A 57,671-nucleotide genomic window follows, 5' to 3' on the forward strand; every position below is an offset into this window, starting at 1 on the left:
ATTAGCCGAATTAAATTCAACTTTAAAATCATATAATGGTTTAGCACATTCCATTAATGCTTTAGTTAAAAAGAATGATGCTAACGTCACAGCAATGGTCGATAACTTCAATACAACCAGTGCTAACTTTAGTACGATGAGTGAGAAGTTAAATAAAGTAGATATTACTAAGACGGTAGCCGATCTAGAAGCAACGTTGGGTAGTGTAAACAAAATGCTTGCAGGTATTGAAAAGGGAGATGGCTCTATTGGTAAGTTATTAAAGGATGATAAACTGTATACTAATATGGAAGGAGCTGCATTGCAAATGGAGCAACTTTTAGAAGATATGAAACTTAACCCTAAGCGTTATGTGCATTTTTCGTTATTCGGAAAGAAAGCAAAGCGTTATGATGCAGAAGGGAATGAAATTGAAGAAGAAAAATAAGACCATAAACTAACTAAACAAATGGAATACATACCAAATATAATTTTTGCTATCATACTTGCAGCAGGTATTGGTTATTTTGCAAATAATGTCAGAAAATTAGTCAGAAACATAAAACTAGGTAAGGATTTAAATGTTTCAGACAACAAACCACAGCGTTGGAAAAACATGGCATACATTGCTTTAGGACAAAGCAAAATGGTTAAACGTCCAATCGCTGGATTTTTACACGTTGTAGTTTACGTTGGATTTGTAATTATAAATATTGAAGTTTTAGAAATTATTATAGATGGTCTATTTGGAACGCATAGAATAGGACATTCCATTTTACCAGGAGCTTTATATGGCTTTCTAATTGGAAGTTTTGAAGTTTTAGCACTGTTAGTTTTAGTATCAGTAATCCTATTTTGGATAAGACGTAATGTTATAAAGCTAAAACGTTTTATGAGTGCAGAGATGAAGGGGTGGCCAAAATCAGATGGTAATATTATCTTATATTTTGAAGTTGTTTTAATGTGCTTGTTTTTAGTAATGAATGCTACAGACACGATATTTCAAGGGTATAATTCAGGAAATGTTATCAGTCAATTTATAGCACCCTTATTTAGTGGTTTGTCAGAAGCAACATTACATATTATTGAGCGTGGTGCTTGGTGGTTGCATATCGTTGGTATTTTAACATTTTTAAATTATCTGTATTTTTCTAAGCATTTACACATTCTATTAGCTTTTCCAAATACGTATTATGGTAAATTAACTCCAAAAGGTCAATTTCCTAATAATCCGATAGTCACTAAAGAGGTAAAAATGATGATGGATCCTGATGCTGATCCATTTGCAGCAGCACCAGAAGGAGAAGAAGATGCAGTTCCAGAAAAATTTGGAGCAAGTGATGTACAAGATTTAAGTTGGGTAAACCTTCTAAATGCTTATACCTGTACAGAATGTGGACGTTGTACTAGTGAGTGTCCAGCTAATTTAACGGGTAAAAAATTATCACCACGTAAAATCATGATGGATACCAGAGATCGTCTGGAGGAAGTTGGTAAAAATATAGACGCTAATAAAGGAGTTTTCGTGGATGATGGTAAACAATTATTAGGGGACTATGTTACAGATGAAGAACTTTGGGCATGTACTAGTTGTAATGCCTGTGTAGAAGCTTGTCCAGTAAGTATTGATCCATTAAATATTATCATGCAAATGCGTCAATATTCAGTAATGGAAAAAAGTGCTGCACCAGTGGAGCTTAACAATATGATGACAAATATCGAAAACAATGGTGCACCTTGGCCTTACAACCAAATGGACCGTTTAAATTGGAAAGACGAGTAGTATAATTTGGGCGTTACCACAAGGGTCGCGTCATCCATTATATCTTTTTTTGCCATGTATGGCAGCAAAAAAAGGATGTCATTTCTACCGCTAACGCAAAAAAAGAACACTATGAGTTTTATTTTAAAAGTATCAGGTAAGACTAGAGTCATTATAGGTTTGATACTTATTGTTATTGGAGTATTTATACTTTTTTTCAAGGATACCTACAACATAGCAGGGTCATATTCAGCTTTTTTTGGAAGTCTAACGCTGACGTTAGGGATTATTTTTATTTTAACACGTAATAAAAAAGCATAATTATTTGAAATCCGTAATCTTAATAATCGTAATCTCAATATTTAGCTTAGGTCAGGCTAAAGCACAAGGTTATAAAAAAGATTCACTTCAGTTTAAAATAATTACACAGATAAAGTACAAGCAGAGTAAAGTAGAAAGTATTAGTTTAAAAAAAGTACTTTGCGATTATTGTACAGAGATACAAACAGAACAATTAGGATTGGAAGCATTAAGGTTAGCAGCTTTAGAGCAAGATGATCCAAGAAATAAAATGAAAAAAGGAATTAAGATATTATCTATTTATATCAGATTATCTAAAATCGATTTTTCAGCAATTAAATAAATACAAATTATGAGCGAAACACTTATAGTGCCAACAATGGCAGAGATGATGAGCCAAGGTAAAACTCCAGATATTTTATTCTGGGTAGGATCAGCAGGAAGTTATGATGATAGAGCAAAAAAAATCACAAAAGCATTTGTTAAAATTTTAAACAAAGCCAATGTTAATTTTGCAGTATTAGGTACTGAAGAAAGCGCAACAGGGGATTTAGCAAAACGATCAGGTAACGAGTTTTTGTTTCAGATGCAAGCTTTTATGAATATAGAAGTATTAAATGGCTATGAGGTGAAACGCATTGTAACTTGTGATCCACATGCTTTTAATTGTCTAAAAAATGAATATCCAGAATTAGGTGGTAAGTATGAAGTCATACACCATACGCAGTTTATTAAGCAATTATTAGACTCTAAAACTATTGAGGTAAAAGACAACAGCTTTAAAGGTAAACGCATCACATTTCATGACCCTTGTTATTTAGGTCGTGCAAATTCAGAATACCAAGCACCAAGAGATGTTTTGTCCGTGTTGAATGCTAATCTGCAAGAAATGAAACGTAGTAAAGCGACAGCGTTATGTTGTGGTGCAGGAGGTGGGCAAATGTTTAAAGAGCCTGAAAAAGGAAATTTAGACATTAATGAATTAAGAACCCAGGATGCATTGGAAACTAAACCAGATATTATTGCAACAGGTTGTCCGTATTGCATGACTATGATGTCGGACGGTGTAAAAGTCAAAGAAAAAGAAAACGAAGTAAAGGTTATGGATATAGCTGAGTTAATTGCTAGTGCGCAAGGTTTATAATGACTATTAAAAAATATGTTATAAATGGTTTAATTTCAGGATTAGCATTTGCTGTGTTGATGGCTGGTTGGGAGTATTATAAAGAACAACCGTTTTCGGCTTTTAAATTTGTGCTTCATATTGTTCTATTTGCATTACTTAATGGTTATTTGACGTATCGAAAAGATAAGAATAAATTGAAAAACGAATAAGAAAATTTTAAAGTTGACGGGATAGGTCGTCTTTAAACAAACCAATAATTATGACTAACGATATATTTCTTTTAAACATTTCAGGGCAAGATAAACCAGGATTAACATCGGGACTTACTAACGTTTTGTCTCAATATGGTGCTAAAGTTTTAGATATCGGACAAGCCAACATACATGATACATTGTCATTAGGTATTTTGTTTGAAATTGAATCAGGAAATAATTCAGCCTCAGTTTTAAAGGATTTATTGTTTAAAGCTTATGAGCTTGGTGTAAAAGCCAAGTTTACACCAATATCTTTAGAGGATTATGAGGATTGGGTTGGACTTCAAGGTAAAGACCGGTACATTGTCACTATTTTAGGAGACAAATTAACTGCAGAACAAATATCTGAAGTCACTAAATTTGTTTCAGATAAAAATTTGAATATTGATGCGATAAAGCGATTAACAGGTCGTACATCTCTGGTTACAGAAGCAGAATACCCTAGAGCATCCATACAACTATCTATTAGAGGTAAGATTGAAAATAAATCGGAATTTACAGAAAAATTCATGCAAATATCGCATGATTTGGATGTAGATATTGCGTTTCAAGAGGATAATATTTATAGACGTAACAGACGTTTGGTCTGTTTTGACATGGATTCTACATTAATTCAAGCGGAAGTTATCGATAAGTTGGCAGAATTAGCTGGTGTTGGTGATGAAGTAAAGGCTATTACAGAATCGGCTATGCAAGGTGAAATTGATTTCAACGAAAGTTTTAAACAACGTATGAAGCTTCTCAAAGGGCTGAGTGAAGAGGTATTGCACGATGTTGCTATTAATTTACCAATAACAAAAGGGGCTAGACGTTTGATTGATACACTAAAAAAATACGGTTTTAAAACGGCTATTTTGTCAGGTGGATTTACGTATTTTGGACATTACCTTCAAAAGGAATTAGGTATGGATTATGTATATGCTAATCAATTAGAAATAAAAGACGGACTTTTAACAGGTGGCTATCTAGGAGATATTGTAGATGGTAATAAAAAAGCAGAATATCTTAAAGAAATTGCAGAAAAAGAAGGGATTGACATCAGTCAAACCATAGCGGTTGGAGATGGAGCAAACGATTTACCAATGCTAAATTTAGCAGGGTTAGGAATTGCTTTTCATGCAAAACCCAAAGTAAAAAGTAATGCCCAAAGTGCCATTTCTAGTATAGGATTAGATGGTGTTTTATACTTATTAGGGTATCATGATAGACATATAGATTTAATAGAATAACAATAAAAGTATAATGTTAGTAGATTTTAATACATTACCAGAAACGTCAAGAGTTTGGATTTATCAAGCTAATCGTTCATTTTCAGATTTAGAATTAGAAGAAATCAAGTCAAAACTGGACGTCTTTGTAGAAGGATGGACAGCACATGGTGGCGAATTAAAAGCGGGGTATGATATTAGATATAAACGCTTTATAATAATAGCTTTAGATCAGGATTTAAACCAAGCAACAGGGTGTAGTATTGATGCTTCTGTATTGTTTATACAGCAGTTAGAAAAAGAATACGAAGTAGACTTATTAGACAAAATGAATGTGTCTTACAAGCAAGGTGAATTTGTGGCTTACAAAACGTTAACAGATTTCAGGAAAATGGCTAAACAAAAAGCAGTGTCTAAAAATACCATTGTGTTTAATAATTTAGTGACTAATATTGAAGAGTTAAATGAAAGCTGGGAAGTTCCTGCAAGCGAAAGCTGGCATAACCGTTTTTTGAGTTAAAGGCGTAACATTTGTTACACAATTTATAGACTATATTGACGTTATTTGCTTATTGTAAATTAAATAATCTTGATATGTTTAAATCTAAATTATTATATTTAGTCATTTTCCTAATATCGACTGTGGCATTCTCTCAAGAATGGCATACTGATATTACTAAGGCTAAAAGCTTAGCGTCTAAAAATAACACCAATATCATACTCGTTTTTCAAGGTTCGGATTGGTGTGCGCCCTGTATAAAATTGGATAAAGAAATTTGGAGTACTACCAATTTTCAGAAATTATCTAAAGACCATTTTGTAATGCTACAAGCAGATTTTCCTAAGAGAAAACAAAATAAATTATCTTCAGAATTACAAGAGCATAACAACCAATTGGCAGAAAGTTATAATCCAAATGGATATTTTCCTTTTGTGGTCGTTTTAAATGCAAAAGGTGAAGTTTTGGGTAATTTAGGCTATGAGAAAACGACGCCTGAGTTATTTTATAAAAAATTGACAGCATTTGAAAAATAGGTTAGTCATATTAGCGCTTTTAGTTTCAGTTTTTGGATATAGTCAAGAGACTTATAATAAAACGTTAAAATTAATGGGAAGTCGTTTTGATTTTTCTGTTGTTGCCTCTTCTCAAAAACAGGGCGATTCATTTATAAATAGTGCTATTACTGAAATTAGTAGAATTGAAAATCTGATATCTTCTTGGGATCCAAATTCTCAGACGTCTTTAATCAATAGAAATGCAGGAATTAAACCTGTTAAGGTAGATAAAGCACTTTTTAATTTAATAGAGCGTGCTTTAAAAATTTCTAAATTAACTAAAGGTGCATTTGATATTAGCTATGCATCCATGGATAAAATTTGGAAATTTGATGGCACGATGACTGACATACCGTCAAAAGAGGCTATTAAAAATTCTGTCAAAAAAGTAGGTTATCAGAATATTATTTTAGATGAACAAAATCAAACAGTCTACCTGAAACTAGAAGGTATGAAAATCGGTTTTGGAGCTATTGGTAAGGGGTATGCGGCAGATAAAGCTAAAGCTTTATTAATGAAAAAAGGAGTGTCAGCGGGTATCATAAATGCTTCGGGAGATTTAAATACATGGGGAAAACAGCCTAATGGAAAAGATTGGATGGTGGCTATAGTTAACCCTCTAAATAAAAATAAAGTATTTTCTTGGTTGCCTGTATATAATAGTGCAGTGGTTACTTCTGGGAATTATGAAAAATATGTCAAATTTAATGATGTCCTTTACACCCATATTATAGATCCTAGAACAGGGTATCCTGCAACAGGAATATTAAGTGTTACTATTTTTACTAAAACAGCAGAATTAGCGGATGCTTTAGCGACTTCAATTTTTGTTATGGGCAAAGACACAGGATTAGATTTTATCAATCAATTAAATGGCGTAGAGTGCATTATTATTGATAATGATAACGTCATTATTACTTCAAACAACATAGAATTAAATACATTAAAAAATGATTAAGAAAGCAATTGTTTTGGGCATAGTTATGAGCTCTTTTAGTTCGTGTGTTATGGTTAAGGAATATGAAAAAGTAAATTTAAACGATCCGGATATGATATTAACTCAAAAAAAGATTGATCGTTTTGAAACGGCGTATCAAGTGTATCGTGAAGGTGCTGCAGGTGCGAATGGTGGAAAATCGGGTGGAGGTTGTGGTTGTAATTAGTAAAGCTATTAAATGAAAAATAATATTATTATCATACTGCTATTTTGCTTTGGAAGTACAATAGCCCAACAAGAGTCAACTGAGGTTTACAAAAAACGAGTTTTAGAAACTTCTGAAGTTGATTTTTTAACAAGTTATTACGCTCAAGAAGGAAATAACGCATCAGTAACAGGGGGGATTGGAACTGAAGAGTTAACAGATTTAACAGCTACCATAGTCGTAAGTGTTCCAATGAATGATGACGATGTGTTAACAGTGGATGCAGGTTTCTCTGCTTACACTTCAGCGTCATCAAGTAATACAGATCCTTTTGACGATGCTGATGGTGCATCACCATGGTCAACATCTTCTGGGGCGTCATCAGGGGATCTTTGGGCCAATTTAAATGCAGACTATTCACATAGTTCGGATGACAGAAATACGATTTGGAATGCCGATTTCTCGGTGGCATCAGAGTATGATTATTTTTCACTTGGATTTGGAGGTGGACTTACTAAACTTTATAATGAAAAAAACACAACTTTAGGAGTTAGTGCTAAAGTGTATTTGGATACTTGGAACCCTGTTTACCCAATAGAATTAAGAGCTTTTGAAGGAAGTGGTGGAAGTTTAAATGGTGGTTTGTTTAGTGGTTTAACGCTATTAGATCAAAACGGAAATACAACGCTAGGTTATAATCCTGCTAATTATAAATCAATTCAGGATGAAGGACGTAACACCTATTCGTTATCATTAAGTTTTTCTCAAATTTTGAGTAAAAATGCACAATTTTCTGTTTTTCTTGATGTTGTAAGTCAACAAGGATGGTTAGGTAATCCTTTACAGCGTGTTTATTTTTCGGATGTTGACAACTATTATGTTGGTAATGCTTCAAATATCCCAAATTATACGTCTTCAAATAATACGGATGTGTTTCAATTAGCAGATGATATAGAACGGTTACCAGATAATCGTTTAAAAATTCCAATAGGTTTTCGTTTTAATTATTATATAAATGAAATCTTCACGGTTCGTACGTATTATAGGTATTATTTTGACGATTGGGGTATTCAATCCAATACAGCAAGTATAGAAGTACCTATTAAAGTTTCATCAAAAGTCACATTATATCCATCATTTAGATATTATACTCAAACGGAAGCCGATTATTTTGCACCTTATGAACAAAATGTATCTACGGATCAATTTTATACGTCTGATTATGACTTGTCAAAATTTAATGCCAATCAATATGGTTTTGGAATAAGTTATACAGATATCTTTAGCAAGACACATATCTGGAAACTAGGATTAAAAAGTATCGATTTTAAATATAATAATTACGAACGCAATACAGGATTGTCTGCCAATTACTTTGGATTAGGTTTTAAATTTGTAATGGATTAAGTTGTTGAAAAAACGATTAAAATTCTATCACAAAGTCCTTCATTAATAGTAAGAATTGTACTAATTTGGCATAGTTTTTAGTAGTATATTAAAATACAACTTAAATAGTCAAATTCAGTATATGCAATATTTAAAATCCCTCGTCTTATTATTAGTGTTTACCAGTGTTTTACATGCTCAAGACACACCAGATCCATTATTGGCTAAAGATGCTATAGCACAGAAAAAATGGGTGAATGATTTGTATGATTCGATGACTTTAGAAGAAAAAATTGGGCAATTGTATATGGTTCAAGTTTTTTCAGATCAATCTGCGAAAGAAAAAAATGTAATTGTCAATTTGATTAGAAATAATAAAATAGGTGGTTTAATTTATTCTAAAGGAGGTCCGGTTAGACAAGCTAAATTGAATAACGAATTACAAGCGGCTGCCAAAACACCATTATTAATTGGTATGGACGCCGAGTGGGGGTTAAGCATGCGTTTAGATTCTACCTACGCATTTCCATGGAATATGACGCTTGGAGCAATTAAGAATAATCAATTAATAGAACAAACGGGACGTCAATTAGGAGAACATTGTAAACGTATTGGAGTTCATTTTAATTTTGCTCCAGTTGTAGATATTAATACTAATCCAAATAATCCAATTATTGGAAACCGTTCTTTTGGAGAAGATAGAGACAATGTTACAGATAAAGCTTTAGCATTTATGAAAGGAATGCAGAGTATTGGTGTCTTAGCTAATGCGAAGCACTTTCCAGGACACGGCGATACCTCTTCAGATTCTCATAAAACACTACCGACGGTCGATTTTGACGAAAAAAGAATAGACTCTATTGAGTTATATCCTTATAAAAAACTGATAAAAGAAGGCTTGTCAAGTGTTATGGTTGCACACCTTAATATTCCTAGTTTAGAGCCTAGAGATGGATACCCGTCAACATTATCAGAAAACATTGTAACCAATATATTAAAACAACGTTTAGGTTTTAAGGGACTTATTTTTACAGATGCTTTAACGATGAAAGGGGCATCTAATTTTAGTGCACCTGGTGATATCGATTTGGCAGCGTTTAAAGCTGGTAATGATGTTATGCTAATGTCAGGAGATGTACCAACAGCTATTGATAAATTTGTTGAAGCCTATAATAACAAAGATATTTCAGAAGCACGATTAGCACATTCAGTAAAAAAAATACTGATGGCTAAGTATAAAGTGGGACTTAATAATTATAAACCCATTGGTATTTATAATTTGGAGCCAGAGTTAAACAGAATCAAAGATGATGCGCTGTATGAGATGTTAATGGAAAATGCCATCACCATTGCAAGAGATACTAATGACCAACTTCCTTTTAGAAATCTTGAAACAAAAAAAATAGCCTATGTTAAATTAGGTGATGACGATGGGTCTTATTTTGTTGACGAACTGAAGAAGTATACTAAGGTTCATGAAATTTCTGATGATAATTTAGATGAATTAATTAAAAAATTGCAATCCTATAATACTGTGATTATTGGCTTTCATAAGTCTAACGACAGTCCATGGAAGAGTTATAAGTTTTCAAATAAAGAGTTAGTGTGGTTACAAGAAATAGCGAGAACAAATACTGTTATTCTTGATGTGTTTGCTAAACCGTATGCACTTCTAGATTTAAAATCAGTAACTAACATTGAAAGTGTTGTTGTTAGTTATCAGAATAGTAAAATAAGTCAAGAAAAATCGGCACAACTTATTTTTGGAGCTATTCCTGCTCGAGGGACGCTACCAGTATCTGCAGGCGAGTTTTTTAAAGTAGGAGATGGTAAACAAGCTAATAGTTTAGAAAGATTAGGCTATACAATTCCGGAACGTGTGGGAATGTCCAGTGAGGCCTTAAAAAAAATTGACTCTATTGCCAACTATGCGGTAAGTGGTAAAATGACCCCAGGAATACAGTTAGTTATAGCAAGAAAAGGGAAAGTCATTTACAATAAAAATTTCGGAAAACATACTTATGAAGGTAACGAGGCAGTAGAATTTGATGATATCTATGATATTGCATCGTTAACAAAAATAGTAGCGACATTACCTCTAATAATGGAGTTAGAAGAACAAGGCATTGTGTCTTTAGAGACTAAATTGGGTGACATTATTCCATTGTATAAAAATTCTAATAAAAAAAACATCACCTTAAAAAAGATGTTGTCGCATTATGCACAGTTAAAACCATGGATTCCTTTTTATTTTAAAACATTAGACCCTGAAACCAAACAACCTTCAGCAAAGTATTATAGAAAGACTAAAACAAAAGGATTCTCTATAAAAGTATCTCCAGAATTATTTTTAAGAGACGACTATAAGGATTCAATAAACACAAGAATTAGGGATACCGATTTATTATCTAGATTGAGATATAGATATAGTGATTTGCCGTATTATATATTAAAACAATATATCGAATCACATTATGATAGACGGTTGGACGAGTTAACTGCAGATCATTTTTACAAGTCTTTAGGTGCCAATCACACGATGTATAACCCTTATAATAAAGTCAGTAATAGTAAAATTGTCCCGACGGAGAATGATGATTATTACCGTTATCAAAAAGTACAGGGTTATGTACATGATATGGGAGCAGCTATGCAGGATGGCGTTGGAGGACATGCAGGTGTTTTTAGTAATGCAAACGATATTGCTAAGATTATGCAATTGTATTTACAAAAAGGGTTTTATGGAGGTAAACGGTATTTTAAAAGCGAAACTTTAGAGAAATTTAATACATGTTACTATTGTGAAAGTAATAATAGGAGAGGTATTGGATTTGATAAACCACAATTAGGAGAATCAGGACCAACGTGTGGTTGTGTTAGTATGACCAGTTTTGGGCATTCTGGTTTTACAGGAACGTATGCTTGGGCAGATCCGGAGCAGGAAATTGTATATGTATTTATGGCAAATAGAACGTATCCATCATCTAAAGGACCTAATACTTTATTACGTAAAGACATTAGAACCAATATTCAGGCAGCCATTTACGATGCTATTATAGATTAAATTGTAAAGTTTTTTGAATTAATCAGACCAAGTACTAAACTATAAAGATTACATGAAAATAGGTATTGTTTGTTATCCAACATTTGGAGGGAGTGGCGTTGTAGCAACCGAATTAGGTTTAGAGTTATCAAAACGTGGTCATGAGATTCACTTTATAACGTATAATCAACCCGTAAGATTAGAATTGTTAGGTAACAATGTTCATTTTCATGAAGTAGCTGTGCCAGAATATCCTTTGTTTCATTATCAACCATACGAACTGGCTTTATCTAGTAAGTTAGTTGATATGGTAAAGCTTCATGGCATTGAAGTTTTACATGTACATTATGCAATACCACATGCTTATGCAGCCTATATGGCTCAAAAAATGCTTAGAGAAGATAATATTTATGTTCCCATTGTAACAACATTGCATGGTACTGATATTACGTTAGTGGGGAGTCATCCCTTTTATAAACCAGCGGTTACTTTTAGTATTAATAAATCGGATGCTGTTACAGCTGTATCGCAAAGCTTGAAAGATGATACGTTACGTTTATTTGATATTAAAAACGAAATTAATGTCGTCACAAATTTTATAGATATTACTAAATTTAGTCATGGTTTTACGGATTGTCAACGTGGTATGATGGCATCTGAGGATGAAAAAATTATTACACATATAAGTAATATGCGGGAAGTCAAACGCATACCTGATGTGATTAATATTTTTAATGAGATTCAAAAAGAAGTGCCTTCCAAACTAATGATGGTAGGTGAAGGTCCAGAACGTGAACCAGCCGAACGTTTATGTGAAAAATTAGGGATTACAGATAAAGTGGTCTTTTTTGGTAATAGTAATGAGATTGACAGAATATTATGTTTCTCAGATTTGTTTTTATTACCAAGTAAAACCGAAAGTTTCGGATTATCGGCTTTAGAAGCTATGGCCTCTGGTGTACCGGTTATATCTAGTAATACAGGTGGAATTCCAGAAGTTAATAAAGAAGGTTTCTCAGGTTTTTTAAGTGATGTTGGTGATGTGGAATCTATGAGTAAAAATGCGATTCATATTTTAAAAAATGAAGCTGTATTAAAACAATTTAAGATTAATGCTAAAGAACAAGCTAAAACTTTTGATATTCATCGTATAGTACCTCAATATGAAGCTATTTATGAAGAAACATTGAATAAATGTAAGATTTTAAAGTAAATAAAAAGCCACCTAAAAAAGGTGGCTTTTTATTTTATAATACTATTGGTTAGAATCTGTAACGGATCCCTAAGGCGATATCAAAATCTAAATCATCGCTATAATTTCCAAAACCTAATTCAGGTCTAAAGTCTAAAGATAATTGCAATGGAATATCAAAATTATATTCTATACCAATGTCTCCGGCAGCAAAGATAAACGTTTCATCGTCAATCATGTTATTGTCAAAACTATATGAACCAACACCACCACCAACACCTGCGTACCAGTTAAAGTCGCCATCTAATAGCCATACCCATTGATATAACCCAGCTAATTTAAAGCCATCGTAAGCGCTACCTGTACGCCATCCTAAATCGACTTCTAGTCTATTATTGTCACCCAAAGCACGTTGATATGATACTTCGGCACCAAAGCCATCACTATCACCCAAACGTAATCCAATAGCATTATCAGAGATGTCTTGGGCGTAAGTTAATGTTGTAAATCCAAAAATTGCAAAAGCAAACAAAAGTTGTTTTTTCATGTTAATTTATTTATTAGTTAATGTATATACGTTAATATCTAAAGCTTAGATGTCAGGTTATAAATACCAAGCGAAAGTAAGCTAATTATTCATAAGTGAAATTTATAATTTACATAAAAAAAAAGTTGATAAACAATTGCTTATCAACTTTTTGAACAAAATCAACTAACTATATTACTCTATTTTTCTACAGAAACATCAATTCTTCTATTTTTTGATCTTCCTTCAGGAGTTGCATTATCGGCTATAGGATCAATAGATCCCATTCCCTTTGTACTTATACGTGATGCGGCAACACCCATTTCTACTAATTTATTTTTAACTGAGAGTGCTCTACTAGCAGATAATGTTTTGTTACCTTCCACAGATCCTGTATTATCTGTGTGACCTCTAAATAAGATATTTACTTTTGGATAGGCTTTCATTATTGAAGCTACGTTTTCAATTTGATTCGTTGAGTTAGCATCTAAATTAGAAGATCCTGTCTTAAAATACAATCTATCAAAAGCATAATACTTGCCAGCTTCAAACTTTCCATCATTTATGTAGCTTAAAAAGTTAGATTCAAAACCTCCTTCAGGAATGCTTAATGTTGTTCCATTAGGTAAATCAGAGCTAAAAAAGTTTCCGATAGTTTCACCAAATGCATTAACGACATTACCTGATGCATCGACGATACCGCCAGCGACATTACTAATGGTATTTCCAGCAGCATCCAATACTTTTCCAGCGGCATCAACTGTGTTACCAATAGCCTTTCCTGTAGCGTCCACAGCGTTCCCTGCAGCGTCAACTGTATTACCAATAGCGTTATTTGTTGCATCTACAACATTACCAGCTACGTCTACCGTTTTGTTTACAACATTACCAGCTGCGTCCACAGCTGAATTTGCTGTATTTGAAATAGCTCCTGTAGTTTCGTTTGCTGCATTCTTTACGTTATCCATTATAGATTTATCACTATCACACCCTTTTATTAAAAAGAAAGCTAATAGTAGTCCTATAATACCTATTGCCCATGGTAAAATCTTTTTAATTAAAGACCCTCCAGCTTTTCCTGCACTTCCTGCTAAATCAGCAGCACCACCAACAACTTTTCCTGCACCATCGAAAGCCGCTTTTCCTGTGTTACCAACATAACCTATAACAGCGTTACCACCGTTAGCAGCTAAATTAGTAGCGCCTCCAACAATATTTCCAGCACCATCTAAAGCTGCTTTTCCTGTATTACCAGCAAAACCTAAAGCACCAGTTGCTAAACCTCCTAATTTATCAGAAATTCCAGAAAAAGAACTTAAACCTAATAAAGAGGTTAATCCAGCAGGAGCAAACTTATCTAAAAAGCTTCCTTGTCCAGATAACATTCCAACAAAACCTCCTAAATCTAAACCAGAAGATTTTTGTTTTCCTAATACACCACCTAGTAAAGAGCCTGCTACACTTAATATTGAAGAAGAAGATCCTTTACCCATTCCGGATACCGAACTTACTAAATCGATGACTCCAGAGGCTTTATCACCTAATATATTTTTAACAAAATCTAATCCTTTATTTAGAGAACCTTCGGATTCTTCACCACCTGCGCTTAATGCGTTTGTTAGATTACCCAATTCACTGCCATCGCCAAGCGAACTAAAAATTGAAGCCGCGCCTTCAGAAGTTGATGCTTTGTCCATCATACCTCCCAAAAGTGCTGGTGCGGCTGCCATAAGCCCTTTTTGTATTGTTTCATTTTTTTCACCTCCAATAAGGTTTGAAACATTGCTTAGAACGTTGTCTGATAATTGGTCTTTAAATAAGTTTAGTAGATTTGTTGTCATTTATTTTATATTAATAGTTAATAATACAAATGTAATTATCTACTTATCTTTCTTATTTTTGTTAAAGAAGTTAATGTATCATATCGATTAAGCGCGAGTTTAACGGTCAAAATACGTGTTTTTTTAACTTTTACAACATTTACAAACGTTATTATGGATTTAAACAGGCTGAAAAACAGTTTATTAGGAGAATTGTATCATGATGATTTAATTAAATCTATATATGCCACAGATGCTTCTGTTTATAGAATGCTTCCTAGTGCTGTAGCGTATCCTAAAAACAATGAGGATATTAAAAGGTTAATTGTTTTTGCTAAAACCAATAATACATCTTTAATACCAAGAACAGCTGGTACATCTCTTGCCGGCCAATGTGTAGGTAATGGTATCGTTGTGGATGTATCAAAGCATTGTAACGCCATATTATCTATAGATCAGATTAATAAAACGGTTACAGTACAACCCGGAGTTGTTAGAGATCAATTAAACAATTATCTAAAACCTTTTGGTTTATTTTTTGGACCCAATACGTCTACCTCTAATCGGTGTATGATTGGTGGAATGGTTGGTAATAATTCTTCTGGTACCACTTCAATTAAGTATGGCGTCACTAGAGATAAAGTAGTGGAGCTACATACTATATTAAGTGATGGTAGCGCTGTTGTTTTTAAAAATTTATCTCAAGATGAATTTAAAGAGAAATTAAACCTTGATTCTTTAGAAGGTCAGATTTATAAACAATTGCATGAGGAGGTGCTCACTGAAGAAGCACAAAAAGAAATCAACGCTCATTTTCCTAAAAAAGAAATACATAGAAGAAACACAGGCTATGCTATTGACGAGATGTATGATAGTAATTCCATTAATTTATGTCGATTATTAACAGGTAGTGAAGGTACATTGGCGTTTACGACACAAATAACTTTAAAATTAGATGATTTACCGCTTAAACATCGCGTAATGGTTGCTCTACATTTTAAGACAATAGAAGCTTGTTTGAATGCTGTTAAACCAGCAATGGAACATGATTTGTATACTTGTGAGATGATGGATAAAACTATTTTAGATTTAACTAAACATAATAAAACACAACAAGACAATAGGTATTTTATTCAAGGGGACCCAGAAGCAATATTAATGTGTGAGGTTAGAGGGGATAGCTTAGAAGAAGCTAATCAAAAAGCGACTAACTTAATTTTAGAAGTTGAAAAAGAAACTTTAAGCTACGCAAATCCAATCTTGATTGAAGACCAAATAGATAAAGCGAATAATTTAAGAAGTGCAGGGTTAGGACTTCTTGGTAATATGATTGGAGATAAAAAAGCAGTGGCATGTATTGAAGATACCGCTGTTGCATTGCCCGATTTGGCTAATTATATTTCAGATTTTACAGCCTTGATGAAAGGTCATAATCAAAAAGCAGTGTATTATGCGCATGCTGGTGCAGGTGAGTTGCATTTGCGTCCTATTTTAGATCTAAAAAAGAGTGAAGATGTTAAGTTATTTAGACAAATAACAACAGATGTAGCCCATTTAGTTAAAAAATACAAGGGGTCGTTTAGTGGAGAGCATGGTGATGGTATTGTTAGAGGTGAATTTGTAAAATTGATGATAGGTGATAAAAATTATCAGTTATTAAAAGGTATAAAATCAACTTTTGATCCCAATAACATATTTAATCCAGGTAAGATAGTAGATGCTTTTCCAATGGATAAAAATCTACGCTATGAAACTGATAGAAAAGTACCCGAAATTAAAACTATTCTGGATTTTTCAAAATCAGAAGGTATTCTTCGTGAAGCAGAAAAATGTAATGGGTCTGGAGATTGTAGAAAATTACCTGAATTTGGAGGGACAATGTGTCCTAGTTATCGAGCGACTAGAGACGAAAAAGATACAACCAGAGCAAGAGCAAATGCATTACGGGAATATTTGACAAATTCGGAAAAATCAAACAAGTTTAATCACACGGAGTTAAAGCAGGTTTTTGACTTATGTTTGAGTTGTAAAGCTTGTGCTAGTGAGTGTCCAAGTAGTGTGGATGTTGCGAGTTTGAAAGCTGAATTTTTATACCAATATCAAAAGGAGAATGGTGTGTCTTATAGAACAAGAGTGTTTGCTTATAATGACAAATTAAATCATTTTGGAAGACATTTTAAAGGGATTACTAATTTTATGTTTTCTAACACAATAACGTCTTCTTTAATTAAAAGATCGCTAGGTGTTGCCAAGGAGAGAAGTTTACCTTTATTATCAAATACTACTTTATTTAAAGCGTATAAAAATGCTGAAAATATGTTAATTGTAACGAATGCAATCAAAACAGTGTATTTGTTTAATGACGAATTTACTAATCAATTAGATGCCGAGATAGGAAGAGATGCCATTCAGTTATTAACGCGATTAAATTATAAAGTAGAACTTATTAATAATGCAGAATCCGGGCGCGCATTCATATCTAAAGGGTTGTTGGAGCAAGCTAAAAAAGTAGCTAACAAAAATGTGTCTATTTTTAAAAATTTAGTTTCAGAAAACACACCTTTAATAGGAATTGAGCCCTCTGCTATTTTATCATTTAAAGATGAATACCCAAGGTTGGTCGACGACAAAATTTCAGCGAAAGCGATAGCAGAACACACCTACTTAATCGAGGAGTTTTTATCCAATGAAATAGCATTAGGTAATATCAAATCAGATCAATTTTCTGTAGAAGAAAAGACCATTAAATTTCATGGGCATTGCCATCAAAAATCACAATCCAATCAAATTTATAGTTTTAATGTGCTAAACCTTCCTAAAAATTATAAAGTAACCATTATTCCAAGTGGTTGTTGTGGTATGGCTGGTAGCTTTGGTTACGAAAAAGAACATTATAAAGTAAGCATGCAAATAGGGGAGCAGACCTTATTTCCTGCGGTTAGAAAGGCGCCCGAAACAACACAAATAAGTGCGAATGGGACTAGTTGTAGACATCAAATTAAGGATGGAACACAACGTATTGCATTGCATCCTATAACTATTTTAAAAAATGCTTTATTATAATTATTCTGTAATACTATAACTTGTTAACATTTGGGTATTGGTTACAGATAGTGTTGTGGGTAACATGCTTAAGTCAAGACCCGCTTGTTGTAAAAGTGATACTGTTGTCGAGTTTAAAGAATACCCCGAGTCTGATTCAGCTGTAATCAGTCCAACATTTTTAGCATAAAAACTATTTATACTTAACACCTCTTGTGTGTCTATTATAGAGATTTCTTGCGTAATCCCAAATACTGAAATTTGGGTAGTAGCATTTAAATCTAAACTTATATTTGCAGAAGTTACACTATCATATATAGTGTTATCAACAGTCAAATGGTCTAAGTTTTCTAATTGTGTACTTGTTAAAGTATAATTTATAGTAATTGGATATCCTTGTAAATCTTGAGTAAATGTTCCTGATTTTAATGATAATTGGGCACCGTTATTGGCTTGTGTATTGTATAATAATGCGTTTTCTAGTTCTATTTGAAAATCAAAACCATCAATAGGTAATCCTATAACGCCATGTGTGGCAAGTGTGGTTTCTGTACGTGTTAATTCGCCACTTGTCAAAATGCCACTCATAGTTCCATTTGCGATACCATCTTGATTTACGGATAATGTAAACCCTGTATTGGTCTCGCTGTCTACTATTAATATATCTTCACTAGCAATAGTCTCATTAGTATCATTATTTGTATTTAGAATAGCATAATTCCAAGAATCGTTGACCGTTAATGGGAAAAAATCACCACTAAATTGTTGTTGTGATTCCTCGCTGATACTATCGTTTGTATCATCGTCAGAACAATTAAATATAGTAATAGAAAGGGCTAAAAATAGTGTGAGTTTTAAAGGTTTCATTCTCCGATTGTTTTTACAAATAAACAAAATCTAAAATAAATAAGACATATTCAAGATAGTATTAAGTCTTTTTAAAGGGCTGCATGATTGTTATCGCTGCAATTAACTCTTGTTCAGACATATCTTTTAATTCTTCATCTGCATAAAAGGCGCTTAATTTGTCTTCGCTATATCTATACAGTTTCCAACGTTTAAATTGATACTCTAAAGCAGTAAAGTTTTCTACCCAATCTCCAGAATTAAGGTAGTTTGTTTTTCCTTTTTTTGTTTCAACTATTTCGTTTTTAGGTTGATGTATATGCCCACATATCACGTAGTCATAACCGTTTTCAATAGCTAAATCGGTGGCTGTTTTTTCAAAATCACTAATATATTTTAAAGCTCCCTTAACACTATTTTTTATCTTTTTAGAAAGAGAATAGCGTTCTTTGCCTAGTGTGACTAATAGCCAGTTAATAAATCTATTAATCAATATTAGCAGATCATAACCATAGGCGCCAAGTTTAGCTAACCATTTTGCGTTTTGGATAGAAAGATCAAACACATCACCATGAAAAAACCATGCTTTTTTGCCATCTAGTTCTAAAACCAGTTTATTGACGATAGAAATATTACCGATTTCAGAGTCGGTAAATTTTCGAAGCATTTCGTCATGATTACCAGTAATGTAAGTGACTTTTGTGCCTTTAGCGGCTAAAGACACAATTTTTTTTAACACTTGCATATGGGATTTAGGAAAATATCGTTTGCTAAACTGCCAGACGTCTATAATATCACCATTTAATATCAAGTGTTTAGGATCGACACTACTCAAGTAAGTTAATAACTGTTTAGCATGACAGCCATAAGTACCTAAGTGCACATCGGATATAACAACAATTTCAACCTTTCTTTTTAATTTCAATGTAAAACGTATTACTAGATTACGTGCAAATATTAGGTTTTTGTGTTACTCAATCATTATGGTATAATTATCTAATTATAAGGTAATTGTTAAGATTACATTACCAAATTTTTAAAGTTGAAATTGCTACAGTTTTGTTTGGCTACTATTTATGATTACTTTAGCGTAAATTATTTTATGTATGGCAGGTAATAGCTTCGGAAACTTATTTAAATTAACCACATTTGGTGAGTCACATGGTGTCGCAATAGGAGGAATTATAGATGGATGTCCTCCAGGAATAGAATTGGATTTAGATGCCATTCAAATGGAAATGAATAGACGTAAACCAGGGCAATCTGCTATTGTAACGCAACGTAAAGAACCAGATGAAGTAAAGTTGCTGTCAGGTGTTTTTGAAGGGGTTACTACTGGAACGCCAATTGGTTTTGTTATCGAAAATGCCAATCAGAAATCAAAAGACTATTCACATATAAAAGATGCTTATAGACCTAGTCATGCTGATTACGTTTATGACAAAAAATATGGATTAAGAGATTATAGAGGTGGAGGACGTAGTTCTGCTAGAGAAACGGCAAGTCGTGTAGTTGCTGGTGCAATTGCAAAGCAGATGCTGAAAGATGTTAAAATTAATGCCTTTACATCTTCAGTAGGCGATATTTTTATTGATAAACCGTATCAAGATTTAGATTTTTCTAATATTGAAAGTAATGATGTGCGCTGCCCAGATTCAGCTATAGCTGAAAAAATGATAGATCGCATCAAACAAATACGTAAAGAAGGTGATACTATCGGAGGTACAGTAACATGTGTGTTACAAAATGTTCCTATCGGATTGGGTGAGCCTGTTTTTGATAAATTACATGCCGAATTAGGTAAAGCCATGCTATCCATTAATGCTGTAAAAGGTTTTGAGTATGGAAGTGGGTTTTGTGGTGCTAAAATGAAAGGTAGCGAGCATAATGATTTATTTAATATTGATGGTAGCACAAAAACGAACTTATCTGGAGGAATTCAGGGAGGAATAAGCAACGGGATGGATATTTATTTTAGAGTCGCGTTTAAGCCTGTGGCAACCATCATGCAAAATCAAGAAACAATAAATAATGAAGGTGAAAAGGTTGAGATGCAAGGAAAAGGACGACATGATCCTTGTGTTGTACCAAGAGCGGTACCAATAGTGGAAGCTATGGCGGCAATAGTTTTAGCAGATTATTTATTGATGAATAAAACATATTCATAAGTCAGTGTTACAACTGTAAATATCACTTATAGCTTTATTATTTAAATGAAACCTAAGATTTACTATACAGCTTTACAAACTTTTGATGCTGATCATAAACATGGTTTTAGTTGGAAGGATTACTTATCATTTTCTGAAATTAATCATTTGAAAGAATTAGTATCTTTAGATGGTAATCTTAATAGGTTGTTATTTGTGCCAGATATGGATACGGAAGCAGATTGGGAACATTTAGTAACCGATCAAGGTTTGGTTATGTTTTATTTTAATACACTAGATTATGTGTTAGAAAAGGTAAAAACAATTCCATTTTTTAATTTACTAGCCCTTGTTAAAGAGCCTAATTTTGAAAAAGCAGACTTGACAACACAATTTGATTTTGTTGGGTATGATTTAATTACTATTGGAGGAGACACGAGTGCTTTAAGTAATGGTGGTGGTTTTGATAATACATTTTTAACAACCGATTTAAATGCTTTTGGCTTAATTTCCGATTACAATAAAGCTAAAAAGATACAAATAGATTTACCCCTTAATAATCCAGATCAAAATGACACAACGTGTTATCTTTATGAAGTCTGGCGACACAAGGTTATAGGAAGAAAAACGAACTAAACAACTAAAAAATAGTCCTTATTAAGAAGGACGACAATTGAGAGCATATGAAAAAACTTGCATTACACTGGAAAATTATAATAGGAATGATTTTAGGAATCCTTTTCGGTTTTTTAATGAATAGCGTTAATGGAGGTAGAGGCTTTGTTGGAGATTGGATAGCTCCTTTTGGAAAAATTTTCATTAATCTTTTAAAATTGATAGCAGTTCCGTTAATATTAGCATCGCTGATCAAAGGAATTTCGGATTTAAAAGATATTTCTAAAATCAAAACCATGGGGTTACGTACCATCGGAATTTATATTGGAACAACGGTAATTGCAATTATTATAGGTTTGAGTATTGTAAATATTTTTAAACCAGGAGAGGGAATGCCTCAAGAAACTATTGATAAAATAAAATTGACGTACCAAGGTAATGCCGATGTAATGATTGGTAAAGCTAAAGTGACTAAGGATGCGGGACCATTACAAGCTTTGGTTGATATTTTTCCTAGTAATATTTTTCAGTCATTTTCAGAACCAGCAATGCTTCAGGTTATTTTCTTTGCATTATTTGTAGGGATTTGTTTGTTACTAATTCCAGAGAAAAAAGCCAAACCATTAATAGATTTCTTTGATTCTTTAAATGAAGTTGTAATGAAAATGGTTGATTTAATCATGTTATTTGCCCCGTATGCCGTATTTGCTTTAATGGCTAATGTTATTATTGCATTTGATGACACAACGATACTTGTAAAACTTTTAGGATACGCGGCTTGTGTTGTTTTTGGTTTGTTTTTAATGATTTGTTTTTATATGTTATTAATTAAAGTCATTACTAAAAAATCACCTCTATGGTTTCTAAAACAGTTTAGTCCTGCGCAGTTATTAGCATTTTCTACAAGTAGTAGTGCTGCAACATTACCAGTGACTATGGAGCGCGTGGAAGAACATTTAGGAGTGGATAAAGAAGTGTCAGGATTTGTATTACCAGTTGGTGCTACAGTAAATATGGACGGAACCAGTTTGTACCAAGGTATTGCAGCTGTTTTTATTATGCAAGTGATTTGGCCAGAAGGATTAACGTTTACTAATCAATTAGTAATTGTAGGTACCGCTTTATTAGCGTCTATAGGTAGTGCTGCAGTACCAAGTGCTGGAATGGTGATGTTGGTTATCGTTTTGGAAGCTATTGGTTTTCCACCAGAATTATTACCAATTGGATTGGCATTAATTTTTGCTGTAGATAGACCATTAGATATGTGTAGAACCGTTGTAAATGTTACAGGAGATGCTACAGTATCCATGATTGTAGCAAAATCTTTAGGTAAACTTCATGATAATCCTAAACCAAAAGAATGGGATGATAATTATGAAAACGTAAAATAAAAGTACTATGGAAGGATTTGATAATATAGTATCTGTGGAATGGCTTCAAGCTAATTTAGGTCAACCTAATTTGGTGGTTTTAGATGCCACTATCACCAGAGTAGCAGGAAAACAATCAAATTCGGAAACACAACAAATACCTAATGCCCGTTTTTTTGATATAAAGAAAGATTTTAGTGATGTATTAGCAGATTTTCCTAGTACGATACCATCAGAACTTCAATTTGAGCAATTAGCTCAAGAATTAGGTATAAATAAAACTAGTTTTATTGTGGTTTACGACAGTAAAGGTATTTATTCAAGTCCCAGAGCGTGGTGGTTATTTAAAACGTTTGGACATGCCAATGTTGCTGTTTTGGATGGCGGTTTACCAGAATGGGAAACACATCAATTTAAAACAGAACAATGCACTGAAAACAAAAAACTAACTGGAGATTTTAAAGCAAAATACAACCCAAATAATGTAGTGTATTTTGAGTCTTTAGACGCTATAGGAAAAGATTCAGAATTTAAAATTATAGATGCACGGTCACAGGATAGGTTTACTTCTAAAGTGGCAGAACCTAGAGCGGGTTTACGATCTGGTACAATACCAAATTCTGTTAATTTACCTTTTACAGCACTTTTAGATGGTAAAACATTTAAACCCCAAAAAGATTGGGAAGCGTTGTTTGATAACGTTGCACAAAGCAATCAGCAACTAGTATTTACTTGTGGTTCAGGTATAACCGCATCTGTATTAAGCTTAGCGGCAACAATTTTAGGCTATAACAATAGTGTTTACGATGGGTCGTGGACGGAATACGGTAGTTTAATAAAGTAAATCGCTAAATGAAAGTATTAATTGAAAAACTGAAGTATTTTCTTGAACAGAAAATAAATCTAATACTACCTCTTTTTATTGTAATAACTCTCTTTTTAGAATACAAAAGGATTTATGCAAATTCTTATGGGGCTTTTTTTTCTATCCAACAGTACTTTTATAAAATAAATTTAAATTTTTTAAATTCAAATCACTTTATCTTTAATTATTTTACGTCTGGAGAACATTTTTCTAGAGTAAACATACTAGAGTTTATTTTTATTCTAGTTTTAGTCTTGTCGTATATCATATATTATTTTAGCAAAGGTATTGAGAAGCGTTTGCTTCAATTTTGTTTTTCCATATTTTTTATAAATAGTGCTGTGCGCTTGATTTTCGCGTTAACCTTTCCTATTCGTAATCTTAAAATTGAATTTGGGACGTTGATACACCTATTAATCGTTGCTTTTTGGACCCTATTCTTTTATTTAGTAATTTCAATTTTAACAAAAGATGAAATAGTAAAAACATATAAATACCGGTTGTTAAATGAGTATACTAAGTTTAATTTAAAACGAGCAAATAAAGCACAACGGGTCTTTCATTTAATCTTTGATGCTTGTTTTGCAATTTTGGTGACTTCTAATTTAGTTATGATATTACCGATTAAATCACTCAGATGGTTATCTAATATTATTGGAGAACAGTATGTTATTACTTTATTGTTATTAGTGTGTATAACATTTTATTATATTGTTTTTGAATTAATTTTTAAATCAACTCCGGCAAAGTTTCTAACACAAACTAAAGTGGTTAGTCTAACAGATCAACCAATAACTTCGGGACAAATAATCGCTAAAAGTTTTTCTAGACGTTTGCCTTTTAATCCATTATCCTTTTTAACAGAACAATTAGGTTGGCATGATTCGTTATCTAAAACAACAGTCGTACAATTAACAAGAAAAGGAAAACACGGCAGTTGGTATTGGCTAATAATTCCCTTTTTTATAGGTCTATTTGCTATTTTCTTCTACGCTACCTTATATTTAAGAAAATATGAAAATTTTAAAATCGGTGAGAATAATTATAACAATCAAAAATATGACATCCAAAGAAAATTAAACACTATAAGTGAGTTTGATTTTATTACACTATCAGAAACTAATAATCGCTTTAGTAGTAATCATTATTTAAAGGTTGGTTTTATAGGTAAGGATTCAATTGATTGTTATAAGATTAATGATTCTTATTTAGCAAATTCTTTACAAAAAGCAGATCAGTACTATGGAGGATATTATAATGGTCTAGAGGTTGTGACATTAAGTAAACAGGATTTAAATAATGCTATTTGTGAAAGTTATGATTTTGATGGTGAATTTTCGGATTGTGGATTAAAACTCTTAGAGCATCAAAGGGCTGTTCGTATTAAAAAAATTGAATCGCTAAACGAACCAACCATAGACTTAGATAATGTGTCTTTTGAGCAAAAAAGAAATGGTGATTATGGTTTTATTATTAGGCTTTCAAATACAGACAAAAGGATAATAATAGAAAATATAAAAACCGATAATAAAGACATCCTTTTTACTACAACTTTTCCCTATTTTGGTTCGGATAGTTATAATAAAGAAAAATATTCTATTGAAGGTTCTGGACTAGAACCAAAACAATCGACTATATTTAAACTACAAATAAAAGACACGTTAACAGAACAACGATTTATTTATTCGTTAGAACTAGAAGGACGTTATACAAAAATATTAAAATTGGTTAAAAGTTTATAAATTTATAATAGCATGGAAAAACCAAATACTTGGAGTAAAGACGAATTATTAGCATACATATTACTTTTTATAGCACATTCTGATTTAGACGAAAGTAAAAAAGAAAAAGAGTATATTTTATCAAGAGTTGATAAGAGTGTATACCAACGTGTACATGAAAAATTTGAAGAAGATAACGATTATCAAAGTATTCAAAATATTGTTGAAGGTGTCAAATCTCACGATTATTATCGTAATGATTTGGCAGACTTATTTGCAGATATAAAGCTAATCGCTTTTGCAGATGGAGAAATGGATCAAATGGAAAAACTAGCATACAATACCTTAAAAAAAATATTAAAGTAATAAATAAGTTTTTAGGTACTTAATAATGTTGTGTTACTCTAAAAATTTTGCTTTCAATTCGGGAGTAGGAATCATACAACTCTCTTTTTTACCGTACCATTTATATCTGTTTTTGGCAATAAAATCATAGACCAAATTACTTATAAAAGCAGGTACTATTAAAAATATAGATAACAAATTATTTGGGAATCCTAAGTGTTTTGCGATGTGTAGTGCTGCTATCGATTTTACTTTTAATCCTTTGTTTGGAGAATACAATAATATCGAGTCTGTTTTGGACGTATCTAAATTGTATTTAGCGATAATTTGCTGTCCAATATTACTTTGTAAAGGGGCAAACATAAATTTATTGCCCTTATCATGTTTGATAACATAAAGCACCGAGGTATTGCAAAGGTTACAAACACCATCAAAAAGGATTAGATATTTATTGCTTGGTAGCTGTATCATACCACAAAAATAATTTAATATATTTACAAAAATCAATATTATGAAAACTTTACAACAATGGTTTGACAGTTATGCTGTAAGTCATCAAGATCCGACTAATATAGCCATACATTACATTTGTGTACCTGCTATCTTTTTTAGTGTTGTTGGCTTATTTATGTCTATACCAATAAGCTTTTTAAGTTCCTTTTTACCGCATCCTATAGTTGCTAATTGGGCGTTTGTAGTTTTGGTGGTTATCCTAGTGTTATTTTATTTTAGGTTATCAGTAAAAGTTGGGTTACAGATGTTGTTATTTTCTGTATTTTGTTTGGTGCTCAATTATTACATTTCTCAATATGTACCTATATTATATTTTTCTATAATACTTTTTGTAGTAGCTTGGATTGGACAGTTTTACGGTCATAAAGTGGAAGGTCAAAAACCTAGTTTTATTGACGATTTACAATTTTTATTGGTGGGGCCAGCTTGGGTTATTTATAAGCTTTTCGGAAAATAGAATAGTTTAATTACGTTATTGGGTATCTACTGTGTTTCTCGATACCATTTGCTCGTGCCTCACAAATCACTCGAAGTGACGGAACGGAGTAGAACGTTAGAAATACAGTAAATACATAAGAGTAATCACATTACGTCAGTTCGAGTGCTTCGACGCAGGAGAAGTGTCTCGAGAACTTTTATTTTATTAGGGTTTTCTTAGTGTACTGTGCTTCTCGATACAATTTGCTCGTGACTCACAAATCACTCGAAGTGACGGGATGGAGTAAAACGTGAGAAATAGAAGAAATATATAAGAGTAATCACATTACGTCAGTTCGAGTGCTTCGACGTAGGAGAAGTGTATCGAGAACTTTTGTTTTATTAAAGTTTTCTTAGTGTACTGTGCTTCTCGATATAATTTACTCGTGCCTCACAAATCAATCGAGGTGACGGAACGGAGTAGAACGTGATAAATGCAGTAAATACAAAAGAGTAATCACATTACGTCAGTTCGAGTGCTTCGATGTAAGAGAAGTGTCTCGAGAACTTTTGTTTTATTAGTGTTTTCTTAGTTTACTATGCTTCTCGATACTATTTACTCGTGCCTTACAAATCAATCGAGGTGACGGAACGGAGTAGAACGTGATAAATACTGTAAATACATAAAAGTAATCACATTACGTCAGTTCGAGTGCTTCGATGTAAGAGAAGTGTATCGAGAACTTTTGTTTAATTATTGTTTTCTTAGTTTACTGTGCTTCTCTATACTATTTGCTCGTGCCTCACAAATCACTGGAAGTGACGGAACGGATTAGAAGGTGATAAATACAGTAAATATATAAGAGTAATCACATTACGTCAGTTCGAGTGCTTCGACGTAGGAGAAGTGTATCGAGAACTTTTGTTTAATTAAAGTTTTCTTAGTTTACTGTGCTTCTCGATATAATTTATTCGTGCCTTACAAATCAATCGAGGTGACGGAACGGAGTAGAACGTGATAAATGCAGTAAATACAAAAGAGTAATCACATTACGTCAGTTCGAGTGCTTCGATGTAAGAGAAGTGTATCGAGAACTTTTGTTTAATTATTGTTTTCTTAGTTTACTGTGCTTCTCGATATAATTTATTCGTGCCTTACAAATCAATCGAGGTGACGGAACGGAGTAGAACGTGATAAATGCAGTAAATACAAAAGAGTAATCACATTACGTCAGTTCGAGTGCTTCGATGTAAGAGAAGTGTATCGAGAACTTTTGTTTAATTATTGTTTTCTTAGTTTACTGTGCTTCTCGATACAATTTGCTCGTAACTCACAAATCACTCGAAGTGACGGGATGGAGTAGAACGTTAGAAATACAGTAAAATTATTGTTTTCTTAGTGTACTATGCTTCTCGATACCATTTGCTCGTGCCTCACAAATCACTCGAAGTGACGGAACGGAGTAGAACGTGATAAATACAGTAAATACATAAGAGTAATCACATTACGTCAGTTCGAGTGCTTCGACGTAGGAGAAGTGTATCGAGAACATATAGAGAATAGTAGCACACTTCAATCAAAAGTCTTCTTAGCTAAATTTATAATTTTTTCAAACTCATTATTTATCAGAGCTAATTTTTTAGATTTAGACCATTTTTTTATTTGATTTTCAGTAGAAATGGCAATATTGATATCAGTAAATTTCGCATAAAACTCCAATTTTATAGGTCTTCTTGAATACGTATAACTCTCGGGGTGTTTACCATATTTATGTTCAATTAATCTATTGTTTAAATTTGAAGTAATACCTGTGTAATAGGTATTATCAGAACATTTTAATATGTACACATAAGACAGTTTCATTTTTAAATATATGAAATTTAAATTTTATCTTTTCTCGATACAGCTTGCCTATTGTTTATAAATCATTCGAAGTAATGATGCGGAATAGAACTTGTGAAGTAGAGAAATCACATAAGAGTAATCACATTACGTCAGTGCCAGTGCTTCGACGTAGGAGAAGTGTATCGAGAACTTTTGTTTTATTAGTGTTTTCTTAGTGTACTATCCTTCTCGATGCAATTTTCTCGTACCTCACAAATCACTCGAAGTGACGGGATGGAGTAAAACGTTATAAATGGAAGAAATATATAAGAGTAATCACATTACGTCAATTCGATTGTTTTGACATAGGAGAAGTGTCTCGAGAACTTTTGTTTTATTAGTGTTTTCTTAGTGTACTGTGCTTCTCGATACAATTTGCTCGTGCCTCACAAACCACTCGAAGTGACGGGATGGAGTAAAACGTTATAAATGGAAGAAATATATAAGAGTAATCACATTACGTCAATTCGATTGTTTTGACATAGGAGAAGTGTCTCGAGAACTTTTGTTTTATTAGTGTTTTCTTAGTGTACTGTGCTTCTCGATACAATTTGCTCGTGCCTCACAAATCACTCGAAGTGACGGAACGGAGTAGAACGTGATAAATACAGTAAATACATAAGAGTAATCACATTACGTCAGTTCGAGTGCTTCGACGTAGGAGAAGTGTATCGAGAACTTTTATTTTATTAGTGTTTTCTTAATGTACTGTGCTTCTCGATACCATTAGCTCGTGCCTTGCAAACCACTAGAAGTGATGGGATAGGGTGTGTTGTAATTACTGTTGGAGGAGTGTCAATTATTCTTTATTATTCAATAAGTAACACTCCTTTATGGTTGGTATTATTTTTTCTTAATGGCTTCAACTAATTCTAATGAATCAATATTTACATTGGTAGTAAACATACCATAATTGACAATAGCTTTATTCTTTTCAAACTTATCAATAGTCCCCACTGCACGACCATCATTCATGCGGACCCTGTCTCCAAGTCTTAAAATTGGTTTTGGAGCAACAGGTTTGTTTTTTTCTTTCTCTTTAGCGTCTTTCTTCTTTTTACGGATGACTTCCACTGTTTTTTCGACTTCTTTTTTTACCTGAGTCTCTTTTGCTTTTTCAGCCTTAGCGACTTTTGCAGTCACTTTTTTACGTTTAGAATTTTCAATTTGAACCAAACGGAATAATTCCGCCATCAGCTCTTTTTTCTTTCTATCATTAAAAAACTTCTCAGAAATATCATTCATCTTTTGACCTAAATAAATCAAACGCTGGTTACTATCGTATAATTCCTGGTAGTTTTCTAATTTTTTCTGAACCTTAGCATTAATCTCTTCTAACTTATCAGCTTCCGTTTGTTTTTTCTTTTCGTTTACTTTTAAAGATTCACTTGTTTTTTCGAGCTTAGCACGTTGTTTTTGAAGTTTAGCTATCGTTGCATCAAAACGAACTTTACTACGTTCAATCTTCTTTTTAGAACGGTTAATTAAGCTATATGGGATTCCGTTTTTCTGCGCGACTTCAAATGTAAAACTACTACCGGCTTGACCTAGGGCAAGTTTGTACATGGGTTCTAAAGTACGCTCGTCAAACATCATGTTGGCGTTAATCATTTCCTCTTTTTCGTTAGCCAACATTTTTAAGTTAGCATAATGGGTGGTAATGATTCCGTAGGCATTTCTAGCATAAAACTCTTCTAAAAAAGTTTCTGCTAAAGCACCCCCTAATTCGGGATCAGAACCAGTACCAAACTCGTCAATTAAAAACAGCGTATTCTTGTTGACTTTCTTCAAGAAATAATTCATCTGTTTTAACCGGTAGCTATATGTACTTAGGTGATTTTCGATAGATTGATTATCTCCAATATCACTAAGGATACGATCAAACAAAAAGGCTTTACTACGTTCGTGCACAGGGATTAATAATCCGGATTGTAACATCACTTGCAATAAGCCAACGGTTTTTAAAGTAATAGATTTACCACCAGCATTTGGTCCAGAAATCACAATTATACGACTGTCTTCATTAAGTCCAATAGTTTGCGGAAACGTTTTTTCTTTTTTTTCTAAATTATTTAGATAGAGTATAGGATGGTATGCGTCACGAAGGTATAATTCTCGTTTCTCAGAGATTTCTGGTAATATAGCATTCATCGATTTTGCGTATTTCGCTTTCGCGGAAATTACATCAATCTCGGTTAGAAAAGCTTGGTATAAATGTAATAAAGGTAAGTATTGACGCATGTAGTTGGTCACTTCCTTTAAAATTCTAACCACTTCTTCGCTTTGTTCGTATTCTAAATTATTAAGTTCTCTAGTATGTTGTAATGTCGTTTCAGGCTCGATATATACAATACTTCCTGTTTTACTTCCACCCATAATAGCACCTTTAACCTTACGTCTGTACATGGCTTTAACAGCCAGAACACGTTTGTTATCGACTACAGATTCTCTAATATCATCTAGATATTCTAAATTATGGTATTGGTTTAAAGCAGAAGTAAAGCTAGAGTTAATCTTGCCTTTTAACTTGTTTATCTCTTGTCGTAATTGTTGCAGTAAAGCAGAGGCATTGTCTTTAACATCACCAAAGCGATCCACGACACTATCCACTTTTTCAATAATGGCTGTAGTCACTTCTATTTGTAAGCTGTGTTGATGTAAACTTGGATAATACGTTTCAAATTTTTTAAAAAACTTAACAATTTCATTGGCAGTTAATGAGATAGACACTAGTTTTTTAAGACTATGCGTTTCTAAATAAGTGTTTTCAATTTTTAAAAGCTGTAATTCTTTAGTAATCGTATCAAAACCATGGTTTGGAATACGGTTATCATTATAGTAAGATGATAAATATTCGTTAGTTAATTGCAAGGCATTAAGTAAGGTTTCTTTATCTCTAAAAGGTAATATATTTAGTGTTTCTTGATTACCTAAAGCAGTCACACAATATTCGCTAACTTGCTCTAATACGGTTGAAAACTCTAAGTCTTGTAATGTTTTTTCGTGAATGTTAATCATGTTGTTTTTCTATGAAAAAGTGCGTTTTTCTTAGCTATTATATTAGCAACAAAGTTAACAAATACATTTTACAAAGTAATAGTTTTAGGTCTGTTGATATTTTGGAGCTAGTGGCCCTTTTTTTTTACTATTTTTTAGTTTAAATTTTATAAGATTATGTTGGTTTGTTGTGGTGTATTGTTGGGCTTCAATAACTTAGGGTAATAACGATATTGATAATTAATTGTTAAAAAAATTACGATTTATTATTTATTTTGTTAAAATAATATCAAATCATTCGGTTCTTTGTGTTATATTTGGTAAACCAATCTGGTGCACCAGATTGGTTTACCAAATAATATTAACCCTTAATAGCAACCAAATGAAACCATTTTTAAAAAAAACCAAGCAAATTATTTTGCCATTATTACTATTGATGTTCATCATTAATAGTTGTTCTACAGATGAAATAACGCCTGTAGAAGAGCCCACAGGTAAAACTGAAAATACAGGAAGTATGCTAAGAACTACCGTTTCAGCGAGTTCTTCAGTAGTAATACAAGCTGAAAATTATGATAGTATGAGTGGTGTACAAACCGAAAATACACAAGACTCAGGAGGAGGACAAAATGTTGGTTGGATTGATACTGACGATTATCTAGAGTATGATTTAAATGTATCTACAGCTGGTAGTTATAAAATAGAATTTAGAGTAGCGTCTCGTACCAATACCTCTAAATTTAATTTTTTCCAAGACGGTACAAAATTGTCCAATGTCAATAAGGCATCTACCGGTGGATGGCAAAATTGGGTGACAACAGCCAAAACGGTAACTTTAAGCTCTGGGAACAGTACACTTAAATTATTAGCCACAGGAAGTGGATGGAATATTAACTGGATAAAAATTACACCAGTTGATGTTGATTCAGGTGGAGGAGGAGGAACAGGGTCTTTAGATCCAAATAAAGCACCTTCTGAAAATTTTGATTTATCAACTTGGAAAATCACATTATCTTCTGGATCGGAGAAAAGTGTGTCACAACTTAATAACGGTTATGAACTTAGCAACCAGTTTTATACTGGAAGTGATGGAGGAATGGTGTTTAAAAACTATCCTTTAGGATCAGGAACGACTACAAACTCGACGTATTCTAGAGTCGAATTTAGAGAAATGTTGCGTGGTACAAATACTAGTATTTCTACTTCAGGTATAAACGGAAATAACTGGGTCTTTAGTTCTTCAAGTTCTACAAATGAAAATAATGCTGGTGGAGTAGATGGGATTTTAGAAGGAACTTTAAAGGTAAATAGAGTAACGACAACTTCTGGAAGTACATCTCAGGTAGGTAGAATCATTATAGGACAAATACATGCTAGTGGTGATGAGCCATTACGTTTATATTACCATAAACAACCAGGACATAGTAAAGGTGCTATTTATTTTGCACACGAACCAAGCGGAGGGGATGAAGTGTTTAAAAACATGATTGGTAATTATGTTACCGAAACAGGTGATGAAGCAGGAGATTATACTGGCGCTGGAAGTCCTTCTAATGGTATTGCACTTAACGAAACATTTTCTTATAAAGTTCAGGTTAGTGGTAACACACTTTCTGTAACCTTATATAATTCTGGGGGAAGCTCTATCGCATCAACAACTTACAACATGAGTAATAGTAATTTTGCTAACGATTGGATGTACTTTAAAGCGGGATTATATTCTGGAAACAAAACGGTGTCAAGTAGTTCGGACTACGAACAAGTGACGTTTTATAGTTTAAGTAAATCTCACAACTAGTCCCTTATATCTAAATCTATTTTGTGAGCTATGTTCATAAAATAGATTTAGATAATGTAATTAAATATTGTAATTAGTCTTTAATTTAATTATTAATAAAAGCAGAAGTGTATTCTTCTGCTTTTTTTTGTGTTTAAATCTTTAATATGTTTAGTAGCTGGTTAGAAGTCTTTGGACCATTGTATGTTGTCTCTTTTCAACATAAATGTCAATAGTGAGGTTATTTGGCGGCCTAATTCTAGGTATGACGGGATAAAAGTCAAGTTGTTATTAAACACAACTTAAACAGAAAGCTTACAATCGGGTTACCAATTTGAAGATACTGGTAGAAAATCGAGTGTTTGTTTAATAAAAATGTCCTGCTTTCCATCTATAAACTGATTTTCTAAAATAAGACTATCACCTTTAATAATACCTTTTTGTGTTTCATAATTACCAGATTGGGTTCTAACATTGACATTGTATATTTCAATTTCAATACCATTGTTATTGGATTGATAATGGCCTATAAACCCTGGTTTTAATTCGGTTTTAGTAATGTGTTTTTTTGCATCAAAGCTTTTAAGAAAGCAATTACCATTATTAAAAAACTTATAAAAATAGACACTCGCATTTTGACCATATTTTAACGTGTCTATATTGGCGTAAATCGCCAAGGTATCTATTTTAGTATTAAAAGAAAAGTTATTTTTATTTACAGAAAATTTTGGTTTTTTAGGTCTAAAACCACCTTCTGGGTGCTGATAAAAGCTATTGCAACTAACACATAATAAAAAAGCACTAAAGATTAGTAGGTTTTTCCACCCCATAATTCTGTTTTTTGATGTTGATAATCAAAACGTAAATCGTTAATACTTCTATGTATAAAGTTTTGTAACCAAGCGTCACCAATAAAATCGATAGTGGCATTATTACCATTATTGTTAATTCTAAAATAGGTTGATGCTTTATTTAAATTTCGTTGGTAACTATTTTGTGTATGTAAACTATTATCGGTTAATTCAGAAAGCTGTTTATCAAATATGGCTGTTTTTTCAGCTTTTTCGGTTTTTGATAAATCCGAAGCTTTAATGTCTTTTATTGCTTTTCTAAGTGTTTTTAATTTAGTTTCGGACGCTGCATTTTCTGTGTATTTTCCTGAAAAATCCTGAAAACCAACTTCAAAAAGAGGGGTGCTTACTGTTAGTCCTCCTGTCCAAGACCGGTCACCTCCGTCGCCAAAATACAGCATGCTAGTATCATTATTGCTACTGACGTTAAAATCCCCTAATCTAAACCCGATCATACCTTGTCTTTGAATATCGTCTAAAGAAAACTGGTTATTATTAACATTAGAATTCCATGTTAGTAATTGTCCGTAACTAAATGAGTTTTTAAAATCATTTAAATTAGGAATTGGCGAGTTGTAATTAGAAGAGTAAGACTGCAAAGGAGTGCCGTGTCCACCACCAGCGGTTAAATTAATGGCGGCGGTAACATCTACAGTAAAGTTGTTTTTGCCCACACCAACACCTAAACCACCATTATAAGCAGCTACATGTAATGAATTAGTAAAACCAAAATCACCATAACGTTGGCCATAGCCAATATTAGCTGTCGCTTTATATCTAATTTTGTACCCTAATAATATTTGTAGACCAAACATGGCTCTAAAGCCATTACCGTTTTTTGGTGGATCTATGTAGCCATTACCAGTAGTAAATCCGTTTTTATTTGCAATTTTAGCTAAGGCATCTTCTGCGCCTCGTTTTAGACTGCTTTGGGCCCAAAAATCGATATCTTCTTTATGGTTAAAATCATTGATGGAGCCTTGTAAAGCACTCCAAACGTCTGTTTCCATATTGTTTAAAGAAAATAGATTAGATTGTGTCATGGTTGGTTTATTTTTAATTATGCTTAATACAACGATAGCTTTATTGTATTTAAAATACATTAAATCAAAAGCTAACGTAAGTTAATTAAAAAAAATAATATGAAAGTAAAAAAATGATGTTTGTTTTGGAGGAGTCACTCAATTACAAAATTAATATTTGAAAACACCTTTCAATTAAACAGTATTGACAGGATTGAAGATTACAATTGATAAGTTGTATGCTAACTAGTATAGTTGACTATTCTTTTTGTTTTTAAATCTATATGTAATGTATATAATGGGTATTACCAGTAATAATACATACCAATAAGTTTCTTTGTTGTTTGTATCTAAAACAAAGCGAGATGCTCCATTGCTTGTTTTGAATGTTTTTTCTTTAGCCCCAACCGTTACTGTATTATAATTGACTTGATTATCGTAAATATTGAACATAATGGTATTAGAAATCTCAAACAAATTAGTCCCTTTAAATAGTAACAAATAATTATTTTGATGAGAATGGCCATTGTTTTCTAATTCTTGATAGTCTTGAAAAGAAAGTACAGCTCCACTCTTATTTTTTAGAATTAAGTTGTCCTTAATATAGTTAGCAAAAGTTTCTTGAAAGTCAATTTTAGTTGCCGAATGTTCTAATAGAGGGTTGTAATTAATGAGTGCATTTCTAATAGTCCAAGGGAATTCCGCTTCAACCTCAATAGTATTTTCTTTTTGAGTAATTTTAAAAAACGCTTCATTAGTTTCGTGTGTATATCCAAAAAGATGGACTAAACCTATCAGACTAAACAGGACATATTTCATTATTGCCCTATTTTGAAATCTTCAGAAGGTGTTCCTCTAAAATATCGTGGAATACTAGGGAAATCGTCAGTAATAACATAGTAATAAGTTCCTGCAGGATATTCTGGAGTAACACCAGTTCTTCCATTTGCTTGATCTAAAGTGCCTAAGTCGGTTATAAATTCGTAATCATTAGAATACACACCGTTATATACATCACAAGGTGCAGTAATTCCGTCACCACCTCTGTTACCTGATTTTAATTGATAGCTTGATGTCATTTCAATAATTGAAGAAGTGTTATCTGTACCAATAGAATAAGCGTATTTATAATACATTGGGAAACCATCTGCAGCGTAACCTATTAAAGTCATTTGGTTACTAGGTATATTTAAGTTTTCTAAAAAGAGTATTGGAGACCCGTGATAGTGGTATTTTCCTGTAGGTTGTACGTGAGCATTGTTACAATCTAAACCTAAATTTACATTTAAGGCTTCTAAGTTCCATTCCCAATTGACATTAGCACTTAAAGGACCTTCATGCGGAAAAGGTTCTGCTGCAACAGGATCTAACTCAACACCATTTAATAAAACACCAAAAGAATATTGGGGCCCAAGATTTGGACCAGTTCCTGTTGTTGATAAAAGAGGAGTTAATGCGCTAGCAATTTCAGGTGTTGTTGTTATAACATAAGTTTCTGACTGCTCTGTAATAGCATTTGGATTTAAAGAGCCTGTTCCGCCTCCAAAAAGGCCGACCATATGACTTGGAATACTATTAGACGTAATTGTTCTTGTTGTTCCAGAAACGGCTTCGTTATATTCTGAAGTAAACGCTAACGTCTGATCACATTCACCTCTAGAACTATCTAAAACTTGAGTTGATGTACAATCACTTTCAGTTGTAGTGCTATCGTCATTACTATCATCGCTATTACAACCAACTATGGTTAAAATTGCTAAAGCGAATAGACTGTGTTTTATTACATTCATAGTTCGGTTTTTATGTTGCTATTAGTTTCTTATTTCAATTAATTTTGACAATAATTCATTTTTTATAATCTCGTCAGTACTACTCAAAGGTAATTGATTAGCACTCAGTAAATTTGGATTTTCCATTGGATTTTCACTCAAATTAAACAATGCTTCGCTTCCGTCGTCAAAAACAATGTATTTATGAGTTTCATTTCTTATCGTATAATCAGACCCACCAGTACTTTTACCAATTTCAGAATAAATGTAGTCTCTTGTTGGACTATCAGCATTTGATAGCAAATTACTAAAATTTTTACTGTCGTTAATTTCAGTAGTCGTTATACCTGTTAGACTTGCTATAGTCGCAAATAAATCAGTCGAATTAAGCAAAGCATTGTCTTGTTCGTTTATACGACTAACCCCGTTGCCCGAAATATACATGGGCACATTTATACCGCCTTTATAAACCGTACCTTTTACGCGATTAGAATTAAATTCTTGGGCCACCTGATTAGGTGTACCATTGTCGCCTATAAAAATAATAATAGTATTATCTCTGACGTCTTGAGACATGGCGTTTAATAACCGCTCTATTTCTGTATCCATGGCTTCTAACATGGCCATATAATAAGGTAATGGATTTGCATCTATACTTGCTTGGTCCGTTGGTAATACTCCTTGGTGGTGTAAACTGTTATCAGGTAGATGAAAAGGCGTATGTGGCGCATTATAAGCTAGCCATAAAAACCAAGGAGAGTTTTGGTTATTTATCCAGTCAATAGATAAATCCGTAAACTTAGTTGTCGTATACTCGGTTGAATTTGTGGTTTGTCCATTTTCCGTGAAATTCCAGTTGGTATACGATGCTGCTTCACCATTAAGTAAGCCTGCATAATAATCAACACCCATATTTGTAGGATGCGCGGCATTGTTTGACAAATGCCATTTACCAATGACGGCATTACTATAATTGGTGTTATTGGTTATGTGTTTTTGTAATGATAATTCTGATAATGCTAATTCATCACCAACTTTAGTAACATTGGTTCTAAATCCATATTTACCTGTAATAATACTAGAACGGGTGGGCGTGCAGGTCGGATTTACCCAAAAGTTATTGAATTGAATCCCATTATCAATTAAACGCTGAATGGCGGGCATGTTAGGTTTTGTAGTTCCTATGGGGTATCCCGGAGCAGCATCTAAGCCCATATCATCCGCTATTATTAATAAGATATTTGGTTTAGAACTAGAAGTAATACTTTGGCTATCCTCTTTAGAACATGACGTACTAATTAAGAGCAGTAGTAAGATGTATATATATTTACGCATAACGTTTAGACAGGTTTATTTTAAAAAGGTTTAATTTTATTCGGTTTTTATTTTGATAAGTTAATAAACTGTTTACTTTTGCGCCGGCTCGAGATTAGTTTGAGTCATAATAATGCTCTGGTAAAAAGTAGTTGTTATTTCAACTAGTTGTATTATTTGATAGTTTGATATCCCTGTTTTCAGGGAATTTGATTTAACTGTATATGGGGATTTATAGACGTGTTTATAACTGTAAATTTGCATAGTAATTGGAGAAATTATAAAAAGAAAGATAACATTAGCAAGTTACAAAGCTTTAATTAGATAATAGGGTTTTGGTAATTGTTGTTAATGAATAGAATACTAAAAAAACGAATGTCAATTAATTAATTAACTTAATCTCTTAAACAAAAATGAAAATTAAATTATTAGTATTATCATCAGTATTTGCTTTGTGTTGTGTATTTAACGCAGAAGCTCAAAAATTAAAAAAGTTTGGAAGTTCAATTGAAAAGAAAATCGGACCAAAAACAATTAAAGTACCTTACACAGACGTTATTTCTTATTTAGGATATGCTTCTGCAGGAAATGAAGATGCAGTAGTAGATGGTAAAAAATTCTATTACATTTACTTATGGGTACCAGCTGTTGCTCCAGAATTAGGAGTAAGAATGGTTTCTCCAGTTGGTAAAACAAAAGTAAAAAACCCAATAGAGTCTGCAGAATATACAGCAAACAAAGATTCTGAAGATTTTTTTGATACTTACATTACTTTAGAACGTTCTACTATTTTCAAAAAAGAAGATATTTCTGAAGAAGCAGCTAAAAGTGCAACATGGACTAAATTAGCTAGCAATGATGATAGTAGTGAAATGCCTAAGCAGCCAAGTGGAAACAAATACAACTCTTTATTAAGATATGAGAGTGAAGCTGGTAACCCTACAAAAGCTTTAACTGCTGGTTTATACCGTATTGGTTTTACTACTTATAAAACAGGAGAAGTTAAAGGAACATTTTTAGCAGAAGTTGCAGCTCCAGTAAAATTACCAGGTGTTGTAATGGCTAAAACTATTACTGAACTTTTAACAGGACTATAATATAAAACAGACATTCGTTTTTTTATCAAACACCTCTTTATACAAATAAAGAGGTGTTTTTTTTTGTTTTAATCTTTTACGATAGTATAATGATTGTGGTGCTATAAAGTTGACGAATAGTAATGTAATTAGGTAAGGGGTGACAAGAGAAGATATAGTGCGTTAGTCTATGTTATTTATTTCGATTATATTATTTAATGAGATCAATAATTCTCCATGTATGTCATAAGAATAATTTTTTGCACGACTATTTTTTTCTAATGTATAATCAACAGTTGCTATTTGCAGAAAGTCTCCCGATTCAAATTCTATTATTATTTCGGTCAGTTTAGATTCCTTTTTAGTAGCCATAGTATAGTCTAAAATAATATCATAGTCTGTCCATTTTAGTTTAGCGTTTGTAATTTTATTTTGATTACAACCTTTGAGACCTTCAATATCTATTTCAGTATAATTATCGTCCTCGTATATTTTTTCAAAACACTGGTTCTCAAAACTAAACTCGTCTGTATCTTGATTCCATGCTAAACTATAGGTTGTATCCTTGAATTTTAGTGTAATCCCACCATCAATAATCCATAGGTTGTTTTCAGGATATCCAAAATAATTATCATTAACTTGAAATAGCTTAATTGATATCAAATCATTGGATTTGATAGCTAATAGGAATTTTTTTTCAATACATCTAATCTTTTGTTTCATCTAGTGTCGGTTAGTAATTTTGTGTGCAGTTAACAAGATAATAGTCGTCTTTAATTAATATTTTTACTCGAACTAATTTTGCTCTAAACGTCTAATTATATCGATATTATGTTTTTCAATAGTGCTTAAGTCGTTGGGAGTAATTGTCTTGGTTTTTGAATACCATTTTTTTTGTAAAAAATACGCTTCCATTTTACCTCCCGAAATAAATATATGCCCATGACGAGCAAAAATTTCATTTCTTATTATTTTTAATGTGTCACTTGGATAGTCTTTTAATTCTTCTATTGTTAACATCACGAAACTGGTTTCTGGAAACTCACCGTCAATAGCAATGTGGCTATTTATTTTTTCATGAAAGACTAAAGAATGAGTTTCGTTACCATTGTCTTCTTCAATTATAATATATCCAATACCTAAATCGCCTTCTTTATTATTTATTGAGGTCTTAAAGCATTCAAATAGTGTATATGAGATATCATTAGTTAATGAAATTTCTTTATTCAAATAATTTATTAGTATTCTTTCTATAGTATTACCAAAAAAGCCATCAATTATAGGATGGTAAATTTCTCTTGGATATAGTTTATTATTTGAATATAGAATCTCTAGTTGATATTCGGATTCCGAATAACCAAAACCATAGCTGCCTTGAAAATCACTAATTTCTGAATTTGTAATGCTTCTATATTCGTGATAGTCTATCTCTTCGGAGTAAATACCATTAGCATAAGCTTTGTACGTTTTTTGTTGGGACATATATTCAATCTATTGATTTAAATTTGATCTGTTTTTTAGTTGAATAGCTTACCAAAAACCCCAAAAATTAACGCAGAACCGATATTAGACACACCATATGGATTAAATGAGTCTATTTTGCTTGCTCTAAAATTGTTTTCCAATACAAGATTTGATGTATTATAAATAAAGTTACCATTATTTACAGAATACCGATCAGTCAATGTAGTCATAGGATTATAAGCGAAAAATTGGGAAGTATTTGGAATGTGCCCTACAGACTTATAATCTAAAGTGTAACTAGTAGCTGTAAAGTCAAATTTTAGAACTTTAAAGACGTTCTGATTTATGTGTAATGGCGTTGTTGTTTGACCATATAGTGTTGTACAACATATTATGGCTACAATAGCTATTACATATTTTAACTTTATCATCATTGCCTTGTTTTGTTAGTTAATTCTATTAATAAATTAAAAGCTCAAGTGTACGTCTCTTTTAGTGAGTAATGTAGTAAATAATACTCAGATAAAAAATAGTGTAAACCTTTTGTTAAGTACGAGCGTGGGTGCTCTAAATTATTTAGATGGTTATTCTAGTAAAATAGTTTTTAAAACTTACAAATTAAAGGAGATCTTAGGAGAATGTTGTGTTTAGATTAGTATTTAGAATTATAATGTATGTGACTTGACTAATTTTAAATTTTGTATTAATGCGGGTTTAGACAATTTAAGCCCATTTTATGGTGTATAATTCATAAATGTTTTTAGGACGTGTTTCTTCTCCATCTGTGTCTTCATTGGTGTTAGAGGGAGCAGGAGTAACAAGATTAGTATTAGGAGAGGTTCCTCCTGTCGTTGATTGCACAGAACTAACAGTAAATGCTAATCCATGTTGATGTTTAAGAAAACTATCGTTTTGCAATGTACTGACATGATTTCCTGTTATATTTCCATTTCCAGGAGCAATTCTATCTCGAGAATTAGGATCGATAGTAGCGCCATTATCCCAGGCTCGACTAAAATAACCTCGCATATCAATTAGCATAGAATATCCATTACTATCTTTTCCAAACCTACCATTTAAGACAGAGTTTAATCTTGTTTGATTTTTGGTTAATGCTATAGGTGCATTGCACAATGACAGCTCCTCTGGTGGAGGATTTTCTGTAGCAATGTATTGTTTTCGTTCTCCTATTATTCCATTAATTATAGAAGGTAAATTAGGAAGAGAAATTTTTCCAATGTTTACATTACAAGAACTAATACTTACTACCATAAATGGTGCTGTGGATTCTATAGTTATAGTTAATTCTGTAGCAGCATTATCAATGGTTAGTTGTAAATCAATCTCTGTATCTCCTTTCTTCAGTATACTGCCAGAAAAAGATGTAATGCCATCAGATAATGTCACTTTTACTATACCATCTTTGTCAGTGTTCAGTTTTATTTTTCCAGTAACGGTTTTACCTAATAACATTTGTTGCCATCTTGGAAACTCGTGAAGGGCCTGTTTAAAAAGCATTGATTCATTACCTTCACTTTTTGTAATAACAACACAATTATTAGAAGAAGAATCATAGTTTATTTTTCCATTAACGCCACGATCTGTATAAACCCATCCATCAGGAACGCCGTATTCCTTATCTTTTCGGTTACTGAAATATCTAAAATCGTTATTGTAAACAAGGTTGTATTGACCCAAAGAATGTAAGTGGTCTTCTGTTGTTAATTCTGAAGTCGTTTTCATATCTAGTTTTTTGATAACAATAGGGCTGTTTTAGTTTCTAAAAGCAGCCCTAATTGATTAATTATTTACTCGCATTAATTATGAAGGAGAACCTGGTGTTACTAACCAAGTACCACTCGATGTTAAAGTAACTGTAGCTTCAAGGTTTTTGAAATCAGTTAATTCAATTTTTGCAGAATCGTTTGAAATTGTTGCGATATCTGCTAAACTGTTGCTTGAATAAGCTCCAGTTGCAACATAAAAAGCAAACTTTGGTGTAATAGTACTTGTATTACTTGGTGATGGTGTCCAAGTAACCCCTAAAAATCCATTAGATGATTCTAGACCAAATGACATGTTACCAAACCATTTTTTATTTTCGTTCTGAACTTGATCAAAAGAATTTGATCTGATACCAATAGTGTTTTTTGGACTAGGAATAGATTGATTAAGAGATAATGAAGGGCCTTGGGGACCTTGACTACCTGTTACAGTAACATAATCCGCATTCCACAATTGTTCTAAGTTAGAATCTTGCATAATGCTAGAATCAATTTGTACATTTAAACCTACAGCTTTATTGCTAGCTCCTGCAGCTACTTTATATTGAAACGGAATGGTAAATGTATTTGTTCCCGCATAATTTGGAACAACGCTTAACATTGTATCTGAATTGGCATATACACCTGAAGAAGGAACTCCAACCGGCTCTTGTAAAAAACACCAAAAATTTTTCGATGTACTACCTTCATTTACTAGGTATATTTTATAATTTGTAGTAGATTCTAATTTTCTTAAATTTAGCATGTCGTTATTATTTATTTTCCTACTCTGTTATTATGGCTTTTCAGATCCCGCCATTATTCATGTTTTGTTTGAAGCTTCATTCATCAGAACAATACAAAGAGACGGATTTATTCTAGTTATTTTTAGAGTAGAAATTACTAAATTAAAAATTACGTATTTATACGGAATGGATTATTAGTTTGGAGAATAGAGCCCATTAGCAATGGCATAAACCACTAAACCCACAGTGTTTTTAGCACCAATTTTTTCTAGAATTCGTTGTCTATGACTTTCTATAGTTCGTTTACTTAAAAATAATTGATTTGCAATTTCCTTATTAGTACGCTCGCAGCAAATTAGTTTTACAACTTCAATTTCCCGTTTAGATAGGGCTTCATTGATGGTTAAGCTTAATTTTTTAGATTTGCTATTCATAAATTGCATGAGCATTTTTTGATCCGTTTGCGTAAAATACACACCAGAATTATTAACAGATTCTATAGCGGTAACAAGCAATTCCTTATTAGCGTTTTTAGGAATAAAAGCAGAGACTCCAAGCTTAATCATATGACCTAAAACATTACTCTTATAATGAGATGACAGAATAATAATTTTTAATTTTGAATATTTTTCTTTTAAAACTTCAACTAATTCAAACCCATCCATAGGTTTCATTTGTATATCCACTAAAGCAATGTCAGGAAAATTGGTTTCAGGGATATTCTGGAGTACATCAAGAAACTCTAAGCCACTATTCGCTGTTTTTTTAACATTGATATGTTCCACATTTGAAAATATAAGAGAGAGCCCTTCTAAGAATAACGCCTCATCATCTACTAGTGCTATATTTATATTGTTTTTCATTGTTTTAGATGTACTAGGATTAATGTTGTCCCTTTGTTTATTTTACTTTTCCATTTACTATAAAAATTAATGGATTGCATTCTGCTATCAATATTATTAAGCCCCATGCCTTTTTGAAGTTGATTCTTATCAAAGCCAATACCATTATCAGACAGAATAATGCTAAGAGCATAATTAGTATCCCTGATATGAATACTCATGTGTGTTGCTCGCGCATGTTTAATGACGTTGCTTAAAAACTCTTGAATGATACGATAGATTTGAACTTCAAAAGCGATTGGTCTTTTTTGATACTTATGATTTAAAAATAATTGAATGGGGAGTGACTCATTAACATTTGAAATTAAAGCTTCGACAGTAAGTATTAAACCAAATTTTTCTAAATTAACAGGATATAATGCATGAGAAATTGTTCGGGTAGCTTCAATTAAAGCAGGAATTTGTTGCACAATTATTTCCTTTGACCGTTTGCTATTCCATGTATCTTCATTATTGATCCAAAGCGAGAGAATGTTTAATTTATTACCCACGTCGTCATGCAAAACTTCTGCAATACGTTTTCGTTCATTCTCTTGAACAATAGTGTATTGCAAAGTAATTTCTTTTTGGTGCTTTAATTCTAGTTGATGCTGTAAGGCTCTTTCATTCAGTATTTTTTTTATAAAAGCGTGATAAGCAGCACAAGTAAATAGTATGATTATTGTTAAAACGATAATCAAAACAACTATATATTGAATTTTGATTATCATTTTTTTATTTTATAAAATGAGTAAACAGAGCTGCCGTATAATATGGAAGATAGTATGTTGTTTATAATCCAGATAGAAATATTCATTTCTGTTAATTGATTCATGATTAAGAATAAAAATAAAGAGACACCATAATAAAGGAATAGCGCGACGTAAATTATAGATATGGGATTTTTTTTCTCAAGCTCTTTTAAGTTTTTAACTAGCAGAATCGCTAGCAAAAAAATAATAGTTAAATGTGAGATTATTTTACCATATCCGGTAGTGGCGTCATCATTAAAAAACCATAAAAAGGTGGTCTCAATAAAAATATAACTGGTCATTACCCATTTTAAAATATGTCCATTGTTAGAGGTTTTTAATTCTTTTAAGAACAGGTTGAGTAATATTAAAAACTCTCCGGCCACATAAAAAGGAAACAGAAACTGCGTCGTTTTACTCTCTATAATTTCAATAAAAAAAAAGTTAAGAAGCTCAATTGTTAAAATAAAAGACAAGTAGATAATATACCATTTAAAAAGTGTATTGCTACGTATTTGTTTACATGTAATACTATAAATAAAAGCAATAATTAGTAAACAATAAGATCCAATTATTGATGTTAGGATATAGTTATTCATCCATGTATAACAGTGTAAAGTCTGTTTTATCTTTGCATAATGGGGGACAAGGACGTGCCCAATCTCGTGTATTTGTATCTAATTCTGTTTGAATATTGCTAGCACGAATAATTTGTGCAATGTTAGTTTGATCAACTACAGTTACAAAAACCAATAACGGTAGTAATGATTGGTAAATGGACGAGTGTTTAAACCCAAATAAAGCAATGACATCATCTTGTTTTTGATCGTCTCTTGACAAATCAGCAAAAGGGATCTTAAAGGCTCTAAATATGTTTTCCCCTTTAGATGATGATGTACATTGATAATAAAACCAATCTAAACATTCATTTTTCCATTTTTCAATATAATTTACCGCGGCTCTTTCTGAAATAGTAGGTGCATTGTAAGTTGGTAAATCAATTTCTTTCCAGTGTTTAGTAATTTCTAAGTTTGTGGATAATGTTGTTTTTGTGACAGTAGTTACCACATCTGTTTCTATTAATGTGATATCCTCTTTTAAGTCTGTTAATGTTGTTGTTAGATAACTATCAAGATCAATTTCTAATCCATTTTTATCTAAGGGTACACTAATTAAAATAAATTGGTCATTGTATACACCTGCATAGGCATGAAAATTACTATTGTTATTATTTTCTTTTATCCATTCACAATCATCTTTTGAAAAATTAAAGACAGTACTAGGTGCTATTAATGTTCTGATTTTTGTGAAGTTAGTTCTGGTTGTTTCCCATAAATTAATGGCTTTGATACAGTTTTCTTTTGAGAGCATAATTTTATATTTTATATTTTAGTTTACTAGTTTAATTCTTCATTTGTAGTGGTATAATATGTTATTCTAAGTTAGAATACGCGCTTCGCTTTTCAGTTTTGAATTAAAGATAATTCTAGCGATCCATTTTGTTATTTTCTTAGCACATCAAAAACAATTTGGAGTAATCGCTATGTAAGAAATAAATTTTTAAAAAATGTGATTACACTAGTTTTATGATTATTAAAATTTTAAATATCCAGCACTACAATAATAGTAATACAACCTTTTGTTTAAAAGGACTCCTACGAAGCTACGATTAAAAAAAGTGGTATACAATACGTAGAACTACGTATTTTTTTAGTGATAATTAGCGAGTAAAATGACTTGTAAACTATTCTGTTTTTTGTGTTGTAATAGAAGTGTTTTTTATTTAATAAAAAAACATAAGTATCTAACAACTAGTGTGCTTGTTGGTTTTTTTTAAGTTGAAGGTTACGATGCTTTTTTAATCTAATTTAATTACTTTAAGAGAAATAAGGAGTCTATAGTGTTTCGCTAATTAGGGTGCGTTATAATTTGAAAAGAGACAAGTAATCATAATGTGGACTCTTAGCGTTTAAATAGTAATGTTTAGAAGTCGTAAAGAATAGAGTTTATTTTTTGTCTTAGTACGGAATAGTTATTTCGTTTAGATTCACCTCAAACAGGTTTCCAAAATGGTCATCTTCAAGTTTATTAATTTGAATAGTATCCCAAGATAATTCTATCCTAATTTTTTTGCTTTTTCCGTTAGCGATAACCGTAATAACGATAGGGATATTTTGTCTGTTTAACTTATAGAAATTGATTAAATTTTCGGCTTTACTGTAGAGGTGTGAAGTAAGAGGTGACGATAATTCGATAGTAATGTTGTTTGTATTTTGTGCAATTTCGATAGATCCACTATCCGAATTTTCTTCTTCTAATCCATGTAAAAAGGCTATTGTAGGAAGTTTTATTGTTTCAATTTTTAATGCTTTCGCTTTTATGTTTCCCACATATTTTATGCGATATATTCCGCAAGCTTGGCCAAAGGAAAATTGAATTATGAAACTTAGAATTAATATTACAAATAGCTTTTTCATGTATTTCTATTAAGGTTTTCAAGTTAGTTCTAAGAAAACTGGGGTAGCTGATAAGCGATAGTATTCGGTTATATCGTGTTACCAAAATTTATTTTAGTTTAACTTTTCAATAATTGCTAAAGTTTCTTTATTGGTAATAGTATTTATATCTTCTATTTTATTGCCCCAATAATAATACCCATTTTCATCTTTTGCATAACAGCCACAACTTTTACAGGTTTTAAATGTTTTATAATCTACAGCATCCATTTTCATTGCTCTTTCTCCGTAAATATAATTTTTGTCTTTAGCATAGCATTCACCAATAACTCTAAACGTTTTTACATCTGCATCCTCTAGTATCCAAACACGTCCTCCGCCAGCCATTTCATAAAATGTGTATATATTATTTTTGTCTTTATAAAAAGCACTCCCTAAATGCTTAAAAGTATTTAAGTCAATAACATCTGCTAGTGGTTTTCCCTCTGATAATGTTTTGATATAAACGGCTGTAATAAATTCTTGAATGCCGCCAATGGTTTTAAAAGCTAAATCACCATTTTTAGATGTCCATAACACTGATTCTGTTTTTTTCCAATTTAAAAGCTTGTTTATACTATCTATCCTACTTACTAACTGGGTAGCATGCTCAGTTCTATTATCTGTAATAGTATCAGTATTTGAGGTTATATCTTGTGTAGTTATGTTGTCAATCAATGCTTTTGGGGCTAGTAAATTTTCATTTTGATCATGTGTTTTCTTACAGCCCGATAGTATTGTTATTAATACTAGTAAAAACAGAACATAATTATTTGGGATATAAAATTTAGTGTTAGACATAAAAGAGGACTTGTTTTTTAGCTATTGTGGCTAAAGTGGTGTATGATTTGTTTACTTAATTTAATAATTAATTTTATATGGTTAAGATAGCATTTTTCAATAGTATCCTAGCGATTATTCCTAAAAGATGACCAATCAATATTTACTTACTAATACTGGACGTTTAATAAAAACAATTTATCTTAACATCATATTTAAAAAAGCTTAAAATGAAAATAGTTTCCCATAGTATACTCTTGTTAGTATTTTGTTTATGTTCTTGTAAAACAGAAAAATCAAAGACACCTAGAGCAACATCAGAAAAAGTTAAAAGTGTAAAGGGAGTGGAGCGAGTAGACGGAGTAGAGCAGAAAGAAAATTATAAAGTTTGTTTTGACGAAAGCGCGTTTAAAGATATCCGCTTAGGTAATTATGCCCATATACTAAAAATAACACCAGATATATCAAAACCTAAAAACAATATGGAATATAGGATATTGTTAATCAGGGATAAAAAAAAGGCAGATATCGGGCATTTAAAACTGAAGGACACCATAACTAATATACTGATCAATAAAAAATCAATTAAAGATTTATATAAAGACGAAAAAAGAGATAGTATAACTATTGATAATTTTCATGTAATGACCACTAGATATAACTATAGTCGCGCATCTGAAATGCATTTTGAAGTTGTGATGTATTCAATACAAGATTCGGTGTTTTGTAATGCGGGGTATCATTTTAATTACGGTAATGGAAACTATCGATTTAGTCTTTATAAAAAACAACAAACTAAAACAAAGGCTTTTGAAGAGTATAACAATTTTGAATGTTATTAACTAGCGCATTTTGAGTTGTAATCTTGTTTGCATATAAATTTTAATATAAATGAAGCCTTTTAAAAAGGCTTCATTTACTTAATCTATTAAAATATTATAAGGTTTTGCAACGATTGGCGGTGTTACCCACATTGATTGTACTAATAATGGGGCATTTGTGGCTTCTGCATTGTAAATTATATTATTTTTTTACATAAATAGAGGTCGTGGTTCCTAACCTTTATTTCTATTGGTTAATCTAATGTCTAGTAATATTGGTTAGCCTCCCCCTTTTTGATTTTATAATCTCATAATTAGTTTATTTCATATCTTTCACCTGTATGCACATATAAATTATCGCATTCCCATCCAGAATGAGCGCCAACACTAAAAGTGATATGTTCTTCACGTGGTAAGTTTTGAAATTCAGTCGTTTTACAAGCCGATGGTAATACTTCTTGATAACAAATAGCTAAAAACTGAGCTATTAAATCAATCCTCTTTTCTAATGACCTCTCCTTTTCATCTGCACTTACAATACCCCAATCGTATAAGCTTGGACCACTAGCATCACTTTCCAAACATTTTCCTTTTATATTAAAAATTGAAGTATACAAATCACCGCGACTATCTACTTCTATTTTAATTTTTGAAATAGGCTCTTTTATTGGTTTTAAAGTAAATTTAGGATTAATCCAATGTGAAAAATAAGTGGGTAATTCTTTTAGAAGTCTATTAGTAAAAGTCTCGATTACCAAAATTTCTGCTTTATCCCCTTTGTATTTTTTTAAAGAATCTTCAAATTTATTTTTCAAATCATTCATGGTTTTCAATTTATTTTTTCAAAAATAGCTTATTCAATTATTATAGACTACCCTGTTTTCTGGGGTATTTATCTTCAATGCGCTACAACGTGATGTTTTAGCTTGTATTATATCGGTTTAAATAGAAAAAGAAGAGAATGACTACGTGTTTTAAACGATGACTTCAGTATGTACGAAAGTTACTATTTTCAAAAATAAAGCAACGTTTGGATAAACTAATAATTACCATTTTTTTGTTATAAGTATTGTCAGTAATTAGTTTTCTGGGTTTATGTGATTAATTAATCCGCCACCTAAAAAGTCTTTAAATAGTCCTTTGGAATAATCTCTAGAATACAAGTAATCTTTAAAGCTACCTTCACTTTTTTTTCCATTACTTAAATAATAACCAAGGAAGTGGCTTGGTCCGAATTCAAACCCATTTTTCTCAATTTTAGAAGTATAATAGTTCAGTCCGCTATTTTCTAAATAGTATTCGCCTTTCCATTTTGTGTCAAAATTACGACAAAGTGTTTCTCCTAAGTATGCTGTTAATTCTGATACAAATTTAGAAGATTCAATAGGGTCTTTTGGGAGTTCATTTTCCAGAATTTTATCCATTTCATACTCTAAACTTTTTAGCGAGAAATCTAGCGTGTAGCCTTTTTCTATGTATTTTTTGCTTACAATTTCTGCAGCTTCTTTTGGGTTATCGCCTTTCGGTAGTTTTTTCATAATTGTTGACGCCGTTATTTTTACTTTGTCCGCTCTCTTTTTACAGAGAAAAAGAAGGGTACTACAACGTGTTTTAGACTCATACTAGAGTTTTCACGTGTAAGACCTCTGTTTCTATTAAGTGATGTGGTTAAGTACGTAATTTAGCAAATAAAAACGTAAGTAGGAAACCGTCCAGGCGTCCATAAATAGAGTAGACATTAGCAATTAATTTAGTACGGCTTGCGTTAGCGTTTTAGAACTACTTAATAAACATATTGTAAAGCATTTTTAATGGAATTGAAATCACAAAAAGGAGAATGATAACCTAGTTTTTTGTGAAAAAAATCTATTCATTTTAAAAAAAAAATTAAATTTAGACTTTCAATTTAAAACAAGGTTTAGATGAACACTAATGATAATGCAGTATTTGATGAAAGAGTGATAAATGAAGCGGCATATATTGCATATTCCAAGAATGATTTTACCCAACTTGAACAACTTATAAAAGCAGGCTTAGACATAAACCATAAGAAAATTCATGATACTTTAAAATATACAGAATTTAAAGTAGAACCCATGGAAAAGCTTACAGCACTTGGTTTTGACGTTAATAGAAAAGGAGGAATGGGTGGTTTTCCAAAATTTTTCGACTTTATTAGAGATTTAGAAGGTGACGTAGCACTGCTTAAACGCGTGCTTAACATAAAGGGAATTGATTTTAATGCCACGTCAAAAAGAGGAAGTAATGTACTTAGCACCTTTGATAGCTCTTTAGAGACCCTAACACTTGAGCAAGCAGACGACTACACCTTGGTTTTTATTAAAACAATTATAGAAAAAGGCTTTAATTATGCTTTCATAAATAAAACCGGAGATACCACGCTGCACTACATTGAAAAATCCCCAAAAGCAGTCGCGTACTTAGTAGAAAAAGGTTTAGATATTAATGTCGCTAACGCTAAGGGAAAAACACCATTAATGCAATTTTGTATAGAAGCATCAAACAATGAAGCCTATCTTGAAGCGGTTAAAAAATATATAGCACTTGGCGCCGATATTCATAGTACAATAAATGATGAGGAATCCTCTAGGCATGGATGGACGGCACTTCACTATGCGATATTAGGAAGAGTACCACTTATTGTGGACTATCTTCTATCCATTGGCGCAAAAACGGATCAGGTTTTTAAAGAGGGGGTAACCACCCTTGATTTGGCGATTAAAACAAAGAATCAAGACATTATGGCGCTCTTTATGGACAATGTAGAAGCCCATAAAACACCTTCAGTTATAAAGTCTATGATTACATTCTTTTTGGCTAATATGAATTACAGTAAGATTATAGCTTGGTTTGAAGCGTTGCCGCTTGAAGACGCCAATTGGGAAACCTTACATACGGCTTCAATTGCCTATCGTAAAATGGGTGATATTGAATCTGCCACGAAATATGGTGTATTGGCTATTGAAAAATTTGGAATTAATAACTTTTTATTGGATAACATGGTATTTATCTATGTGATGAATGGAGAATTTCAAAAAGCGTTAGATATATGGCAGCAGTATAGACCTGATTTTGATCCAACTGCCGATCCAGCAGCTAATACTATTGCACATGTTGTGGTGGCTTATGATCAATTAGGCAAATATAAAGACGGGTTTGAAGATGTTATTGTATTTGTTGAAAAAGCTGAAAACACAAGAGAAACTAGAGCAGGATTGCTATTTTTTAATGTCGCCTGCCTGGCTGCTAATACTAATGCTATTGAGGATGCCATAATTTTATCTGCACGTGCAATAAATAAAGACTATACCTCTGCCGATTTTAGTGATAGCAGTTTTGATACTATTAGAGATACAGCGATATTTAAAACGCTTATGTCTTTTGCAGATGATCAAGTATTATATCTCACCTTTAAAAAAGAGGATAGCACAGTAACGTTTTATTCGCGATGTCGTGATGAGTATGATTTTATTACAGAGCATGGTAAAGTGCGTTCGGCTGAAACACGAAGCTTTAACGATTTAGGCCACATGTTGCGCATGGTCTATTCTGAGATAGACAATTTAAAACAGGATGGCTATAAAGCCTATGCTGTAGATTTTCTGAAAATATGGGGTCCTGTATATGATACTATTTTTAAAAATATTGGTGCGTCAACCCAAAAACCATTGGGAACACTTAACGTGGAATGGGATTTTGATCATAACGACAATACGTTAACTCGACCATACTACGTTTATAGCGATAATGGATATGATTTAGATCACTATGACGATGTCTACTATATTCCAACCCAAAAAATATTTGAAACTATTATAAAGGAAGTGGTTAAACTCGATTCGTTTAAAGTCCTGAATAAAAAAGAAACCGTACAAATTATACAATCGGAACACGATGCAGGAAATGAGTTTTTCTATAGTTATAAGGTATTATAACATTTAAGTTGTAGTTGTATTATTATAAGACGTTTATAGATGGTAAGCATTAGTATTTTTAATTTATAGGCTCTTTATATAATTGTTTTCCCCATAATTGAATATCTCTTTCAGGCAAATGCGAATGATTCATTAACCGATACATTTCTTCTTTTATTTCTTTAATCGCTTTGGGGTCTTCTGTTCTTATTCTCGTTTCGTAATTATGCTTTGTTCCACTCGAAGTAAAATTTAATGAGCCTAAATAGGCGATTTGATCGTCAATTAAGTATATTTTACTGTGTATAAAAGTATCGCTTAACTTATTTTGGTCAGGTGACATGTAGACTTTAAAAGGAAATAACTGCGAATACCAATAGGAGTAAATGCGTTTATTTTTAATCTTGTTTTTGTATAATTTAACGACCAATAAAATAATGACTATTGCTATTAAACCAAAAGCCACTTTTATATCTTTTAGGTAATAAGCTAGTCCAATTACGATTATAAATAGAGCAAATGCAATATATCCCAGGATTTTAGAATCCGTTTTCCATTTTTCACGTTTTTCAACTGCGACATCATCTATCTGTCTATTTTGATGTATTAGTTTATGAATATTTTTCTCATAATGTCCATAAAAATCTTCAATATTATCACTTGTTATTAATTCGACGTCTAGATTTTTTTTTCGAAATTTTATTAATTCGGTGATTAAGGATGGTGATAAATACGGCGAAACAATTCTAACAGAGTGACGTGCATTTTTTATATCATTCAAGAGTTTTTTACCAGCTCCTTTTCCAATATAAATATCACAATTTGCACCATTATAAAACATTCCCATAAAGTTCTCTGTATTATTGCTAACGTTCAGAATAAGAAACGTAGGGCAGGAGATAAGCACTTTTGTTTTGGTTTATTACTTAGCTAAATATAAATATTTTGTTTTAAATTGTCAAATTTTATATTTAGCAGACTTTGCTACTGTTCATAGATTTTTCGATTAAAAACAACCCCCTTTATTTTATACGCATTGTCTGCACCCAGCAGGAGCTTCTTTTACCTTAGCTTAAGGTACATAATTAATTAGAGGGCAAGTCCCTTGTGTGTTGGAGTAACCCTTCAGCTACGCTCAGGACAGGCTTATTGAAGCCTTATTAAGTCGCAATTAAAGAAGGAGGGAAGACATTTCTATTCAAAACCCGAATTGGAGTAAAAGTAATAGCCTATACTTAAACTAGAAGCGAGTACCAAGGGTGAAAAGCCCTTTGATGTAATGATTTACAAACCGCCGTATACGTACTTGAGTGCTATTGCTAATAGTAATAGGGACGAAAGGACCAACGTAGTTGCGCAAGTAGCTGGTGCGAGAGGCGCATTCCGAAAATTTTAGTCGGTGCCGTCTATTCGATTATGAGGTGTTTTTATTTCAGTTACCATTCAGTAAGCTTAATGATATTGATTGTATTCAATAAATCTAGTTTTTTTTCTTATTTAAATTACAGTTCTATGGATGCTAAATCCTTCAAATAATATTCTATTTTTTAGACACTAAAACCTCGATATGCTTATCATACGAAAACGCTCTTATCCGAAAAACATATTCCTGTAATGTATTAGTATCATTAGGATAAGATATTCCTGCTAAGGAACGATTTTTAAAATTTATTTCTTCTTCGGTACCATCACCTATTATAACTTGCACATCAGCCATCGCTTGTGAAGGATTCAAAAAATAATGGCGTTTATGTGTGAAATGCCTTAACATTAAAGAAAGTCCATCCTTTAATTGCACAATTTCTCCAACCTTTAATAAAACTATTTCTCCATTCTTAATTTCATTTAAGACTTGTTTGTGATGTAGTTCTAAAGCTTTAGCGTCTGCAATAAAAGCACTAACAATGGATTTATATTCGGAATCAGAGCTTTTTAATACTAAATCTCCTTTCCAAAACAGTATCGTATTTTTCTTTAGATAGGTGATGGTATATTTTATAACACTTAAAGGTTTACCAGCTCTTTTTACAATTGTAGCCCAATGAATAGATTTTGTAGTTTTACTATATTTAAAATTAATTACCTCAAAATTACTATTATATAAAGAAATACCGTCTTGTTCTATATCAACTATATTTTTAATATTATCAAAGGCTTCTATTAGTTCTTTATTCATTGTTTTGGATTGGCAATGTGCTTTGGAAGAGAATAAATAGATACAAGATATCAGAACAAAAATATTTTTCATTTTGTAAATCTAATAGATCTATTTTATGTACATCCCGCTGTTTTCCGTGAAAATCATTCAAAAACACCTCAGAACGGTTCAAATAAAAAGTTGTTTTTAATGCTTTTTATTTTTTGTGTGTGCCTAGCATGGGCATCTTTAATTTACCTAAAGGTAAATAATTAATTAGAGGAGGCAAGTCTCTTATGCGCAAGAGTAACCTTTCGGCTGCGCTCAGGATAGGCTTATTGAAGCAATAATAAATCGGAAATAAAGAAGGAGGGAGGACATTTCTCTTCAAAACCCATATAGGAACACAACTTGTAGCCTGTACATAAACTAGAAGATAGTGTTAAAGGTGAAAAGCCCTTTAATGTAATGAGTTGCTAAACGTTGTATATTTTTTTGAGCGTTATTGCTAATAGTAATAGGGACGAAAGGACCAACGTAGACCCGCACGTAGGAGTTGTTAAAGGCGCACTCTACTTAATTATGGGGAGAGCTTTCGACTCGATTGGCACCTGTAATTTTTAAATCAAAGTATATTCTTCAAATCTTGTTTTCCAATTATCGCCATAATTTCCACAATATTATTATTTACTTTATAATAGATACTATCAGTTCCCGAAACACAGCTTCTATATCCAGTTTTAATATAATCCACAGATTCAAAATAAAATAGATTTTCAGCTATAATATCAAAGTTCTTAAAGAATGAATCAAAATATTTATCAGCCAAGGTCATTCCAAACTTTTCAGCCCTGCATTTATGGATTCTTATTAAGTCTTCTTTCGCTTAATTACTTAGTTTGTAATTAGCCATTAAATTAACGACTTTGATTCCGCTAATATTTGTGCTTTACTTAAGTCCGTAAATCCACTATTTTCGGCTTTTTCCAATTTAGTATTAATCCAGTCAATTTGTATTTGTTGCTTTCGTGCTTGTCTAATTAAATAGTTTACAAGTTCGCTTTTCGTAGAATATTCTTTGCTGTCGACTTGACTTTTTAACCACTCATCATTTGGTTGAGTGAATGAAATACTTTGTCTTGCCATAATACTTTTGCTTTGGCGCTAATTTACACCAAATAAATTCAATACGATAAGTTTAATGGTCCATTTGAGTTTCGTCAGTTTTATAATTAGTAACGTTTTCTTTGCTTTATACGCATTATAAAAAAAGTTATTACTTACTAGGAAACAAGAGGGAAACTAGAACGTTGTTTAAAATAATAGTTTCATTATATTTAGGAGTCCTTTTGTCTTTCGTATATGGTTTGTTGTGTGTTTCAAGCAACTTGTTTAGTAAATAAAGAACTAAGTAAGACCATTTCTATTCAAAACCCGAATTGGAGTACTAGTGGTAGCCTATGCCTAAATTAGAAGATAGTGCCAAGGGGGAAAACCTTTTGGAGTGAAGCGCACTCCGGCTATTTTAGATGGAGTTGTCTACTCGATTCTACACCGTTTTTTCTTTTCGTTTCTCAAGTTCAGTTTCTAATTCAATTCGACCTCTTCTAATTGCTCTTCTGCCTTTATTGTACATAGCATTTTTTTCATCTTCAATAGATTCTTCGATAAGAAATTCAATTTCGTTATTCGTTAATTCCTTAGGCGTTTTGGTATAAATACTTTCGTCAATTATAGATTTTTCCAGTTGAGAATTTTCCAATTCATTTATTCTCTCGATTGGTTTTTCAGTATCAACTTCGGTCAATTCGAAACCAGATTTTGGTAATTCTGTTCTCCCAATGACTTGCAAATAATCATTTAAAATTCGTTTTTCTACAAATATTTTTCCACCGCCAAATTGATGCCGGTCAGACATATCTTTTTTAACTCCCGAAATCCAATATTCATCTCCGCTTTCCAAGTCAAAATAATTTCCGCTAACTCCTGTTCCGTTCGAAGTTTGAAATGCTTTTCCATTAAAGTAAACTGTTTTTCCACTTTTCGAAAATGAGACAAGTCCAATCCACGCATTTCCATTATCGGAAAATCCGCTTTTCAATTCAATGTATTTTAATTCTGATTTCATTCTTGTCCATTTATTTGACCATTTCTTAAAATTCCAACGTAGTTAAATCCCATTGCTTTAGTTAATTGCTTGTTCCACAGAAAGATTTTTTTGGTTCCTAATAAACTGTCGTATAAATCTTGATGGTCTTTTAGAAGCCCAGATTTTGTTCTTGAATAAACAATATGAATTTCATCATTTTTAAAATGCTCAGAAATTTCATTTGATATTACTTGATTGTCAATTTCTTTGCCTGTACCGAAATGAATCCATTCTTTATTTTCATTTTTGTCCCAATGAAGTTTGTTTTTTAAAGCGTCCGTTGCGCTACATATTAATTTTGAATCCAAAGTTTGTTTGTATATGGTTTCTTACGTGATTTAGGCAACTAATTTAGCAAATAAAAACCGAATAGAAAATCACG

General features: G+C 32.2%; 57 protein-coding genes (1 of these 57 cut by a window edge). 27 read left to right on the top strand and 30 right to left on the bottom strand.

Annotated features, from left to right (window positions below; all coding sequences use genetic code 11):
- The 14 genes from H0I26_RS11955 to bshA form a co-directional block, all read left to right on the top strand.
- Positions 1-427: the 3' end of an MlaD family protein gene (locus H0I26_RS11955; protein ID WP_218699184.1), read on the top strand. It extends 527 nt beyond the left edge of the window; only the last 427 of its 954 coding nucleotides appear in the window; its start codon lies beyond the left edge, outside the window; the stop codon is at positions 425-427.
- 21 nt (positions 428-448) lie between these two features.
- On the top strand, positions 449-1,762 hold the full coding sequence (locus H0I26_RS11960) for a 4Fe-4S dicluster domain-containing protein (protein WP_218699186.1): 1,314 nt from the start codon (positions 449-451) through the stop codon (positions 1,760-1,762).
- A 111-nt stretch (positions 1,763-1,873) separates the two neighbouring features.
- Positions 1,874-2,062 (top strand): hypothetical protein, encoded by a 189-nt coding sequence (locus tag H0I26_RS11965; protein WP_218699188.1) that lies wholly within the window; start codon positions 1,874-1,876, stop codon positions 2,060-2,062.
- 4 nt (positions 2,063-2,066) lie between these two features.
- Positions 2,067-2,384 (top strand): hypothetical protein, encoded by a 318-nt coding sequence (locus H0I26_RS11970; protein ID WP_256935116.1) that lies wholly within the window; start codon positions 2,067-2,069, stop codon positions 2,382-2,384.
- 9 nt (positions 2,385-2,393) lie between these two features.
- The gene (locus H0I26_RS11975; protein WP_101018463.1) at positions 2,394-3,185 is read left to right on the top strand and encodes a (Fe-S)-binding protein; all 792 of its coding nucleotides are present in this window, start codon (positions 2,394-2,396) and stop codon (positions 3,183-3,185) included.
- Entirely contained in the window at positions 3,185-3,376 is a 192-nt protein-coding gene (locus tag H0I26_RS11980; RefSeq protein ID WP_218699190.1) for a hypothetical protein, read from the top strand. Before H0I26_RS11975 ends, H0I26_RS11980 begins: the two co-directional genes overlap by 1 nt.
- A 50-nt stretch (positions 3,377-3,426) precedes the next feature.
- Positions 3,427-4,650 carry a phosphoserine phosphatase SerB gene (serB, locus tag H0I26_RS11985; protein ID WP_218699192.1) on the top strand — a complete coding sequence of 408 codons (1,224 nt, stop codon included), beginning with the start codon at positions 3,427-3,429 and terminating at the stop codon, positions 4,648-4,650.
- A gap of 13 nt (positions 4,651-4,663) precedes the next feature.
- Positions 4,664-5,149, top strand: a complete 486-nt coding sequence (locus tag H0I26_RS11990) for an ABC transporter ATPase (RefSeq protein WP_101018466.1) — start codon at positions 4,664-4,666, stop codon at positions 5,147-5,149.
- Between the two features lie 74 nt (positions 5,150-5,223).
- Positions 5,224-5,664, top strand: coding sequence for a thioredoxin family protein (locus H0I26_RS11995; protein WP_218699194.1), 441 nt, complete (start codon positions 5,224-5,226; stop codon positions 5,662-5,664).
- Complete coding sequence (locus H0I26_RS12000; protein ID WP_256935117.1) at positions 5,654-6,643, top strand: FAD:protein FMN transferase; 990 nt, start codon at positions 5,654-5,656, stop codon at positions 6,641-6,643. The genes H0I26_RS11995 and H0I26_RS12000 overlap by 11 nt, the downstream gene beginning before the upstream one ends.
- Positions 6,636-6,848: a DUF4266 domain-containing protein gene (locus H0I26_RS12005; RefSeq protein WP_218699196.1), complete on the top strand. Its 213-nt coding sequence runs from the start codon at positions 6,636-6,638 to the stop codon at positions 6,846-6,848. Before H0I26_RS12000 ends, H0I26_RS12005 begins: the two co-directional genes overlap by 8 nt.
- Before the next feature lie 12 nt (positions 6,849-6,860).
- Positions 6,861-8,234, top strand: coding sequence for a DUF3570 domain-containing protein (locus H0I26_RS12010; protein WP_218699198.1), 1,374 nt, complete (start codon positions 6,861-6,863; stop codon positions 8,232-8,234).
- A 121-nt stretch (positions 8,235-8,355) separates the two neighbouring features.
- Positions 8,356-11,277, top strand: coding sequence for a glycoside hydrolase family 3 N-terminal domain-containing protein (locus H0I26_RS12015; RefSeq protein WP_218699200.1), 2,922 nt, complete (start codon positions 8,356-8,358; stop codon positions 11,275-11,277).
- A gap of 52 nt (positions 11,278-11,329) precedes the next feature.
- On the top strand, positions 11,330-12,469 hold the full coding sequence (gene bshA / locus H0I26_RS12020; protein ID WP_218699202.1) for an N-acetyl-alpha-D-glucosaminyl L-malate synthase BshA: 1,140 nt from the start codon (positions 11,330-11,332) through the stop codon (positions 12,467-12,469).
- A gap of 49 nt (positions 12,470-12,518) precedes the next feature.
- On the opposite strand, the gene H0I26_RS12025 is transcribed toward bshA, so the two are convergent.
- Positions 12,519-12,995, bottom strand: coding sequence for a hypothetical protein (locus H0I26_RS12025; protein ID WP_218699204.1), 477 nt, complete (start codon positions 12,993-12,995; stop codon positions 12,519-12,521).
- A gap of 179 nt (positions 12,996-13,174) precedes the next feature.
- Positions 13,175-14,815, bottom strand: coding sequence for an OmpA family protein (locus H0I26_RS12030; RefSeq protein WP_218699206.1), 1,641 nt, complete (start codon positions 14,813-14,815; stop codon positions 13,175-13,177).
- A gap of 153 nt (positions 14,816-14,968) precedes the next feature.
- Here H0I26_RS12030 and H0I26_RS12035 point away from each other — a divergent pair, with 153 nt between their 5' ends.
- Complete coding sequence (locus H0I26_RS12035) at positions 14,969-17,857, top strand: FAD-binding and (Fe-S)-binding domain-containing protein (RefSeq protein WP_218699207.1); 2,889 nt, start codon at positions 14,969-14,971, stop codon at positions 17,855-17,857.
- Here the strand turns inward: H0I26_RS12035 and H0I26_RS12040 are convergent, their stop codons facing one another.
- Complete coding sequence (locus tag H0I26_RS12040) at positions 17,858-18,703, bottom strand: hypothetical protein (RefSeq protein WP_218699209.1); 846 nt, start codon at positions 18,701-18,703, stop codon at positions 17,858-17,860.
- Positions 18,704-18,764: 61 nt separating this feature from the next.
- Positions 18,765-19,607: a UDP-2,3-diacylglucosamine diphosphatase gene (locus H0I26_RS12045; RefSeq protein ID WP_218699211.1), complete on the bottom strand. Its 843-nt coding sequence runs from the start codon at positions 19,605-19,607 to the stop codon at positions 18,765-18,767.
- A 181-nt stretch (positions 19,608-19,788) separates the two neighbouring features.
- Here H0I26_RS12045 and aroC point away from each other — a divergent pair, with 181 nt between their 5' ends.
- The 6 genes from aroC (at position 19,789) to H0I26_RS12075 (ending at position 25,766) form a co-directional block, all read left to right on the top strand.
- Complete coding sequence (gene aroC / locus H0I26_RS12050) at positions 19,789-20,850, top strand: chorismate synthase (protein ID WP_101018477.1); 1,062 nt, start codon at positions 19,789-19,791, stop codon at positions 20,848-20,850.
- 45 nt (positions 20,851-20,895) lie between these two features.
- On the top strand, positions 20,896-21,465 hold the full coding sequence (locus H0I26_RS12055; protein WP_218699213.1) for a hypothetical protein: 570 nt from the start codon (positions 20,896-20,898) through the stop codon (positions 21,463-21,465).
- Between the two features lie 47 nt (positions 21,466-21,512).
- Positions 21,513-22,835, top strand: a complete 1,323-nt coding sequence (locus H0I26_RS12060; protein ID WP_218699215.1) for a dicarboxylate/amino acid:cation symporter — start codon at positions 21,513-21,515, stop codon at positions 22,833-22,835.
- Positions 22,836-22,842: 7 nt separating this feature from the next.
- Positions 22,843-23,658, top strand: a complete 816-nt coding sequence (locus tag H0I26_RS12065; protein ID WP_218699217.1) for a sulfurtransferase — start codon at positions 22,843-22,845, stop codon at positions 23,656-23,658.
- A 422-nt stretch (positions 23,659-24,080) separates the two neighbouring features.
- Positions 24,081-25,421, top strand: a complete 1,341-nt coding sequence (locus tag H0I26_RS12070) for an RDD family protein (protein WP_218699219.1) — start codon at positions 24,081-24,083, stop codon at positions 25,419-25,421.
- 12 nt (positions 25,422-25,433) lie between these two features.
- Positions 25,434-25,766: a hypothetical protein gene (locus tag H0I26_RS12075; RefSeq protein WP_218699221.1), complete on the top strand. Its 333-nt coding sequence runs from the start codon at positions 25,434-25,436 to the stop codon at positions 25,764-25,766.
- 33 nt (positions 25,767-25,799) lie between these two features.
- On the opposite strand, the gene H0I26_RS12080 is transcribed toward H0I26_RS12075, so the two are convergent.
- Positions 25,800-26,216: a thiol-disulfide oxidoreductase DCC family protein gene (locus H0I26_RS12080; protein ID WP_218699223.1), complete on the bottom strand. Its 417-nt coding sequence runs from the start codon at positions 26,214-26,216 to the stop codon at positions 25,800-25,802.
- A gap of 40 nt (positions 26,217-26,256) precedes the next feature.
- Between H0I26_RS12080 and H0I26_RS12085 the strand changes: the two genes are divergently transcribed.
- Positions 26,257-26,715, top strand: a complete 459-nt coding sequence (locus H0I26_RS12085) for a DUF962 domain-containing protein (protein ID WP_218699225.1) — start codon at positions 26,257-26,259, stop codon at positions 26,713-26,715.
- Between the two features lie 1,533 nt (positions 26,716-28,248).
- On the opposite strand, the gene H0I26_RS12090 is transcribed toward H0I26_RS12085, so the two are convergent.
- Positions 28,249-28,539, bottom strand: coding sequence for a GIY-YIG nuclease family protein (locus H0I26_RS12090; protein WP_218699226.1), 291 nt, complete (start codon positions 28,537-28,539; stop codon positions 28,249-28,251).
- A gap of 864 nt (positions 28,540-29,403) precedes the next feature.
- Entirely contained in the window at positions 29,404-31,578 is a 2,175-nt protein-coding gene (locus tag H0I26_RS12095) for an endonuclease MutS2 (RefSeq protein WP_218699228.1), read from the bottom strand.
- Between the two features lie 361 nt (positions 31,579-31,939).
- Between H0I26_RS12095 and H0I26_RS12100 the strand changes: the two genes are divergently transcribed.
- Positions 31,940-33,355, top strand: coding sequence for a polysaccharide lyase family 7 protein (locus tag H0I26_RS12100; RefSeq protein ID WP_218699230.1), 1,416 nt, complete (start codon positions 31,940-31,942; stop codon positions 33,353-33,355).
- Positions 33,356-33,660: 305 nt separating this feature from the next.
- Here H0I26_RS12100 and H0I26_RS12105 read toward each other — a convergent pair whose 3' ends face one another.
- The 5 genes from H0I26_RS12105 to H0I26_RS12125 form a co-directional block, all read right to left on the bottom strand.
- The gene (locus H0I26_RS12105; RefSeq protein ID WP_218699232.1) at positions 33,661-34,164 is read right to left on the bottom strand and encodes a hypothetical protein; all 504 of its coding nucleotides are present in this window, start codon (positions 34,162-34,164) and stop codon (positions 33,661-33,663) included.
- Positions 34,143-35,228 carry a hypothetical protein gene (locus tag H0I26_RS12110; protein ID WP_157814146.1) on the bottom strand — a complete coding sequence of 362 codons (1,086 nt, stop codon included), beginning with the start codon at positions 35,226-35,228 and terminating at the stop codon, positions 34,143-34,145. Before H0I26_RS12110 ends, H0I26_RS12105 begins: the two co-directional genes overlap by 22 nt.
- A 225-nt stretch (positions 35,229-35,453) precedes the next feature.
- Complete coding sequence (locus H0I26_RS12115; protein WP_218699234.1) at positions 35,454-36,026, bottom strand: hypothetical protein; 573 nt, start codon at positions 36,024-36,026, stop codon at positions 35,454-35,456.
- The gene (locus H0I26_RS12120) at positions 36,026-36,997 is read right to left on the bottom strand and encodes a YHYH protein (RefSeq protein WP_218699236.1); all 972 of its coding nucleotides are present in this window, start codon (positions 36,995-36,997) and stop codon (positions 36,026-36,028) included. Before H0I26_RS12120 ends, H0I26_RS12115 begins: the two co-directional genes overlap by 1 nt.
- A 21-nt stretch (positions 36,998-37,018) precedes the next feature.
- Complete coding sequence (locus tag H0I26_RS12125) at positions 37,019-38,311, bottom strand: sulfatase-like hydrolase/transferase (RefSeq protein WP_218699237.1); 1,293 nt, start codon at positions 38,309-38,311, stop codon at positions 37,019-37,021.
- Positions 38,312-38,703: 392 nt separating this feature from the next.
- On the opposite strand from H0I26_RS12125, the gene H0I26_RS12130 reads away from it, so the two are divergent.
- Complete coding sequence (locus tag H0I26_RS12130; RefSeq protein ID WP_218699239.1) at positions 38,704-39,387, top strand: Lipl32 family lipoprotein; 684 nt, start codon at positions 38,704-38,706, stop codon at positions 39,385-39,387.
- A 162-nt stretch (positions 39,388-39,549) separates the two neighbouring features.
- Here the strand turns inward: H0I26_RS12130 and H0I26_RS12135 are convergent, their stop codons facing one another.
- From H0I26_RS12135 to H0I26_RS12155, 5 genes are all read right to left on the bottom strand, one after another.
- A complete protein-coding gene (locus H0I26_RS12135) occupies positions 39,550-40,089 on the bottom strand; it encodes a hypothetical protein (protein WP_218699241.1) in 540 nt (179 codons plus the stop codon).
- A gap of 72 nt (positions 40,090-40,161) precedes the next feature.
- Positions 40,162-40,848, bottom strand: a complete 687-nt coding sequence (locus tag H0I26_RS12140; protein WP_218699243.1) for a YARHG domain-containing protein — start codon at positions 40,846-40,848, stop codon at positions 40,162-40,164.
- A 35-nt stretch (positions 40,849-40,883) separates the two neighbouring features.
- Positions 40,884-41,264, bottom strand: a complete 381-nt coding sequence (locus H0I26_RS12145) for a hypothetical protein (RefSeq protein ID WP_218699245.1) — start codon at positions 41,262-41,264, stop codon at positions 40,884-40,886.
- 289 nt (positions 41,265-41,553) lie between these two features.
- Positions 41,554-42,573, bottom strand: a complete 1,020-nt coding sequence (locus tag H0I26_RS12150) for a hypothetical protein (RefSeq protein ID WP_218699247.1) — start codon at positions 42,571-42,573, stop codon at positions 41,554-41,556.
- A 78-nt stretch (positions 42,574-42,651) separates the two neighbouring features.
- Complete coding sequence (locus H0I26_RS12155) at positions 42,652-43,359, bottom strand: hypothetical protein (RefSeq protein WP_101018501.1); 708 nt, start codon at positions 43,357-43,359, stop codon at positions 42,652-42,654.
- Between H0I26_RS12155 and H0I26_RS12160 the strand changes: the two genes are divergently transcribed.
- Positions 43,358-43,537, top strand: a complete 180-nt coding sequence (locus tag H0I26_RS12160; RefSeq protein ID WP_101018502.1) for a hypothetical protein — start codon at positions 43,358-43,360, stop codon at positions 43,535-43,537. The two genes, H0I26_RS12155 and H0I26_RS12160, sit on opposite strands and share 2 nt — an antisense overlap.
- Here H0I26_RS12160 and H0I26_RS12165 read toward each other — a convergent pair.
- From H0I26_RS12165 to H0I26_RS12190, 6 genes are all read right to left on the bottom strand, one after another.
- Positions 43,534-44,202, bottom strand: coding sequence for a response regulator transcription factor (locus H0I26_RS12165; RefSeq protein WP_101018503.1), 669 nt, complete (start codon positions 44,200-44,202; stop codon positions 43,534-43,536). The genes H0I26_RS12160 and H0I26_RS12165 overlap by 4 nt on opposite strands.
- Positions 44,199-44,951 carry a sensor histidine kinase gene (locus tag H0I26_RS12170; RefSeq protein ID WP_218699249.1) on the bottom strand — a complete coding sequence of 251 codons (753 nt, stop codon included), beginning with the start codon at positions 44,949-44,951 and terminating at the stop codon, positions 44,199-44,201. The genes H0I26_RS12165 and H0I26_RS12170 overlap by 4 nt, the downstream gene beginning before the upstream one ends.
- The gene (locus tag H0I26_RS12175; protein WP_101018505.1) at positions 44,948-45,571 is read right to left on the bottom strand and encodes a hypothetical protein; all 624 of its coding nucleotides are present in this window, start codon (positions 45,569-45,571) and stop codon (positions 44,948-44,950) included. Before H0I26_RS12175 ends, H0I26_RS12170 begins: the two co-directional genes overlap by 4 nt.
- Entirely contained in the window at positions 45,564-46,343 is a 780-nt protein-coding gene (locus H0I26_RS12180) for a hypothetical protein (protein WP_101018506.1), read from the bottom strand. Before H0I26_RS12180 ends, H0I26_RS12175 begins: the two co-directional genes overlap by 8 nt.
- A 647-nt stretch (positions 46,344-46,990) precedes the next feature.
- Positions 46,991-47,362: a hypothetical protein gene (locus H0I26_RS12185; RefSeq protein ID WP_218699251.1), complete on the bottom strand. Its 372-nt coding sequence runs from the start codon at positions 47,360-47,362 to the stop codon at positions 46,991-46,993.
- 180 nt (positions 47,363-47,542) lie between these two features.
- Positions 47,543-48,268: a DKNYY domain-containing protein gene (locus H0I26_RS12190; protein WP_218699253.1), complete on the bottom strand. Its 726-nt coding sequence runs from the start codon at positions 48,266-48,268 to the stop codon at positions 47,543-47,545.
- Between the two features lie 209 nt (positions 48,269-48,477).
- Here H0I26_RS12190 and H0I26_RS12195 point away from each other — a divergent pair, with 209 nt between their 5' ends.
- Positions 48,478-49,089, top strand: a complete 612-nt coding sequence (locus H0I26_RS12195; RefSeq protein WP_218699254.1) for a hypothetical protein — start codon at positions 48,478-48,480, stop codon at positions 49,087-49,089.
- Positions 49,090-49,382: 293 nt separating this feature from the next.
- Here the strand turns inward: H0I26_RS12195 and H0I26_RS12200 are convergent, their stop codons facing one another.
- Both H0I26_RS12200 and H0I26_RS12205 read right to left on the bottom strand, forming a co-directional pair.
- Positions 49,383-49,883, bottom strand: a complete 501-nt coding sequence (locus tag H0I26_RS12200; protein ID WP_218699256.1) for a hypothetical protein — start codon at positions 49,881-49,883, stop codon at positions 49,383-49,385.
- 264 nt (positions 49,884-50,147) lie between these two features.
- Entirely contained in the window at positions 50,148-50,606 is a 459-nt protein-coding gene (locus tag H0I26_RS12205) for a hypothetical protein (RefSeq protein WP_218699258.1), read from the bottom strand.
- A gap of 384 nt (positions 50,607-50,990) precedes the next feature.
- On the opposite strand from H0I26_RS12205, the gene H0I26_RS12210 reads away from it, so the two are divergent.
- Complete coding sequence (locus tag H0I26_RS12210; RefSeq protein WP_218699260.1) at positions 50,991-53,024, top strand: ankyrin repeat domain-containing protein; 2,034 nt, start codon at positions 50,991-50,993, stop codon at positions 53,022-53,024.
- A 58-nt stretch (positions 53,025-53,082) separates the two neighbouring features.
- Here the strand turns inward: H0I26_RS12210 and H0I26_RS12215 are convergent, their stop codons facing one another.
- The 5 genes from H0I26_RS12215 to H0I26_RS12235 all read right to left on the bottom strand — a co-directional run bounded on the left by H0I26_RS12215 (position 53,083) and on the right by H0I26_RS12235 (position 57,597).
- Complete coding sequence (locus tag H0I26_RS12215) at positions 53,083-53,850, bottom strand: phospholipase D-like domain-containing protein (RefSeq protein ID WP_218699261.1); 768 nt, start codon at positions 53,848-53,850, stop codon at positions 53,083-53,085.
- A gap of 693 nt (positions 53,851-54,543) precedes the next feature.
- On the bottom strand, positions 54,544-55,179 hold the full coding sequence (locus tag H0I26_RS12220; protein ID WP_218699263.1) for a hypothetical protein: 636 nt from the start codon (positions 55,177-55,179) through the stop codon (positions 54,544-54,546).
- Between the two features lie 873 nt (positions 55,180-56,052).
- Positions 56,053-56,286 (bottom strand): type II toxin-antitoxin system ParD family antitoxin, encoded by a 234-nt coding sequence (locus H0I26_RS12225; protein WP_218699265.1) that lies wholly within the window; start codon positions 56,284-56,286, stop codon positions 56,053-56,055.
- A 403-nt stretch (positions 56,287-56,689) separates the two neighbouring features.
- Positions 56,690-57,268, bottom strand: a complete 579-nt coding sequence (locus H0I26_RS12230) for a hypothetical protein (protein ID WP_218699267.1) — start codon at positions 57,266-57,268, stop codon at positions 56,690-56,692.
- Positions 57,265-57,597 (bottom strand): hypothetical protein, encoded by a 333-nt coding sequence (locus H0I26_RS12235; RefSeq protein WP_218699269.1) that lies wholly within the window; start codon positions 57,595-57,597, stop codon positions 57,265-57,267. The genes H0I26_RS12230 and H0I26_RS12235 overlap by 4 nt, the downstream gene beginning before the upstream one ends.
- Between the last annotated feature and the right edge of the window lie 74 nt (positions 57,598-57,671).

Origin of the sequence: Olleya sp. HaHaR_3_96 (assembly GCF_019278545.1) — a bacterium.
Taxonomy (GTDB): Bacteria; Bacteroidota; Bacteroidia; order Flavobacteriales; family Flavobacteriaceae; genus Olleya.

Bases quoted from the DNA above. Each gene is read 5' to 3' on its own strand.
- H0I26_RS12005 (WP_218699196.1), top strand. From the start codon at position 6,636: ATGATTAAGAAAGCAATTGTTTTGGGCATAGTTATGAGCTCTTTTAGT.
- H0I26_RS12015 (WP_218699200.1), top strand. From the start codon at position 8,356: ATGCAATATTTAAAATCCCTCGTCTTATTATTAGTGTTTACCAGTGTT.
- aroC (WP_101018477.1), top strand. From the start codon at position 19,789: ATGGCAGGTAATAGCTTCGGAAACTTATTTAAATTAACCACATTTGGT.
- H0I26_RS12080 (WP_218699223.1), bottom strand. From the start codon at position 26,216: ATGATACAGCTACCAAGCAATAAATATCTAATCCTTTTTGATGGTGTT.
- H0I26_RS11975 (WP_101018463.1), top strand. From the start codon at position 2,394: ATGAGCGAAACACTTATAGTGCCAACAATGGCAGAGATGATGAGCCAA.
- H0I26_RS12145 (WP_218699245.1), bottom strand. From the start codon at position 41,264: ATGATGATAAAGTTAAAATATGTAATAGCTATTGTAGCCATAATATGT.
- H0I26_RS12085 (WP_218699225.1), top strand. From the start codon at position 26,257: ATGAAAACTTTACAACAATGGTTTGACAGTTATGCTGTAAGTCATCAA.
- H0I26_RS12100 (WP_218699230.1), top strand. From the start codon at position 31,940: ATGAAACCATTTTTAAAAAAAACCAAGCAAATTATTTTGCCATTATTA.
- H0I26_RS12135 (WP_218699241.1), bottom strand. From the start codon at position 40,089: ATGAAACAAAAGATTAGATGTATTGAAAAAAAATTCCTATTAGCTATC.
- H0I26_RS12160 (WP_101018502.1), top strand. From the start codon at position 43,358: ATGTCGTTATTATTTATTTTCCTACTCTGTTATTATGGCTTTTCAGAT.
- H0I26_RS12225 (WP_218699265.1), bottom strand. From the start codon at position 56,286: ATGGCAAGACAAAGTATTTCATTCACTCAACCAAATGATGAGTGGTTA.
- H0I26_RS12065 (WP_218699217.1), top strand. From the start codon at position 22,843: ATGGAAGGATTTGATAATATAGTATCTGTGGAATGGCTTCAAGCTAAT.
- H0I26_RS12055 (WP_218699213.1), top strand. From the start codon at position 20,896: ATGAAACCTAAGATTTACTATACAGCTTTACAAACTTTTGATGCTGAT.
- H0I26_RS11980 (WP_218699190.1), top strand. From the start codon at position 3,185: ATGACTATTAAAAAATATGTTATAAATGGTTTAATTTCAGGATTAGCA.
- H0I26_RS12190 (WP_218699253.1), bottom strand. From the start codon at position 48,268: ATGTCTAACACTAAATTTTATATCCCAAATAATTATGTTCTGTTTTTA.
- H0I26_RS12025 (WP_218699204.1), bottom strand. From the start codon at position 12,995: ATGAAAAAACAACTTTTGTTTGCTTTTGCAATTTTTGGATTTACAACA.
- H0I26_RS11960 (WP_218699186.1), top strand. From the start codon at position 449: ATGGAATACATACCAAATATAATTTTTGCTATCATACTTGCAGCAGGT.
- H0I26_RS12115 (WP_218699234.1), bottom strand. From the start codon at position 36,026: ATGAAATATGTCCTGTTTAGTCTGATAGGTTTAGTCCATCTTTTTGGA.
- H0I26_RS12170 (WP_218699249.1), bottom strand. From the start codon at position 44,951: ATGATAATCAAAATTCAATATATAGTTGTTTTGATTATCGTTTTAACA.
- H0I26_RS12205 (WP_218699258.1), bottom strand. From the start codon at position 50,606: ATGAAAAAACTACCGAAAGGCGATAACCCAAAAGAAGCTGCAGAAATT.
- H0I26_RS12175 (WP_101018505.1), bottom strand. From the start codon at position 45,571: ATGAATAACTATATCCTAACATCAATAATTGGATCTTATTGTTTACTA.
- H0I26_RS12180 (WP_101018506.1), bottom strand. From the start codon at position 46,343: ATGCTCTCAAAAGAAAACTGTATCAAAGCCATTAATTTATGGGAAACA.
- H0I26_RS11995 (WP_218699194.1), top strand. From the start codon at position 5,224: ATGTTTAAATCTAAATTATTATATTTAGTCATTTTCCTAATATCGACT.
- H0I26_RS11990 (WP_101018466.1), top strand. From the start codon at position 4,664: ATGTTAGTAGATTTTAATACATTACCAGAAACGTCAAGAGTTTGGATT.
- H0I26_RS12090 (WP_218699226.1), bottom strand. From the start codon at position 28,539: ATGAAACTGTCTTATGTGTACATATTAAAATGTTCTGATAATACCTAT.
- H0I26_RS12040 (WP_218699209.1), bottom strand. From the start codon at position 18,703: ATGAAACCTTTAAAACTCACACTATTTTTAGCCCTTTCTATTACTATA.
- H0I26_RS12125 (WP_218699237.1), bottom strand. From the start codon at position 38,311: ATGCGTAAATATATATACATCTTACTACTGCTCTTAATTAGTACGTCA.
- H0I26_RS12105 (WP_218699232.1), bottom strand. From the start codon at position 34,164: ATGGGGTGGAAAAACCTACTAATCTTTAGTGCTTTTTTATTATGTGTT.
- H0I26_RS12095 (WP_218699228.1), bottom strand. From the start codon at position 31,578: ATGATTAACATTCACGAAAAAACATTACAAGACTTAGAGTTTTCAACC.
- H0I26_RS12155 (WP_101018501.1), bottom strand. From the start codon at position 43,359: ATGCTAAATTTAAGAAAATTAGAATCTACTACAAATTATAAAATATAC.
- H0I26_RS12110 (WP_157814146.1), bottom strand. From the start codon at position 35,228: ATGACACAATCTAATCTATTTTCTTTAAACAATATGGAAACAGACGTT.
- H0I26_RS12120 (WP_218699236.1), bottom strand. From the start codon at position 36,997: ATGAATGTAATAAAACACAGTCTATTCGCTTTAGCAATTTTAACCATA.
- bshA (WP_218699202.1), top strand. From the start codon at position 11,330: ATGAAAATAGGTATTGTTTGTTATCCAACATTTGGAGGGAGTGGCGTT.
- H0I26_RS12150 (WP_218699247.1), bottom strand. From the start codon at position 42,573: ATGAAAACGACTTCAGAATTAACAACAGAAGACCACTTACATTCTTTG.
- H0I26_RS11965 (WP_218699188.1), top strand. From the start codon at position 1,874: ATGAGTTTTATTTTAAAAGTATCAGGTAAGACTAGAGTCATTATAGGT.
- H0I26_RS12035 (WP_218699207.1), top strand. From the start codon at position 14,969: ATGGATTTAAACAGGCTGAAAAACAGTTTATTAGGAGAATTGTATCAT.
- H0I26_RS12030 (WP_218699206.1), bottom strand. From the start codon at position 14,815: ATGACAACAAATCTACTAAACTTATTTAAAGACCAATTATCAGACAAC.
- H0I26_RS12165 (WP_101018503.1), bottom strand. From the start codon at position 44,202: ATGAAAAACAATATAAATATAGCACTAGTAGATGATGAGGCGTTATTC.
- serB (WP_218699192.1), top strand. From the start codon at position 3,427: ATGACTAACGATATATTTCTTTTAAACATTTCAGGGCAAGATAAACCA.
- H0I26_RS12075 (WP_218699221.1), top strand. From the start codon at position 25,434: ATGGAAAAACCAAATACTTGGAGTAAAGACGAATTATTAGCATACATA.
- H0I26_RS12230 (WP_218699267.1), bottom strand. From the start codon at position 57,268: ATGAAATCAGAATTAAAATACATTGAATTGAAAAGCGGATTTTCCGAT.
- H0I26_RS12140 (WP_218699243.1), bottom strand. From the start codon at position 40,848: ATGTCCCAACAAAAAACGTACAAAGCTTATGCTAATGGTATTTACTCC.
- H0I26_RS12220 (WP_218699263.1), bottom strand. From the start codon at position 55,179: ATGAATAAAGAACTAATAGAAGCCTTTGATAATATTAAAAATATAGTT.
- H0I26_RS12010 (WP_218699198.1), top strand. From the start codon at position 6,861: ATGAAAAATAATATTATTATCATACTGCTATTTTGCTTTGGAAGTACA.
- H0I26_RS12215 (WP_218699261.1), bottom strand. From the start codon at position 53,850: ATGGGAATGTTTTATAATGGTGCAAATTGTGATATTTATATTGGAAAA.
- H0I26_RS12210 (WP_218699260.1), top strand. From the start codon at position 50,991: ATGAACACTAATGATAATGCAGTATTTGATGAAAGAGTGATAAATGAA.
- H0I26_RS12195 (WP_218699254.1), top strand. From the start codon at position 48,478: ATGAAAATAGTTTCCCATAGTATACTCTTGTTAGTATTTTGTTTATGT.
- H0I26_RS12130 (WP_218699239.1), top strand. From the start codon at position 38,704: ATGAAAATTAAATTATTAGTATTATCATCAGTATTTGCTTTGTGTTGT.
- H0I26_RS12060 (WP_218699215.1), top strand. From the start codon at position 21,513: ATGAAAAAACTTGCATTACACTGGAAAATTATAATAGGAATGATTTTA.